General features: G+C 62.1%; 57 protein-coding genes, 1 tRNA gene and 2 pseudogenes (2 of these 60 cut by a window edge). 15 read left to right on the forward strand and 45 right to left on the reverse strand.

What is annotated here, in order from left to right; translation table 11 throughout:
* Positions 1–339 carry the end of a citrate synthase gene (gene gltA, locus BPNPMPFG_RS04995; RefSeq protein ID WP_258593575.1) on the forward strand. Its footprint begins 990 nt before the window's first position, so the window shows 339 of its 1,329 coding nt (coding positions 991–1,329); its start codon lies beyond the left edge, outside the window; the stop codon is at positions 337–339.
* A gap of 73 nt (positions 340–412) precedes the next feature.
* Here gltA and lpxB read toward each other — a convergent pair whose 3' ends face one another.
* The 14 genes and pseudogenes from lpxB to BPNPMPFG_RS43105 form a co-directional block, all read right to left on the reverse strand.
* Positions 413–1,591: a lipid-A-disaccharide synthase gene (gene lpxB / locus BPNPMPFG_RS05000; protein WP_258593577.1), complete on the reverse strand. Its 1,179-nt coding sequence runs from the start codon at positions 1,589–1,591 to the stop codon at positions 413–415.
* Positions 1,584–2,501 (reverse strand): LpxI family protein, encoded by a 918-nt coding sequence (locus BPNPMPFG_RS05005; RefSeq protein ID WP_258593580.1) that lies wholly within the window; start codon positions 2,499–2,501, stop codon positions 1,584–1,586. Before BPNPMPFG_RS05005 ends, lpxB begins: the two co-directional genes overlap by 8 nt.
* On the reverse strand, positions 2,473–3,306 hold the full coding sequence (lpxA, locus tag BPNPMPFG_RS05010; RefSeq protein WP_258593581.1) for an acyl-ACP--UDP-N-acetylglucosamine O-acyltransferase: 834 nt from the start codon (positions 3,304–3,306) through the stop codon (positions 2,473–2,475). Before lpxA ends, BPNPMPFG_RS05005 begins: the two co-directional genes overlap by 29 nt.
* Before the next feature lie 13 nt (positions 3,307–3,319).
* Complete coding sequence (gene fabZ / locus BPNPMPFG_RS05015; RefSeq protein ID WP_258593583.1) at positions 3,320–3,787, reverse strand: 3-hydroxyacyl-ACP dehydratase FabZ; 468 nt, start codon at positions 3,785–3,787, stop codon at positions 3,320–3,322.
* The gene (gene lpxD, locus BPNPMPFG_RS05020; RefSeq protein ID WP_258593585.1) at positions 3,780–4,835 is read right to left on the reverse strand and encodes a UDP-3-O-(3-hydroxymyristoyl)glucosamine N-acyltransferase; all 1,056 of its coding nucleotides are present in this window, start codon (positions 4,833–4,835) and stop codon (positions 3,780–3,782) included. Before lpxD ends, fabZ begins: the two co-directional genes overlap by 8 nt.
* Positions 4,836–4,909: 74 nt before the next feature.
* Positions 4,910–7,279, reverse strand: coding sequence for an outer membrane protein assembly factor BamA (gene bamA, locus BPNPMPFG_RS05025; protein WP_258593587.1), 2,370 nt, complete (start codon positions 7,277–7,279; stop codon positions 4,910–4,912).
* A 217-nt stretch (positions 7,280–7,496) separates the two neighbouring features.
* On the reverse strand, positions 7,497–8,639 hold the full coding sequence (gene rseP / locus BPNPMPFG_RS05030) for an RIP metalloprotease RseP (RefSeq protein ID WP_258593589.1): 1,143 nt from the start codon (positions 8,637–8,639) through the stop codon (positions 7,497–7,499).
* 104 nt (positions 8,640–8,743) lie between these two features.
* Positions 8,744–9,559, reverse strand: coding sequence for a phosphatidate cytidylyltransferase (locus tag BPNPMPFG_RS05035; RefSeq protein ID WP_258593591.1), 816 nt, complete (start codon positions 9,557–9,559; stop codon positions 8,744–8,746).
* A complete protein-coding gene (locus tag BPNPMPFG_RS05040; protein ID WP_258593593.1) occupies positions 9,556–10,290 on the reverse strand; it encodes an isoprenyl transferase in 735 nt (244 codons plus the stop codon). Before BPNPMPFG_RS05040 ends, BPNPMPFG_RS05035 begins: the two co-directional genes overlap by 4 nt.
* Positions 10,291–10,324: 34 nt before the next feature.
* Positions 10,325–10,879 (reverse strand): ribosome recycling factor, encoded by a 555-nt coding sequence (gene frr, locus BPNPMPFG_RS05045; RefSeq protein ID WP_013531759.1) that lies wholly within the window; start codon positions 10,877–10,879, stop codon positions 10,325–10,327.
* Between the two features lie 95 nt (positions 10,880–10,974).
* Complete coding sequence (gene pyrH, locus BPNPMPFG_RS05050; RefSeq protein WP_111546675.1) at positions 10,975–11,697, reverse strand: UMP kinase; 723 nt, start codon at positions 11,695–11,697, stop codon at positions 10,975–10,977.
* 146 nt (positions 11,698–11,843) lie between these two features.
* The gene (locus BPNPMPFG_RS05055) at positions 11,844–12,953 is read right to left on the reverse strand and encodes an aldo/keto reductase (RefSeq protein WP_258593602.1); all 1,110 of its coding nucleotides are present in this window, start codon (positions 12,951–12,953) and stop codon (positions 11,844–11,846) included.
* Between the two features lie 34 nt (positions 12,954–12,987).
* Positions 12,988–13,515 (reverse strand): nuclear transport factor 2 family protein, encoded by a 528-nt coding sequence (locus BPNPMPFG_RS05060; protein ID WP_258593603.1) that lies wholly within the window; start codon positions 13,513–13,515, stop codon positions 12,988–12,990.
* Between the two features lie 113 nt (positions 13,516–13,628).
* Positions 13,629–13,829: pseudogene (locus tag BPNPMPFG_RS43105) on the reverse strand (helix-turn-helix domain-containing protein); the annotation flags it as partial.
* Between the two features lie 76 nt (positions 13,830–13,905).
* On the opposite strand from BPNPMPFG_RS43105, the pseudogene BPNPMPFG_RS05070 reads away from it, so the two are divergent.
* Positions 13,906–14,571, forward strand: a pseudogene (locus BPNPMPFG_RS05070) (LysR substrate-binding domain-containing protein); the annotation flags it as partial.
* Between the two features lie 17 nt (positions 14,572–14,588).
* Here BPNPMPFG_RS05070 and tsf read toward each other — a convergent pair.
* The 6 genes from tsf to BPNPMPFG_RS05100 form a co-directional block, all read right to left on the reverse strand.
* Positions 14,589–15,512, reverse strand: a complete 924-nt coding sequence (gene tsf, locus BPNPMPFG_RS05075) for a translation elongation factor Ts (RefSeq protein ID WP_258593605.1) — start codon at positions 15,510–15,512, stop codon at positions 14,589–14,591.
* Between the two features lie 109 nt (positions 15,513–15,621).
* Positions 15,622–16,404: a 30S ribosomal protein S2 gene (gene rpsB / locus BPNPMPFG_RS05080; protein WP_023777441.1), complete on the reverse strand. Its 783-nt coding sequence runs from the start codon at positions 16,402–16,404 to the stop codon at positions 15,622–15,624.
* A 176-nt stretch (positions 16,405–16,580) separates the two neighbouring features.
* A complete protein-coding gene (locus BPNPMPFG_RS05085) occupies positions 16,581–17,192 on the reverse strand; it encodes a LysE family translocator (protein ID WP_258593613.1) in 612 nt (203 codons plus the stop codon).
* Positions 17,189–17,467 (reverse strand): DUF4031 domain-containing protein, encoded by a 279-nt coding sequence (locus tag BPNPMPFG_RS05090; protein ID WP_258593614.1) that lies wholly within the window; start codon positions 17,465–17,467, stop codon positions 17,189–17,191. Before BPNPMPFG_RS05090 ends, BPNPMPFG_RS05085 begins: the two co-directional genes overlap by 4 nt.
* A gap of 83 nt (positions 17,468–17,550) precedes the next feature.
* Positions 17,551–18,849 carry a lysophospholipid acyltransferase family protein gene (locus BPNPMPFG_RS05095; protein WP_258593616.1) on the reverse strand — a complete coding sequence of 433 codons (1,299 nt, stop codon included), beginning with the start codon at positions 18,847–18,849 and terminating at the stop codon, positions 17,551–17,553.
* Positions 18,850–18,963: 114 nt separating this feature from the next.
* Positions 18,964–19,794 carry a cell envelope integrity EipB family protein gene (locus BPNPMPFG_RS05100; protein ID WP_258593618.1) on the reverse strand — a complete coding sequence of 277 codons (831 nt, stop codon included), beginning with the start codon at positions 19,792–19,794 and terminating at the stop codon, positions 18,964–18,966.
* 138 nt (positions 19,795–19,932) lie between these two features.
* Here BPNPMPFG_RS05100 and BPNPMPFG_RS05105 point away from each other — a divergent pair, with 138 nt between their 5' ends.
* The 4 genes from BPNPMPFG_RS05105 to BPNPMPFG_RS05120 all read left to right on the forward strand — a co-directional run bounded on the left by BPNPMPFG_RS05105 (position 19,933) and on the right by BPNPMPFG_RS05120 (position 22,935).
* Positions 19,933–20,397, forward strand: coding sequence for a RidA family protein (locus BPNPMPFG_RS05105; RefSeq protein WP_258593620.1), 465 nt, complete (start codon positions 19,933–19,935; stop codon positions 20,395–20,397).
* 14 nt (positions 20,398–20,411) lie between these two features.
* Positions 20,412–21,140, forward strand: coding sequence for a glycerophosphodiester phosphodiesterase (locus tag BPNPMPFG_RS05110; protein ID WP_258593624.1), 729 nt, complete (start codon positions 20,412–20,414; stop codon positions 21,138–21,140).
* Positions 21,141–21,196: 56 nt separating this feature from the next.
* A complete protein-coding gene (locus BPNPMPFG_RS05115; protein ID WP_258593625.1) occupies positions 21,197–22,411 on the forward strand; it encodes a GNAT family N-acetyltransferase in 1,215 nt (404 codons plus the stop codon).
* Positions 22,412–22,503: 92 nt separating this feature from the next.
* Positions 22,504–22,935 carry an HIT family protein gene (locus tag BPNPMPFG_RS05120; protein WP_258593626.1) on the forward strand — a complete coding sequence of 144 codons (432 nt, stop codon included), beginning with the start codon at positions 22,504–22,506 and terminating at the stop codon, positions 22,933–22,935.
* Between the two features lie 85 nt (positions 22,936–23,020).
* On the opposite strand, the gene clpA is transcribed toward BPNPMPFG_RS05120, so the two are convergent.
* The 3 genes from clpA to BPNPMPFG_RS05135 all read right to left on the reverse strand — a co-directional run bounded on the left by clpA (position 23,021) and on the right by BPNPMPFG_RS05135 (position 26,433).
* Positions 23,021–25,489 (reverse strand): ATP-dependent Clp protease ATP-binding subunit ClpA, encoded by a 2,469-nt coding sequence (gene clpA / locus BPNPMPFG_RS05125; protein ID WP_258593627.1) that lies wholly within the window; start codon positions 25,487–25,489, stop codon positions 23,021–23,023.
* A gap of 6 nt (positions 25,490–25,495) precedes the next feature.
* Entirely contained in the window at positions 25,496–25,825 is a 330-nt protein-coding gene (gene clpS / locus BPNPMPFG_RS05130; protein WP_167508540.1) for an ATP-dependent Clp protease adapter ClpS, read from the reverse strand.
* 278 nt (positions 25,826–26,103) lie between these two features.
* Positions 26,104–26,433, reverse strand: a complete 330-nt coding sequence (locus tag BPNPMPFG_RS05135) for a phasin family protein (RefSeq protein WP_258593629.1) — start codon at positions 26,431–26,433, stop codon at positions 26,104–26,106.
* A 283-nt stretch (positions 26,434–26,716) separates the two neighbouring features.
* Here BPNPMPFG_RS05135 and BPNPMPFG_RS05140 point away from each other — a divergent pair, with 283 nt between their 5' ends.
* Positions 26,717–28,147: an SPOR domain-containing protein gene (locus BPNPMPFG_RS05140; RefSeq protein WP_258593630.1), complete on the forward strand. Its 1,431-nt coding sequence runs from the start codon at positions 26,717–26,719 to the stop codon at positions 28,145–28,147.
* A 46-nt stretch (positions 28,148–28,193) separates the two neighbouring features.
* On the opposite strand, the gene BPNPMPFG_RS05145 is transcribed toward BPNPMPFG_RS05140, so the two are convergent.
* From BPNPMPFG_RS05145 to BPNPMPFG_RS05155, 3 genes are all read right to left on the reverse strand, one after another.
* Positions 28,194–28,895 carry a DnaJ domain-containing protein gene (locus BPNPMPFG_RS05145; RefSeq protein WP_258593632.1) on the reverse strand — a complete coding sequence of 234 codons (702 nt, stop codon included), beginning with the start codon at positions 28,893–28,895 and terminating at the stop codon, positions 28,194–28,196.
* Positions 28,896–29,222: 327 nt separating this feature from the next.
* Positions 29,223–29,660 carry a DUF1489 family protein gene (locus BPNPMPFG_RS05150; RefSeq protein WP_258593634.1) on the reverse strand — a complete coding sequence of 146 codons (438 nt, stop codon included), beginning with the start codon at positions 29,658–29,660 and terminating at the stop codon, positions 29,223–29,225.
* Positions 29,661–29,748: 88 nt separating this feature from the next.
* Positions 29,749–31,152, reverse strand: coding sequence for an L-serine ammonia-lyase (locus BPNPMPFG_RS05155; protein ID WP_258593635.1), 1,404 nt, complete (start codon positions 31,150–31,152; stop codon positions 29,749–29,751).
* 181 nt (positions 31,153–31,333) lie between these two features.
* Between BPNPMPFG_RS05155 and BPNPMPFG_RS05160 the strand changes: the two genes are divergently transcribed.
* On the forward strand, positions 31,334–32,077 hold the full coding sequence (locus BPNPMPFG_RS05160; protein WP_258593637.1) for a DUF599 domain-containing protein: 744 nt from the start codon (positions 31,334–31,336) through the stop codon (positions 32,075–32,077).
* On the opposite strand, the gene BPNPMPFG_RS05165 is transcribed toward BPNPMPFG_RS05160, so the two are convergent.
* The 6 genes from BPNPMPFG_RS05165 to BPNPMPFG_RS05190 form a co-directional block, all read right to left on the reverse strand.
* On the reverse strand, positions 32,026–32,823 hold the full coding sequence (locus BPNPMPFG_RS05165; protein ID WP_258593638.1) for a YdcF family protein: 798 nt from the start codon (positions 32,821–32,823) through the stop codon (positions 32,026–32,028). The two genes, BPNPMPFG_RS05160 and BPNPMPFG_RS05165, sit on opposite strands and share 52 nt — an antisense overlap.
* 120 nt (positions 32,824–32,943) lie before the next feature.
* Positions 32,944–34,509: an amidase gene (locus BPNPMPFG_RS05170; RefSeq protein WP_258593640.1), complete on the reverse strand. Its 1,566-nt coding sequence runs from the start codon at positions 34,507–34,509 to the stop codon at positions 32,944–32,946.
* Positions 34,509–34,964, reverse strand: coding sequence for a GNAT family N-acetyltransferase (locus BPNPMPFG_RS05175; RefSeq protein ID WP_258593645.1), 456 nt, complete (start codon positions 34,962–34,964; stop codon positions 34,509–34,511). Before BPNPMPFG_RS05175 ends, BPNPMPFG_RS05170 begins: the two co-directional genes overlap by 1 nt.
* A 7-nt stretch (positions 34,965–34,971) precedes the next feature.
* Positions 34,972–35,259: an Asp-tRNA(Asn)/Glu-tRNA(Gln) amidotransferase subunit GatC gene (gatC, locus tag BPNPMPFG_RS05180; RefSeq protein ID WP_258593649.1), complete on the reverse strand. Its 288-nt coding sequence runs from the start codon at positions 35,257–35,259 to the stop codon at positions 34,972–34,974.
* 123 nt (positions 35,260–35,382) lie between these two features.
* A complete protein-coding gene (locus BPNPMPFG_RS05185; RefSeq protein ID WP_258593651.1) occupies positions 35,383–35,799 on the reverse strand; it encodes a hypothetical protein in 417 nt (138 codons plus the stop codon).
* A 24-nt stretch (positions 35,800–35,823) separates the two neighbouring features.
* Positions 35,824–36,531, reverse strand: coding sequence for a metal-dependent hydrolase (locus BPNPMPFG_RS05190; RefSeq protein ID WP_258593653.1), 708 nt, complete (start codon positions 36,529–36,531; stop codon positions 35,824–35,826).
* 123 nt (positions 36,532–36,654) lie between these two features.
* Between BPNPMPFG_RS05190 and ruvX the strand changes: the two genes are divergently transcribed.
* Complete coding sequence (gene ruvX / locus BPNPMPFG_RS05195; protein ID WP_258593655.1) at positions 36,655–37,161, forward strand: Holliday junction resolvase RuvX; 507 nt, start codon at positions 36,655–36,657, stop codon at positions 37,159–37,161.
* On the opposite strand, the gene BPNPMPFG_RS05200 is transcribed toward ruvX, so the two are convergent.
* The 3 genes from BPNPMPFG_RS05200 to BPNPMPFG_RS05210 form a co-directional block, all read right to left on the reverse strand.
* Positions 37,079–37,420: a DUF6105 family protein gene (locus BPNPMPFG_RS05200; RefSeq protein ID WP_258593656.1), complete on the reverse strand. Its 342-nt coding sequence runs from the start codon at positions 37,418–37,420 to the stop codon at positions 37,079–37,081. The genes ruvX and BPNPMPFG_RS05200 overlap by 83 nt on opposite strands.
* The gene (locus tag BPNPMPFG_RS05205) at positions 37,420–37,974 is read right to left on the reverse strand and encodes a hypothetical protein (protein ID WP_258593657.1); all 555 of its coding nucleotides are present in this window, start codon (positions 37,972–37,974) and stop codon (positions 37,420–37,422) included. The genes BPNPMPFG_RS05200 and BPNPMPFG_RS05205 overlap by 1 nt, the downstream gene beginning before the upstream one ends.
* A 196-nt stretch (positions 37,975–38,170) precedes the next feature.
* A complete protein-coding gene (locus BPNPMPFG_RS05210; RefSeq protein ID WP_258593658.1) occupies positions 38,171–39,799 on the reverse strand; it encodes a DNA alkylation response protein in 1,629 nt (542 codons plus the stop codon).
* A gap of 178 nt (positions 39,800–39,977) precedes the next feature.
* Between BPNPMPFG_RS05210 and BPNPMPFG_RS05215 the strand changes: the two genes are divergently transcribed.
* The 4 genes from BPNPMPFG_RS05215 to dprA all read left to right on the forward strand — a co-directional run bounded on the left by BPNPMPFG_RS05215 (position 39,978) and on the right by dprA (position 44,174).
* Entirely contained in the window at positions 39,978–40,943 is a 966-nt protein-coding gene (locus tag BPNPMPFG_RS05215) for an aspartate carbamoyltransferase catalytic subunit (protein ID WP_258593659.1), read from the forward strand.
* Positions 40,940–42,226 (forward strand): dihydroorotase, encoded by a 1,287-nt coding sequence (locus tag BPNPMPFG_RS05220; RefSeq protein WP_258593660.1) that lies wholly within the window; start codon positions 40,940–40,942, stop codon positions 42,224–42,226. Before BPNPMPFG_RS05215 ends, BPNPMPFG_RS05220 begins: the two co-directional genes overlap by 4 nt.
* Positions 42,227–42,414: 188 nt before the next feature.
* Positions 42,415–43,002, forward strand: a complete 588-nt coding sequence (plsY, locus tag BPNPMPFG_RS05225; protein ID WP_258593662.1) for a glycerol-3-phosphate 1-O-acyltransferase PlsY — start codon at positions 42,415–42,417, stop codon at positions 43,000–43,002.
* A gap of 38 nt (positions 43,003–43,040) precedes the next feature.
* Positions 43,041–44,174, forward strand: a complete 1,134-nt coding sequence (gene dprA, locus BPNPMPFG_RS05230) for a DNA-processing protein DprA (RefSeq protein WP_258597065.1) — start codon at positions 43,041–43,043, stop codon at positions 44,172–44,174.
* A gap of 120 nt (positions 44,175–44,294) precedes the next feature.
* Here the strand turns inward: dprA and BPNPMPFG_RS05235 are convergent, their stop codons facing one another.
* Positions 44,295–45,833 carry a glycosyltransferase gene (locus BPNPMPFG_RS05235; protein WP_258593663.1) on the reverse strand — a complete coding sequence of 513 codons (1,539 nt, stop codon included), beginning with the start codon at positions 45,831–45,833 and terminating at the stop codon, positions 44,295–44,297.
* A 194-nt stretch (positions 45,834–46,027) separates the two neighbouring features.
* Between BPNPMPFG_RS05235 and BPNPMPFG_RS05240 the strand changes: the two genes are divergently transcribed.
* Complete coding sequence (locus BPNPMPFG_RS05240) at positions 46,028–46,801, forward strand: hypothetical protein (protein ID WP_258593664.1); 774 nt, start codon at positions 46,028–46,030, stop codon at positions 46,799–46,801.
* A 220-nt stretch (positions 46,802–47,021) separates the two neighbouring features.
* Here BPNPMPFG_RS05240 and BPNPMPFG_RS05245 read toward each other — a convergent pair whose 3' ends face one another.
* Positions 47,022–47,243, reverse strand: coding sequence for a hypothetical protein (locus tag BPNPMPFG_RS05245; protein ID WP_258593665.1), 222 nt, complete (start codon positions 47,241–47,243; stop codon positions 47,022–47,024).
* A 474-nt stretch (positions 47,244–47,717) separates the two neighbouring features.
* Positions 47,718–47,793, reverse strand: a tRNA-Lys gene (locus tag BPNPMPFG_RS05250).
* Positions 47,794–48,096: 303 nt separating this feature from the next.
* Between BPNPMPFG_RS05250 and BPNPMPFG_RS05255 the strand changes: the two genes are divergently transcribed.
* Positions 48,097–48,609 (forward strand): BA14K family protein, encoded by a 513-nt coding sequence (locus BPNPMPFG_RS05255; protein ID WP_258593668.1) that lies wholly within the window; start codon positions 48,097–48,099, stop codon positions 48,607–48,609.
* Between the two features lie 93 nt (positions 48,610–48,702).
* On the opposite strand, the gene BPNPMPFG_RS43110 is transcribed toward BPNPMPFG_RS05255, so the two are convergent.
* From BPNPMPFG_RS43110 to BPNPMPFG_RS05285, 7 genes are all read right to left on the reverse strand, one after another.
* Positions 48,703–48,963, reverse strand: coding sequence for a DUF6882 domain-containing protein (locus tag BPNPMPFG_RS43110; protein ID WP_413776834.1), 261 nt, complete (start codon positions 48,961–48,963; stop codon positions 48,703–48,705).
* Complete coding sequence (locus BPNPMPFG_RS05260) at positions 48,875–49,180, reverse strand: DUF6882 domain-containing protein (protein WP_258593670.1); 306 nt, start codon at positions 49,178–49,180, stop codon at positions 48,875–48,877. The genes BPNPMPFG_RS43110 and BPNPMPFG_RS05260 overlap by 89 nt, the downstream gene beginning before the upstream one ends.
* A gap of 38 nt (positions 49,181–49,218) precedes the next feature.
* Positions 49,219–50,712: a glycerol kinase GlpK gene (gene glpK / locus BPNPMPFG_RS05265; RefSeq protein WP_258593672.1), complete on the reverse strand. Its 1,494-nt coding sequence runs from the start codon at positions 50,710–50,712 to the stop codon at positions 49,219–49,221.
* 174 nt (positions 50,713–50,886) lie between these two features.
* Positions 50,887–52,413 (reverse strand): glycerol-3-phosphate dehydrogenase, encoded by a 1,527-nt coding sequence (gene glpD, locus BPNPMPFG_RS05270; RefSeq protein WP_258593674.1) that lies wholly within the window; start codon positions 52,411–52,413, stop codon positions 50,887–50,889.
* A gap of 135 nt (positions 52,414–52,548) precedes the next feature.
* On the reverse strand, positions 52,549–53,316 hold the full coding sequence (locus BPNPMPFG_RS05275) for a DeoR/GlpR family DNA-binding transcription regulator (protein WP_258593676.1): 768 nt from the start codon (positions 53,314–53,316) through the stop codon (positions 52,549–52,551).
* Between the two features lie 128 nt (positions 53,317–53,444).
* Positions 53,445–54,857 (reverse strand): pyridoxal phosphate-dependent decarboxylase family protein, encoded by a 1,413-nt coding sequence (locus BPNPMPFG_RS05280; RefSeq protein ID WP_258593678.1) that lies wholly within the window; start codon positions 54,855–54,857, stop codon positions 53,445–53,447.
* 115 nt (positions 54,858–54,972) lie between these two features.
* On the reverse strand, positions 54,973–55,580 hold the 3' portion of the coding sequence (locus BPNPMPFG_RS05285; protein ID WP_258593685.1) for a proteasome-type protease. The gene runs 124 nt beyond the window's last position; 608 of the gene's 732 nt are visible here — the last part of the coding sequence; the start codon falls outside the window, past its right edge; its stop codon occupies positions 54,973–54,975.

Genomic DNA, 55,580 nt, shown 5'->3' on the forward strand with positions numbered 1-55,580 from the left:
ATCATGCAGAAGACCGCGCATGAGGTTCTGGGCGAACTCGGCATCAAGGACGATCCGCTGCTCGACATCGCCATGGAGCTGGAAAAGATCGCGCTGACCGATCCCTATTTCATCGAGAAGAAGCTCTACCCGAACGTCGACTTCTATTCCGGCATCACGCTGAAGGCGCTGGGCTTCCCCACCACCATGTTCACCGTGCTGTTCGCGGTCGCCCGCACCGTCGGCTGGATCGCGCAGTGGAAGGAGATGATCGAGGACCCGCGCCAGAAGATCGGCCGCCCGCGCCAGCTCTATACCGGTGCGCCGGAGCGCGACTACGTGCCGATCGCCAAGCGGTGAACGAGAAGTGAGTAGGGAATAGCGAATAGGGAGTAGCGAATAGAAGGAAGGCGGCGTCGATCGCCTCTACTCCCTACTCGCTATTCGCTTTCTTGATGCACCTCATCACCATCTGCGCGGCGATCTCACCAGACGGCTTGTCGGTCGCCATGCGCCGGGTGATCTCGGCAAAACCTTGCTTTTGCCAGGCGCGCATCCCGCTGTCGGCGAACAGCGCCTCCAATTGCCGGGCCAGATTGTTCGGCTTGACGTACTCATTGTAGAATTCAGGAACCAGCGCGCGATCCGCGATCAGGTTGGGCAGTAGCGCCGACCAGACGGACAGCAGGTAAGGCGCCACCACGCGTGCGACCGGATCGAGCCTGTAGCAGGAGACCATCGGCACACCGGCCAGCGCCAGCTCCAGCGATACCGTCCCGGATGCGATAAGCGCCGCGTCGGCCTTGCCAAAAGCCTGCCATTTGCGCTGGGGATCGACAATGATCTCGGGCTTTTCATCCCACCTTGTGACCGAGGATTTGACGAGGCCGGCGACATGCGGGACCGTCGGCAACAGCAGGCGCAGGCGATGCCCGCGCGCGCGCAGCATCGACACCGTCTCGCCGAACGGGTCGAGCAGCCGCCGCACCTCGCCGCGCCGCGAGCCGGGCAGGACGAGCAATGTCTTCACGCGGTCCGGCGCAAGATCGCGCGGCAGGTCCTGTGCCTTCGCCGCCGCGAGCACGCCCGCATCATGGGTGAGGCGATGCCCGACATAGGTGCCGGGCGGGCCGCCGAGCCGCTCGAGCTCCTTCACCTCGAACGGCAGGATGCAGAGGATATGGTCGACATAGGGCTTCATCGCCACCGCCCTGCCCGGCCGCCACGCCCATACGCTGGGGCAGACATAGTGGATGATCGGGATCGACGGATTGGCCGCGCGCACCTTTTTGGCGACACGCAAGGAAAAGTCCGGGCTGTCGATGGTGACAAGGCAATCAGGCTTCTCGTCCGCAACGGTTTTGGCCAGTTGACCGATCCGCCGCATCAGGCGCGGCAGGTCACGCAGGATGGCGCTGAAACCCATGAGGGCGATCTCGCCGGCATCGAATGGCGAGACCAGTCCCAGCGTCTGCAGATGGCGGCCGCCGAGGCCGACGAGTTGCACCTCGCGGCCCGTCGCCTGCTTGAGCGAACGCACGATATCGGCGCCAAGCAGATCGCCGGATTCCTCGCCGGCAACGATTGCGATCTTCAGCACCTTGTCAGCCATGATGCGACTCCGCGGCGGCAGGCAGACCGATGACGAACAGGCCGAGTGCGTTGGCGCGCGCGATGGTTTCGGGGCCTTCGAGAACCAGCGAACGTCCCGCCTCGACGGCGATGCCGGCAAGCCCGGCCGCATGCACCGCTTCGATTGTCTGCGGACCGATAGAAGGAAGATCCGCGCGCAGTTCCTGGCCAGGCTTGGCGCATTTGACCAGGACGCCGCGCGTCTTGCCGGCTATACGGCCGTGGCCGCGCAACAGCTGCGCACGGTCGAGCAATCCGGCCGTCCCCTCGATGCCTTCGAGCGCGATGGTCCGGCCGCCGACGGCGATCGCCGCCTGGCCGATATCCAGCGCCCCTATGGCTTTTGCCGCCGCAAGGCCGGCCTCGATGTCACGCCAGTCCGATTTCCATGGCGCTGCCTTGGTCAGCACGCCTTCAGCCGCGACAAGGTTCGGCACGATCTCATGGGCGCCGACGACCTTTATGCCCCGCGCCTCGAGGCCTCGTGCCACGACCTTCAGCAGGCCATCGTCGCCACGCGCCAGCGCCATGACCACCAAAGGGATGACCGCGAGCAGGCTGAGGCTGGGGCGCAGCGCGAGCAATCGCGGCCGGCGCTTGATCTCGCCTGCAAGCACCAGATGGGTAATCCGGTGCCGCCTCAGCAAAGGTATCAGTGAGCCGATGCCTTCGAGAGCGAGGCTCTCATGCTCATAGCGGGAGAGCTCCGCCATGCGGTCGACCTCGCCCTCCATCAGGATGACAAAGGGTGGGTAGCCCTGTTCGGCCGAACCGGCCGCGACTTCGACCGGCAGGCTGCCGCCGCCGGCGATGATGCCGACCCTGGCGCCCGGCGAAAGATCAAGACCTGCCGCCGCCGGCTCAGTCTTCGTCATCGACATCGTCGCCATCGCCGCCCTTGAGCGACGGCACCGCATAGTGCCGCTTACCGCGACTGGTGATGAAATCGATGATCTTCATGGCGGTCGGCGATGAAGCGAATTCGGCCTTGGCGAACTCGATGTTCTCGCCAACGGTGCGAGAGCGATCGAAGATCGTCTTGTAGGCCTTGCGCAGCAGATGGATTTCGGACCTTGGCAGCCCGGAACGCTTCAGTCCGATGATGTTGAGGCCGCGCAAGCTGGCGCGGTTGCCGACCGCGATGGCATAGGGAATGACATCGCCGACGATCGCGGAGCAGCCACCCAGAAAGGCGTTGTCGCCGACGCGGACGAACTGATGAACCGCCGTCAGGCCGCCGATATAGACATTGTTGCCGACCTCGCAATGGCCGCCCAGAGTCGCTCCATTGGCGAACGTCGCATTGTCGCCGACGACGCAATCATGGGCGATGTGGGCGTAGGCAAGGAAATTGCCGTTGTCGCCGATCGTCGTCTCGCCGCGGCTGGAATCGGTGCCGACATGCATGGTCACGCCTTCGCGGATCGTGCAGTTCTTGCCGATCACCAGGGTGGTGCGGCCGCCCTTGTGCTTGGTGTTCTGTGGCGGCCCGCCCAGTATCGCCATCGGATAGACCTTGGTCGCTGCACCGATGGTGGTCGCGCCCATCACCGAGACATGACTGACCAGTTCGACGCCGTCGCCGATCACCGCATCGGCGCTAATATGGCAAAACGGTCCAATGCGCACGCCTTGGCCGATTTGAGCGCCTTCCTCCACGACAGCGGAGGCATGGATGGATGTCTTGATTTTCATGAGCATTCGATCGTCAGTCGCTGGTGACCATCATGGCTGAAATCTCGGCCTCGGCCGCCTTGGCACCGTCGACCATGGCTTCACAAGCGAATTTGAGCAGGTTGCCGCGTTTCTTGATTTTCTTGACATAAATCTTCAACTGATCGCCCGGAACGACCGGTCTGCGGAATTTGGCATTGTCGATGGTCAGGAAATAGACCAATGACGGCTTTTCGGTGCCCAGGCTGCGGATGCAGATGGCGCCGGCCGTCTGCGCCATCGCCTCGACGATGAGCACACCCGGCATGACCGGCTGCTCGGGAAAATGGCCCTGAAAATGCGGCTCGTTTATGGTCACGTTCTTGATACCTACGGCGGACTCGTCGCCATCGATATCGACGATACGATCAATCATCAGGAACGGATAGCGGTGCGGCAGGAGCTTCATCAGCCCCATGATGTCGACCGCTTCCAGCGTCGTCGCCGCCACCATATCAGCCATTTCCCTTGCCCTGCTTGCGTGCCCTGGCCATCGTGCGCAACATGGCTATCTCTCGCATGGCTTCCGCCATTGGCTGTGCCGGATAACCGCCCCAAATCTCGCCTGCAGGGACATTGCTCATAAACCCACTTCTGGCGGCAAGCTTGGCTCCTGACCCAATGGTCAGATGATCCGCAAGCCCGACGCCACCGCCCATGGTGACATTGTCACCCACGACCACGGAACCCGAAATACCCGAAAGCCCGGCTATTATGCAATTGCGGCCGATGCGAACGTTATGGGCGATCTGCACGAGATTGTCGATCTTGGTGCCTTGGCCGATGATCGTATCGGACATGGCACCACGATCGACGGTGGAGTTGGAGCCGATCTCGACATCGTCCTGGATGACGACCCGGCCGATCTGCGGGACGCGTTCGGGTCCCTTGGCACCGCCGACGAAGCCGAAACCGTCCTGGCCGATCCTGGCACCGCCATGGATGATGACGCGGTTGCCGATCAAGGCATACTGGATGCTGGCGCCTGGACCGACATAGCCGTCGCGGCCGATCTGGCAGGATTGTCCGATGACCGCATTGGGTGCGATGACGGTACCGCCGCCGATCGAAACACCCGGCCCGATGACAGCACCCGGCTCGATGACCGCGCCTGCCTCGACATGAGCGGTCGCATCGACATGAGCGTGCGGCGAGACGCCGGTTTCACCGGTCATTGGCCCCGGTGTCGCGGCCGTCGGAAACAGCAGACGCCCAACCAGCGCGAATGCCTGTTGCGGGCGCGGATGAACCAGAACGGCAATGCCGGACGGCGCCTTGTTGGCGAATTCCGCCGGGCACAGGACCGCGGCCGCCCGCAGCAACTGCATCAGCGCGGAATTGCGTCTGCCATCGACGAAAACGAGCGCATTCTCGCCGCCTTCGTTGGCCGGCGCGAGCGCCTCGATCGAAACATCGGAGTGGCCGGAATCGACAAGCACCGAGCCGGTCAGATTCGCGACTTCGCCCGCCGTATACCGGCGTGATGGCGCGAAGAACACCGGATCGGTCATTCCAGAAGCTATATCCAGCTAGGTCGGAACATTTCTCCCGGACCTAAAGACCCGGGAGCATCGTTGGCCGCCGATCAGAAGCGGGTCGATATGCCGAAGTTGAATTCCTGCACGTCGTCCTTCGCTTCCTTCTTGACCGGAATCGCATAGTCGATACGGATCGGCCCAAACGGCGAGGCCCACATCAGGCCGAGACCGACCGAGGCGCGCAACTTCATGCCGACCGAGTCCTGAGTGACCCCAGGGGTATCGACCTTGCTGCCATAGAGTGTTGCAGCATCAGCGAACACAGCGCCGCGCAAGCCAAAGCTTTCTGGAACGACCGGCAACGGGAACTGGGCTTCCGCCGACGCATTGAAATAGGTCGTGCCGCCGAGATGGTCACCCGTAACGTGATCTACAGGGCCGATGCCGCCATAGGCAAAGCCGCGGATCATGCGGTCGGTGCTCTGGAACTGATCGAAGATGCGCAAACCGCCACTGCCGTATCCCTGGACATGGCCCGCGCCTCCTGAAATGAGCCCGACCAAATCGAATTGCTCTGACAGCGTCTGGTAAACACTGCCCCGCCCGGTAACCTTTACAAACTTCGCATCGCCACCGAGACCAGCTACCTCCACCGTCGAAGTAGCGTAGATACCCTCATGCGGATTCTTCATGTCGTCGATGGTGTTGTAGACTAGCCCGAGGCTAACCGACGACTTGACCCATGGGCTTTCCGCAATACCCTGCTGAATCGCCGCGGAGATGGTGCACAGGCTCGGATCATAGTTACCGCTAGCGTTCAGACAGCCATCGGCATACGTATATTTCTCTTGCGCGATATTATACGCCAATTGGGTCGAGATGCTGTTGGTGATCGGCAGGCCGAAGCGCACCGTCGCACCGGTGGTATCGCTGTTGTAGTTGGTGTATTGCCGCGTCGACTTGTAGATGTCGAAGCCGGCGGCAATGCGCCGTCCGAGGAAATAGGGCTCGGTGAAGGACAGGCTGTAGTCGCGCGAATTCTTGCCGCCGCCCGCCGACAGCTTGATGAACTGGCCACGGCCGAGGAAGTTGCGCTCGGTGATCGATCCTTCGACGGAGGGACCGGCCGTGTCGCCGCCGGTCGAGTAACCGGCGCCGACCGAGAATTCGCCGGTCGACTTCTCGACCACATCGACCACCAGGACGACCTGGTCGGGCTGCGAGCCTGGCACCGTCGAGATATCGACTTTGTCAAAGTAATTGAGGTCTTCCAGGCGCTTCTTAGCGCGCTGGATGAGCACCTGATTGAAGGCATCACCTTCGCTGACGTCGAACTCGCGGCGAATGACATAGTCACGCGTGCGGTCGTTGCCGCGGATTTCGATGCGCTCGATATAGGCCTTGGTGCCCTGGTCGATCGTGTAGACCACCGAAATGGTGTGGTTCTCGAAATTGCGATCGCCGCGCGGCGTCACCTGCGCGAAGGCATAGCCCGAACCGGCCACCTTCTCGGTCAGCGCGATGATGGTGTTCTCGACGCTCTTGGCATTGTAGACGTCACCCTTGCGGGTTTCGACCACCGATTCCAGCGACTTGCTGTCGACTTCCGGGATCGTGCTTTCGACGCTGACATCGCCGAACGTGTAGCGGTCGCCTTCCTGGACGGTGATGGTGACCGTGTACTTATTCGTCGCGCTGTCGAGTTCGCCGACAGCGGACACGACCTGGAAATCGGCATAGCCGTGATTGTAGTAGAAGCGGCGCAGCAGCTCCTGGTCGGCGCGCAGCTTGTCGTCGTCATAAACGTCGTCGCGCAGGACGAAGGAAACCCAGGACGAACGCTTGGTGGTGATCACGTCCGACAGGCGCCGGCTGGAATAGGCGCTGTTGCCGACGAAATTGATCGCCGCGATCTGCGTGCGGTCACCTTCGTTGATGTTGAAGACCACGTTCACGCGGTTGTCGCCAAGCTGCATGACCTGCGTGGTCACCGTCGCATCGTCGCGACCAATGCGTCTGTAGGCAGCCTTGACCGACTCGACGTCGGCATCAAGCGTCGCCTGCGAAAACGTTCCGCGCGGCTTCAACTGCACCGCCGCTTGAAGTGCATTGTCCTTGAGCTTCTTGTTGTTTTGGAACAGCACCTGGTTGACGACTTGGTATTCTGCAACCTTGACCACCAGCGTCGAGCCGACCTGGTTGATCTGCACATCCGAGAACAGGCCCGTGCCGAACAGCGCCTTGATCGCGCTGTCGATATCGGAACTGGAGAAGGCCTTGCCCGGCTTGATGGTGATGTAATTGCGGATGGTATCGGCGTCGATACGCTGGTTGCCGCTCACTTCGACTCTGCTGACGACAGCGGCTTCGGCCGCCGATGTGGCAACGAACTGCACTGCGAGCGCGCCTGGCACGACAAGAGCCGCCGACAGGGTCACCGCGGAAGCGGCGCTCAGAAACTTGGATGCTGCCTTCATCGGGCTTAATAACCTTTTCTCGTAGTCCCCACGGCGAGAAAACCGGACGTGCGGTAATTTCTCCTACCGTATTAACCGGATTTTCCCTACACGCAAGGCTTCTGGTTAATTTGTATTTACTTAACCCTGCGGCGTGGCTTTCGCGTCACTCATATCCCCGTGCATGGTAAACGGCGTCTCAACATCGTCCATGCCAAAGCCAAATTTCTTCATGATTTCAGCACCCAAACAGATCGTTCCAGAAAACGAAGCCCATGAAGCACAGCACCAGAAGCAACCCGGCCCGATAGGCCATTTCCATCATCCGTTCCGACACCGGACGGCGAATGACGGCCTCCACCCCGTAGAACAAGAGATGGCCGCCGTCGAGGGGGGGAATCGGCAAAAGGTTCAGAATCCCGATGCCGACAGACAGCAGCGCGACGAGTTGCACGAGCCATTCGAACCCCAGTTTCGCCGCCTTGCCGGCCATGTCGGCGATCTTCACCGGGCCGCCCAGCTGACATTTGTCCTCGCGCCCGACAACAAAGCGTTGCAGGAACTGGCCGGTGCGCTGAATGACGTGCCCGGTTTCCTCGACCGCCGCTGCGACCGCCCCGACCGGCGTGTAGGTGATGAGGCGCGGCTGGCCGAGCTCCTTGTTGTTGACGACGCCGATCACGGCGACCTTGACCTTGTTGCCGAGCGCGTCGTCCTGCTCCATCAGCCGCGGCGTCGCGGTCACCGTGACCTCCTTGCCGTCGCGCAGCATGACGAAGGTGATGGTGTCGCCGGCGCGGCCCGAAACCAGGCGCTGGACGTCACCAAAGGTCTCGACCTTGCTGCCGTCGACGCTGACGAATCGGTCGCCGGGCAGGATGCCGGCCTTCGCCGCCGGGCTGTCGACGGTCACCTCGGCCACCATGGGCTCGGCGACATAGCGGCCATAGGCGGCAAACAACACGGCAAAGACGACGATTGCCAGTAGGAAATTGAACAGCGGCCCGGCCACCACCGTCGCCGCGCGCTTCCAGATCGGTTGCGTGTGAAAGGCGACCTTGCGCTCCTCGTCGGTCAGCGTTTCGATCTCTTCCGAAGTGGGCTGGCTCGAGGTGGCGTTCATGTCGCCGACGAATTTGACATAGCCGCCAAGCGGTATCGCGCACAATTTCCAGCGCGTGCCGTGACGGTCGTTGAAGCCGAGGAGTTCGGGGCCGAAGCCGATCGAGAAGGCCCTGACGCCTATGCCGCACCAGCGCCCGACAAGGTAATGGCCCATCTCATGGACGAACACGACCACGGTCAGCACAAAGAGGAACGGCACGAGCGTGCCGAGGACAAAGCCTTCTGTGCTGAAAAGCGCGTGAAGAATCTCGTTCAAGACAAACCCTCAAATTCTTCCGCGGCGCAGACAGCACCGTGACTGTGACATCAATCCGGGCGAATCCAAGGCGCGGCGCGCATCGGACCCTGAAATGACATCACTCAAACGGGAAACAGCCCCTGCGCCGGATGATCGGCGGTCGCCGAAATCCAGCCGATGACGTATAGGGCGAAAGCCGCCGCGACAAGCCCGTCGACGCGGTCCATGACGCCGCCATGGCCCGGGATGAGCGCACCCGAATCCTTGCGGCCGTGGCGGCGTTTGACCCAGGATTCAAACAGGTCGCCGGCCTGTGCGACAATCGACAGCACCAGCGCCACCAGGCCGAGCAACGCCAGATTGCCGGCACCGGCAGCGACCGCCAGAATCAGCCCCGCGACGACGCCGCCGACTGCGCCGCCGAGCGCGCCGCTGCGCGTCTTGCCGGGTGAGATCGACGGCGCCAGTTTCGGCCCGCCGACGGAACGGCCAACGAAATAGGCAAAGATATCGGTGGCCCAGACGACCGCGAACAGGAACAGGATGGCGACGAGGCCTGACCGGTCGCCATCGCGCAGCAGAGCGAGCGACAGTCCTGAAACGGCGGCATAGGCAAGACCAGCCGCATCCCATTGCCCGGCTTTGCGAAAAGAGGCGGCAATCGCCGTTGCGGCAACCAGGGCCACGACCAGCGGCAGCAGCCAGGAGGCGGCAAGACCGGCAATCAAGGCGCCAATGAAGACAACCAGCAGCGCTTCCGGCAGGAAACCCAAGCCAGCGGTCCCGGCCGGGCGCGACATGCGTGTCCATTCATGGAAGATCACCGCCGCCATCACGGCGCACAGCAGGCGGAACGGCAGACCACCGAGCCAGGTCAAGCCAAGGGTGATGATGGCAAGCACGATTGCCGAAACGACGCGAAGCTGGAGATTGCTCATCCCGCGGCCGGTCGCGGGGCAACGTCCTGGACCCCAAGTCCGCCGAAGCGGCGTTCGCGGCCGGCAAATTCGCGCAAGGCCTCGGCGAGGTGCTCGCGGCTGAAGTCGGGCCAGTAGCAAGGCAGGAAGACGAGCTCGCTATAGGCGGCCTGCCACAGGAGGAAGTTCGACAGCCGGAGTTCGCCGCTGGTGCGGATGACCAATTCCGGGTCGGGAATGCCCTGCGTGTCGAGGGAGTTGGCAAAGCTTTCGGCGGTGATCGCGTCGCTGTCCAGTTCGCCGCGCGCCACGGCTGCGGCAAGCTTGCGCGCCGTGCGAACGATCTCGTCGCGTCCGCCATAGTTGAAGGCAATCACCAGCGTCAGCGCTTCATTTGCGGCAGTCAGCGATTCGGCCTCGTCGAGCAGTCCCCTGATGTCGGACTGCAGCCCTGCCCTGTCGCCGATGATTCTGACCCGCACACCGCTCTGGTGCAACTCGGCGAGATCGCGGCGGATGAACAGTTTCAGCAGGCCCATCAGGTCGCTGACTTCGGATTTCGGCCGTGACCAGTTCTCCGACGAGAAGGCGTAGACGGTCAGGAAAGAGATGCCGAGCCCCGGTGCGGCACGCACGATCTTGCGCAGCGCCTCGACACCGGCACGATGACCAGCAAGGCGAGGCATGCCGCGCGCCTTGGCCCAGCGTCCGTTTCCGTCCATGATGATCGCGACATGCGCGGGCGTTGCCATGTTCTCGCTTTCGGGTCAGCCGATGGCCAAGACCCTAAACCTGCATGATTTCAGCTTCCTTATCGGAAAGCAGGTGGTCGATGGTGCTGATCGTCTCGTCTGTGAGTTTCTGGACCTGGTCGGAGCGCTTGCGCTGATCGTCCTCGCTGATATCGCCGTCCTTCTCCGCCTTCTTCAGGAAGTCCATGCCGTCGCGGCGCACATGGCGCGCGGCGACGCGGGCGTTCTCGGCGTAGGTGTGCGAGATCTTGACCAGTTCCTTGCGACGCTGTTCGTTGAGCTCCGGCAGCGGAATCCTGAGATTGGTGCCGTCGACGATCGGGTTGAAGCCCAGATTGGATTCGCGGATGGCGCGGTCGACCGCACCGACCATCGACTTGTCCCACACCGACACCGAGATCATGCGCGGCTCGGGCACCGAGACGTTGGCGACCTGGTTGATCGGCATGGTCGTGCCATAGGCCTGCACCTGGATCGCATCGAGCAGATTGCTGGAGGCGCGACCGGTCCGCAGCGAAGCCAGATCATGCTTGAACGCGGCGATCGCCCCATCCATGCGCCGCTTGAGATCGTCGTACTCGCCACTCATCCTAGTCTCCTCGACCCGTCTAACGCGGGTTCACTGCTTCGTTCGAACCTGATTTTCGAAAACCGGCTTCCCTTTTTTCGGGATCAGGCCCCGGATCAATCGTCCGCGACGACCGTGCAGCGACCGCCGCCCCTCAGAATATCGCCGAAACCACCCTTTTCGTGGATCGAATAGACGATTATCGGAATGTTGTTTTCGCGCGCAAGTGCAATCGCTGCTGTATCCATGATCGAAAGGCCGCGTTTTATGACTTCGCCATGGCTGATGCGCTCGAAACGCGTCGCATTTGGGTCCTTCTTCGGGTCGGCCGAGTAGACACCGTCGACCTGGGTTCCCTTGAACAGCGCGTCGGCGCCGATTTCGGCCGCGCGAAGGGCAGCTGCCGAATCAGTGGTGAAGAACGGATTGCCGGTGCCGCCGGCAAAGATCACCACCTTGCCCTGGTTCATGTAGGCGGTTGCCTGGCGCTGTGAAAAGCTCTCGCAAAGTTCCGGCATGGCGATAGCAGAGAGCACCACGGCGTCGACGCCGATCTTGTTTAGCGATGTGCGCAGCGCCAGCGAGTTGATGACCGTGGCAAGCATGCCCATATGGTCGCCGGTGACGCGGTCGCCACCCTTGGAGGCAACGGCCACACCGCGAAAGATGTTGCCGCCGCCGATGACGACGCCGACCTCGATGCCCAGTGCACGCGCCTCGGCGATATCCGCGGCGATGCGATCCACCACCGAAACGTCGATGCCGAAATGCTGTTCACCCATCAACGCTTCGCCCGACGCTTTCAGCAAGACACGTCGGTAGAGGGGCTTCACCGTCATCTGGTTCCTCGCAATCTCGGCGGCAAATCTGGAGGCGAAAACTGCTCCGCTTCGCCTAGCGGTGCTGTCATGACGGGTTGACCCGATACACGAAGGGCGCAGCGATGTCACGCCGCGCCCTTGTGCAAAATTCCAGGCTTCTTTGGTCAATTGCTGCTGATGCTGACGGCCTCGCCTTCGACCACAACTGGGGGTGCATAGCCAGACGGCTTGTCGCCGGTCACGACACCGCCGGTCACCCTGACCTGTATCTCAGACCCGAAATAAGAATGCGGGAAAGGCGCCGGCGCGCTACTCACCGAATTCAGCCGACGTCGAAGATCAGTGGGAATAGAGAAATCGAGCGAGGCGAGATTGCTCTGTAACTGGGAGAGCTTCGTCGCGCCAAGGATGACGGTGGCGACTCCGGGCTGCGTCGCCACCCAATTGAGCGCGACTTGAGCCATGCTGTGGCCGAGTTCAGCGGCCACTTTTTCAAGCTCAGCCACGATCGCCCAGTTGCGTTCGCTGAACTTCTGGAAGCCCGGATGAGTCGTGTTGCGGAAACCATCGAGCCGGCCGGCATTTCCAACCTGTGTCGGCCGGTATTTGCCACTGAGCAGGCCGCTGGCCAGCGGACTCCAGACCATGATGCCGGCGCCGTGGCGAGTGCCGAGGGGCACGAATTCGTGCTCGATGGCCCGCTCAGCGAGCGAATATTCGAGCTGCAGCGCGGAGATCGGCTCGTAACCGCGCAATTCGGCGATTGCCTGCGCCCGTCCGGCATACCAGGCCGGCACGTCGGACAGGCCGATATGGCGCACCTTTCCCACGCCAACCAGGTCGTCCAGCGTGCGCAGGACCTCCTCGGCCGGCGTCAGCCTGTCCCACACATGCAGCAGATAGAGATCGATGTAGTCCGTCCCCAGCCGCTTCAGCGACGCGTCCACGGCGCGCATTATGTTCTTGCGGCCATTGCCGCCGGCGTTTGGGTTTCCGGGGTGCGAGTTCATGGTGAATTTGGTGGCGATCACCGCCTTGTCGCGCAACCCGCGCTCGGCAACGAATTCGCCGAGCCATGTCTCACTGGTGCCGTCGGTATACAGGTCGGCGGTATCAAAGAAGTTGCCACCAGCCTCGACATACGCATCGAACATTGCGCGGGCGGTGTCCCTGTCGGCGCCCCAGCCCCATTCAGTGCCGAAGGTCATCGTGCCGAGCGCCAATCGGCTGACGCGCAGACCGCTGTTGCCGAGCGTGTAGTAAGTCATCGTCATGGTGTTTTCCTGTCTTGGTCCGATTGATGCAGCATCACTGGCCGGGGGTGGTCTTGACCCAGAGGTTGCCGCGCTCATGCGTCATGCGGAACGTGAAGCCATCGACCTTCCAGCCGGCGGCAGAACGGGTCAGATGATGCTCATAGGTGCCCCAGACCTCCCAAAGCGGATCGCCATTGCCTTCCATCTGGTTCCAGGCATAGCCGTTGGAAAGGACGGTCGCAGTCTCGGCCTCGATGACGACCTGATGATTGGTGCGCAGATGCAAGCTTGTCTTGCTACCCCTAAGGTTGCCAGCCCAGGCGCCGATCAGATCGTCGGAGGCGATGTTGGCCGCAGGCTGCCCGGATAGGCTGCTGAAATCGGCGGTAACCCGATCCGCGAAATAGCTGCGGGCGACACTCCAATCCTGCGCATCGACAGCGCGGTCGATGGCATCGGCGATGCGGATGACTGCCCGCTCGTCGGCGAGCGCCTGCCAGTCGTATGGTTCTGCCCCGCCGGCATCAACCGGCGCCAGCGCCATGCCTGCCGCGAAAGTGACGTGCTTCAACGCGTTCATGTCTTTCCTCCTTCGTGCATCAGCCTGCCGCCGATGTGTTGGCGAGAATGTGGACCTGCGTCTTGGCATCGATAAGATTGCATTGTTCGCAAAGACCATGCGATATTGCTCATGAATGGATCGAGACCTGCTCACGTGCGCGCGAACAACGGCTGACCGATGCGCTCTTCCACCAGCCGCACCGCGTGACTGACCGCGGAAGGACTCATGCCGAGTTCGGCCGCCGCAAGCGCGAAGCCGCCGCGCCGCGCAACGGCAACGATTACCGGCAGATGCGCGGAAGGCCGTCCCTTGATACTGCGGATCCGATCCATCCGCTCCGCGATATCCCGAAGGGCAGGGGCAGCCGTCTCCACCAAGGCCTTGCCCGCTTCAGTCAGCGAAACGCTGCGCGTCGGCCTGCTCAAGATCAATGTTTCCAACATCGCCATCCCTCTGGCGCTGACGCTTGTGGTCGCGGCGATGGCCGAGCGCTATCCTGACGTCACGGTAGAGTTGTTCACCGACCAAAGCCTCGTCGATATCGTCGAGGAAGGCTTCGACGCTGGCATCCGACTGGGCGAGATGATCGCGCAGGACATGATCACGGTCCGGCTAACGCCGCCATTTCATGCCGTGATCGTTGCTTCCCCCGCCTATATTGGGCTGCATGGCCGTCCGCGCGACGTGGCCGATCTCGCGAACCACAACTGCATTGGCTACCGGCTCATTCGCTCCGGTGCACTCTATCGTTGGGACTTGAGCGAAGGCGGCAAGGATGTCGTGGTGGAGACGCGTGGGACTGCTATCGTCACGGATTCGCTCGCGGCGATCGACCTTGCACTTGCAGGGGTCGGACTCGCCTATGTGTTCGAGCCGCTGGTGCGTGCGGATCTCGCCGCCGGCCGTCTCGTTCAGATCCTGCCGCAGACGGCGATCGAGGAGCCGGGATTGTTTCTCTATTTCCCGCGCCGGGCAGCGATGGCCCCCAAACTCAGGGCCTTCATCGACACCGCAAACGAAATCGGCCGGGCATCCCTGCGGACACCCGGCCAAAAAACCTCATCAAAAGGATAGATCGCCCGCAGGCAATCTTACTTCTTGACCGCCGCTGCGACTTCCGCCGCGAAATCGGTCTCTTCCTTCTCGATGCCCTCACCCAGTGCGAATCGCAGATAGGCGGTGATCGTGGCCGGCGCCCCGATGTCCTTCTCGGCATCCTTCAGCGCCTTCTCGACAGTGATGTCGGGATTGAGCACGAAAGCCTGCTTGAGAAGCACGACCTCTTCATAGAACTTGCGCAGACGGCCCTCGACCATCTTCTCGATGATCGCTTCCGGCTTGCCGGACTGGCGCGCCTGGTCGGCGAAGATCGCCTTCTCGCGCTCGACGGCCGCCGGATCGATCTGCTCCGCGGTCAGCGCCATCGGATTGGTGGCGGCGACATGCATGGCGACCTGACGGGCGAAGGCGTTGGCTGCCTGCGCATTGCCGGTGGTTTCGATCGCGACCAGCACGCCGAGCTTGCCAAGGCCATCGGCAACCGCGTTGTGGACGTAGGTAGCAACAGCGCCGTGCTCGACGGTGAGCTTGGCGGAGCGGCGGAAGCTGATGTTCTCGCCGATCGTGCCGACGGCGTCCTTGATCACTTCGGTGACGGACTTGTCGCTGCCTGGATATTTGGCGGCCGCGACCACCTCGGTCTTGCCGCCATAGGCGAGCGCGACCTTGGCGACGTTGCGCACGAGTTCTTGGAACTGCTCGTTGCGGGCAACGAAGTCGGTCTCGGAGTTGACTTCGACGACGGCAGCTTCACGGACGCCGGAATCGACGCCGATCAGGCCCTCGGCCGCGGTACGGCCGGCCTTCTTGTCGGCCTTCGAAATGCCCTTCTTGCGCAGCCAGTCGATGGCCTCTTCCATGTTGCCGTTGGTCTCGTTCAACGCCGCCTTGCAATCCATCATGCCCGCGCCGGTCAAGTCGCGGAGTTCTTTGACCTGTGCAGCCGAAATGCTCATTGTCGCCTCTTTGTCTAGAATGCACCGACGCACCATCGAACCTCGATGATGCGTCTGTTTAGCGTGCCAAAATATGAGAAAGATGAAGGCCGCAACCGGCCTCCGATTGTCAAGCTTCGGGAGCTTCCGATGCCGGGGCCGGATCGAGCGCGGGCTCGACAGGAGCTTCGACCGAAGCGCCGATGTCGACGCCGAGCGCGCCCTGCTGACGGGCGATGCCGTCGATCGCAGCCTTGGCGATCAGATCGCAATAGAGCTGGATGGCGCGCGCCGCGTCGTCATTGCCGGGGATCGGGAAGTCGATCTTGTCCGGATCGCAGTTCGAATCGATGATGGCGACGACCGGGATGCCGAGACGCTTGGCCTCGAGGATGGCGATCGCTTCCTTGTTGGTGTCGATCACGAACATCAGGTCGGGGGTCGAGCCCATGTCCTTGATGCCGCCCAGCGCCTTGTCGAGCTTCTCGCGCTCGCGGTCGAGGTTGAGGCGCTCCTTCTTGGTCAGGCCCTGGGCCTCGCCGGCCAGCATCTCGTCGAGCTTGCGCAGGCGCTGGATCGAGTTCGAGATCGTCTTCCAGTTGGTCAGCATGCCGCCGAGCCAACGCGAATTGACATAGTACTGCGCCGAGCGCTGTGCCGCGTCGGCGACGATGTCGGACGCCTGGCGCTTGGTGCCGACGAACAGCACGCGGCCGCCCTTGGCAACGGTGTCGGAAACCTGCTTCAGCGCCTGGTGCAGCAAAGGCACCGTCTGCGAGAGGTCGATGATGTGGATGTTGTTGCGGGCGCCATAGATGTAGGGCGCCATCTTCGGGTTCCAGCGGTGGGTCTGGTGGCCGAAGTGAATGCCAGCTTCCAAAAGCTGGCGCATGCTGAAATCAGGCAGAGCCATTCTTATTTCCTTTCCGGTTAGCCTCCACGGACACAGGCATTTTTGGACTTTGTCCTCGAACGCCACCGGAGGTTTCAGCCGGATTTCTCCCGGGCAGACACCAAAGTCCGTGTGTGGAATGAGCGCGCATATAGAGGGGATGCGCGACAAACGCAAGCCGTGTGCCGTTTCACCGCTCAGCGTGCGGCAATCAGCGCTCCGGTGCCGATCATGGCGCTGCCGGCAAACCTGTTCATCAGCCGCATGCGTCTCGGCGTCCTGAACCAGCCCGAAGCCCGCCCGGCAAGTGCAGCATAGAGACCCATGGTGATGATGTTGACGCTGATCACGACCGCGACCACCAGCAGGCCGTCGGCAAGGGTCATGGTGTTGAGGTTCAAGATCAGCGGCATGATCGAGGCATGGAACAGGATCGCCTTCGGATTGCCCAGCGCAATGGATGCGCCGAGGAAGAACGATCGTGACAATCTCGCCTGCGACGCCTGCGGTTCATCCGATTGCGTGGCGGCAGCGCGCCACATCCTGATGCCGAGAAAGACCAGATAGGCAGCGCCCGCATATTTCAGCAGCAGAAAAACCCATTCGAAAGTCTGGGCCAACGCCACCAGTCCGAGCAGCGCCAGGGTGACCAGCACGGCATCGCCGGCGGCGACGCCAACTCCGGCCATGAACGCACGCAGGAACCCGCGCGATACGCCATTGGTGATGACCGCGAACATCGCCGGTCCTGGCGTTGCGGCTGCAAGCGTGATCGCGGCGCAATAAGCCAGAAATGCCGTTGGTGTCATCGCCGAACCTTTCCGTTGGGCACCCGCACCCGCCGGAAGATCGCGACGATCTCCTCGCGGCTGCATTCGATGGCGCCAAGCCGCACCGCGCGGTCGCGCTCGAAGCCGGTTATGTCATAATGCGGCGCCGATGTCTTGGGCGGCCCCTGGTAGGATGAGCGCTTGATACCGAGTTGTGCGGCAAAGCGATGCAACTCATCGGTATCGTCGGCCATCAGATGGCACCAGCGATGGCCGGCCCAGTTCCAGATCGCTGCGTCGACATAGACTGCCATAAAACTTGCTGTCTGCCTTCCATTCTTCGCAACCGCCATTCTTAGCAACCAATTGGCGGCCGGCCACATGGCCGGTCTGGATGTCAGCGACGATAGAATGGATTCGGATAGAAAATGAAGCCGCCATTGGCAGCAAGCCCGGCCACGGCGCTGGTCACCGTGTCCTGCATGCGACGATGCAGCTCGGCAACCGCATCGCTGATCGAACCGGCATACTCATGCAGGCCAATGGCCTCCGGCACCCGGATGTGGGCGCAACGCGGACCGGCCGGCTGCGGAATGAACCGGTTCATCGTGTCGCGCAGTCCGCCTCGGCAATAGTCTTTGCGGATACGCTTCAGGTGCTCGGCGAGCTCCTCCTGGGTGATACGCGGGTTGGCCGAGGCCCAGGATCCGACGCGTTGCAGCCTCTGAACCGTGTCGGCCAATGTCCGAACCTTTTTTTGCCCTTCGGCATCGCCGGTGTTTTCGCGCTGCCAGCGACGTGCTCGCCGCAGAAGTTCGGTGGTGTCGGTGACGGCGGCATCGACCGCGATGCTCTCACCGAGCCGGCGACCGAGTTCAGCGACCAATATCTGCTGGCGATCGGCATAGGACGCGCCTTCGCCCGATGGGACACCCCAGACGGCCTCGTCGCGGGCCAGCAGCGTCGAATAGACATGGTGGACGCGCTGCGGCAGCGTATCGGTCGCCTGGCGTTCTACTTTCAGGCTTTTCTCGACATAGGCGCATTCCTGCACCAGCGCCGCTTCGACATTCCCGGTGAAGGCCAGTTTCCAGACGACGGGAGCGATCCAGACCTTGAAATCGGGATTCGCCGCGCGGCCACGTTTCAAGGCTTCCAACCCCATCTCGACCGCGCCTGGCAGCAACGGCGCCACGATGTTGGCATGCCAGCCGACGCCGCCTTCGGGATGCAGCAGCACGCCATGGCCCTTCAATGCCCAGGCGATGGAATGTTCCTTGGCTGCCCCGCTGTTGCCGGGGATCTGGGCGATCAGATTGTTGGCCAGCCAGAATTTCTGCATCAGCCGGCCAAGGCCGTTGACGACACCGTTCGTCGCCCACGACGCGGCAAGCGGGCTGACCTGCGACACGATTTCCTTGTCGATCATCCAGTCGGTGAAGAACTCGGGATGATTGGGCGTGATGAAGGTCGCCTTCCCCGCCCCGCAACTGGCCCTCAGCCGCTCGAGATCGGCGCGGGGAAAGTCGATGTGACGGACATTGGCGACGCCACGCAACCCGGCCACGCGGTTGAACGGCAAGAGGTCGCGCAAGCCCGGTATGCCCCGCAGCATGACGATCCGATTGACCGATGTCATGATGTTGATCAGCGCCGCATTGGGCCGCGGCGCCACGAAGACATCGATCCTGCTCAAATTGCTCCCCTTTGCGCCTGGACGCTGGGAGAAAGTTGAAAGGTGATTGCGGCGCGTTCAAGTCATTCGCCGCGACAACACCATGTCGTGGTTAATCGAACGGCAGCGACAGCACTATTTCGACACTGGGCAAGGCTTCGTCTGGTCGAACAGCGAAAGATTGACCAGCTTGCCCGTCATCGAGAAGTCGCCATAGTCCATGACGAGATCGCGGGTGATGCCGTTCTCATGCAGCTTGAAGCTGATCCGGTATTCCGGCACCTCTTCGCCTGTCTTGTTGGTGTCGTCGAAATAGGCGATGTCGACCGGCCAGTATTTGTCGGTGGCAAGCTTCGCCAGTGCCGGAGCCTCCGGATCGGCCTTGTCGGCATTGGTTTTCTTGCCGACGACAACGGTGGTGGTCATCACCTTGTTGGCGTCCTCTGAACCGTCGAAGAGATTGGTTTCGTAAAAATTCTCGCCCTTCTCGGCCTTGCCGATCAGTTCGACCAGATGCTGGGTCGGAAACTGGGTCGCGGCCAGTTCGAGGCTGTTCTTTTCGGGCTTGTCGATATCGACCTTCAGCCCCTTGGTCTCTTTCGTGGCGACGCCCTTGACCTCCTTGTCGAGGTTCTGGTCGACGAAGGATTTCGTCACGAACGAAAAGGTCTTGCCTTCGGCATCTTCGAACGTGGTCGTCTGCTGGTCCGTCAGCCTCGTGTTATCAGTGGTGGCGATCTGGGTGACGAAGCGGAACTTCACCGTATAGCCCTCGCAGGCCGAGCCGTTGAACTCATAGACCATGCGGCCGGATATGCCTGTGATGCCGGACTGATCGGAAGCCTTCTTGAGGGTGAGGTCGTAAACGGCGCGATGGGCTTGCAGCGCCGGCACGGCAAAGGCAGGGCCTATCGAGAAGACCGCCGACAACAGAACGGCAGGGATTGCAAGGCGCGCTGCGCGCATGAGGTACTCCGATCGTCGCGGCTGATGGCAGGCCGCAGGGAAAGATGGTCCAGCTTAAAAAAAGTCGTGGCGGAAGCGAGGCAAAAATAGCAATTTCGGCCCGGCCAGCGCGGCCAGTCCAAGCAATAGGGAAATACCATGAGTGAAACAATCGAAAAGCGGCTAAGCGATCTGGGCGTGACGCTTCCCGTCGCTGCCGCGCCCGCCGCCAACTATGTGCCGTATAGCAGGACCGGCAACCTGCTGTTCACCGCCGGGCAGTTGCCGCTTAGGGATGGCAAGCTGCAGGCGAGCGGCCTGCTTGGCCGCGACGTCGACACCGCGACCGGCAAGGATGCGGCGAAGTACTGCGCGATCAACATCCTGGCGCAGGCCAAGGCCGCACTCGGCGACCTCGAGAAGATTCGCCGTCTTGTGAAGATCACCGTCTTCGTCGCTTCGACACCGGATTTTGTCGAGCAGCATCTGGTTGCCAACGGCGCCTCCGATTTCCTGGTTGCAGCCCTTGGCGAGCGCGGCAAGCATGCCCGCTCCGCCGTCGGCACCGCCTCCCTGCCGCTTAATGCCGCAGTGGAAATCGAAGCGATCTTCGAAGTCGAGTGAGCCAGGGGACAACCATGACCGACCTCTCCTGGCTGACCGCCCGGCCCGTCGCCCATCGCGGCTTCCACGACATGAACAAGACGCGCTGGGAAAACACGCTTTCCGCCTTCACTGCTGCCGCCGAGCGCGGCTACGCCATCGAATGCGACGTGCACCTGTCGTCGGACGGCGTTCCCGTGATCATCCATGACGATGACCTGCGAAGGCTGACCGGTCAGGACGGTTTCGCCTGGCAACGCAGCGCGGCGGAGCTCACGACGCTCAAGATCGGTGGCACATCGGATCATCTGCCGACGCTGCAGGAAGCGCTCGACCTGGTCGATGGCCGTGTGCCGATGGTCGTGGAGTTGAAAGGGATCCCGGGTCGCGATGAAGGCCTCGTGGCGAGCGTCGGCAAGATGCTCAAACGTTACAAGGGCAACGCGGCGATCATGTCTTTCGACCACTGGCTGATCCGCGATTTTGCCAAACACGCGCCCGGCATTCCGGCCGGACTGACCGCCTACGGCAAGGACGTCAAGCTGATCGAGGCACATTTCGCCATGCTGGCGCACGAGCTCGCCTTCACCTCCTATGCCGCCGGCGACCTGCCGAACCGGTTCGTCAGTTTTGTGCGTGAAAAACTGAAAATGCCGGTCATCACCTGGACGGTGCATGACCAGCCCGCAGTGGACCTGACCTATAGATATGCCGACCAGATGACGTTCGAAGGGTTCGAACCCGACCTGGTCAAAGTCGCCTGAGGCCGGGTGTCTGAAACGTGACTTGTACCAGACCGGACGGAGCTTAAATAAGCCTCATGCATCAGGGCGACGACGGCGATGGGCAGACGGCGAATGCGGACTATTTGATCCGCGTCGCCGCTGGCATCGGCGCTTTCACGCCGGAGGAGTGGAACAGTCTCGGTGGGACCACGCGCGGCGACACGGAAAACGGCTACAACCCACTCGTTTCATTCGCTTTTCTGAGCGCGCTCGAAGAGTCCGGCTGCGCCGTGCGGCGCACCGGCTGGCAAGGCCATCATTTGCGGCTGGAGACCGCGCAAGGCAGGCTGCTCGGCGCGGTGCCGTGCTATCTCAAATCGCACAGCCAGGGCGAATATGTGTTCGATCACGGCTGGTCGGATGCCTTCGAGCGCGCCGGCGGGCGCTACTACCCCAAACTGCAATGCGCGGTACCGTTCACGCCCGTCACCGGCCCTCGCCTGCTGGTCACGAAGGGCGAGGATATCGGCACCGTCAAGGCCGGGCTGGCGGCGGGCCTGAAGGCGGTCACGCAAAAACTCGGTGTCTCTTCCGCGCATGTCACCTTCGCGCAAGAGAGTGACGTGGAGGTTCTGGAAGCGGCAGGGTTCCTGCATCGCACCGACCAGCAATTTCATTTCTTCAACGAAGGCTTTTCAAGCTACGACGACTTCCTCGCCACCCTTGCCTCGCGCAAGCGCAAGGCGATGAAGAAGGAAAGGCGCGAGGCGCTGGCCAACGGCATTTCGATCGATCGGCTGACCGGCAAGGACCTCACCGAAAAGGCCTGGGACGACTTCTTCGCCTTCTACATGGACACCGGCAGCCGCAAATGGGGCCGGCCCTATCTCAACCGAAAATTCTTCTCGCTGATCGGCGAACGCATGGCCGACGACATCCTGCTGGTGATGGCCAGGCGCAACGGGCGCTATATTGCCGGCGCCATCAATTTCATCGGCTCCGACGCCCTCTATGGCCGCAACTGGGGCTGCGTCGAGGACCATCCCTTCCTGCATTTCGAGGTCTGCTACCATCAGGCGATCGACTTCGCCATCGAGCGCAAGCTGAAAGTGGTCGAGGCAGGCGCGCAGGGCGAGCACAAGCTGGCGCGCGGCTACCAGCCGGTGACCATGCATTCCGCGCACTACATTGCGCACCCCGGCTTGCGCAACGCCGTTGCCGACTATCTCAAGCGTGAGCGGCACGAGGTGGAGCGGATGAGCGAATACCTGGAAGAGCACACCCCGTTCCGCAAGGATCTGGAGGAGTAGCGACCAGGCTGCCCTGATAGACAGGGCCGATGATCGTCTTGCCGACTTTCGACGGCTTCGCTACACGAAAGGCACAATCCGGAGCGTTCGCCATGGCTGAAACCGCCTATGACACCGACAACATCTTCGCAAAGATCCTGCGCGGCGAAATCCCCTCGCATCGCGTCTACGAGGACGAGGCGGTCGTGGCCTTCATGGATGTGATGCCGCAGGGGCCGGGCCATACGCTGGTGGTGCCGAAGGCGCCGTCGCGCAACCTGCTCGACGCCGATCCATCAACATTCGGCCCGCTTTTCACGGTCGTTCAGAAAGTGGCGCGGGCCGTCAAACAAGGCTTCGGCGCCGACGGCGTCACCATCATGCAGTTCAATGAGCCGGCCTCCGGGCAGACCGTCTATCATCTGCATGTGCATGTCATCCCGCGCTTCGACGGCATCCCGCTGAAGCCGCACACGGGCGGGATGGAGAAGCCGGACGTGCTGGCCGGGAACGCCGAAAAGATACGGGCGGCGCTGCAGAGCTGAGGCCGCACGTCGCTTTACGACCCGCAAAAAACTCTTCCAATGAAAAAAAGCCCCGTTTCCGGGGCTTTTTCGACTTTCATAGGGGTCAGTTCTTTCTGGGCAATTGCGGCACGAGGCTGCGCTTGCCGCCGTCCTTGCCCTTGGCTTCGGGCTTCTGCGCCACCAGCTTCTTGGCGGCGGGCTTTTTCGCCACGACCTTTGTCGGCTTCGGCGTTTCTTCCGGCTCTTCCTTCTTCGGCTTCACCGGCGCCTCGTCGGCGAGCGATTCGAGCTTCAGCCCGGTCTCGCCGGTTTCCTTCTTCTCGACGGTGACGCGCACCGTGCCGCCCTTCTTGAGCTTGCCGAAAAGCACCTCGTCGGCCAACGGCTTCTTGATGTGCTCCTGGATGACCCGGCCGAGCGGCCGCGCGCCCATGCGTTCGTCATAGCCCTTGTCGGCGAGCCAGGAGATGGCTTCCGGCGACAGGTCGAAGGTGACGCCGCGCTCGGAAAGCTGGGCCTCGAGCTGCATGACGAACTTCTGCACCACCTGATGGATAACCGGCACCGGCAACGAACCGAACGGGATGATCGCATCGAGACGGTTGCGGAATTCCGGCGTGAACAGCCGGTTGATCGCCTCGACATCGTCGCCTTCGCGCTTGGTCGAGCCGAAGCCGATTGCCGCGCGCTGCGCATCCGACGCACCCGCATTGGTGGTCATGATCAGGATCACATTGCGGAAGTCGATCTGCTTGCCGTTGTGGTCGGTCAGCTTGCCGTGGTCCATCACCTGCAACAGGATGTTGAACAGATCCGGATGCGCCTTCTCGACTTCGTCCAGCAGCAACACGCAGTGCGGATGCTGGTCGACGCCGTCGGTCAACAGACCGCCCTGGTCGAAGCCGACATAGCCGGGAGGGGCGCCGATCAGCCGCGAGACGGTGTGGCGTTCCATGTATTCCGACATGTCGAAGCGGATCAGCTCGACGCCGAGCGATGCAGCCAATTGCTTGGCCACTTCGGTCTTGCCGACGCCGGTCGGACCCGAGAACAGGTAGGAGCCGATCGGCTTCTCCGGTTCGCGCAGGCCGGCACGTGCCAGCTTGATCGCCGAGGTCAGCGCGCTGATGGCCGTGTCCTGGCCATAGACGACACGCTTCAACTCGATATCGAGGCCCTGCAGCACCTTCTCGTCGTCGGCCGAAACCGTCTTCGGCGGGATGCGGGCCATGGTGGCGATCGTCGCTTCGATCTCCTTGATGCCGATCGTCTTCTTGCGCTTGGCTTCCGGCACCAGCATCTGCGAGGCGCCGGTCTCGTCGATCACGTCGATCGCCTTGTCCGGCAGCTTGCGGTCGTTGATGTAGCGCGCCGACAGCTCCACCGAGGCCTTGATCGCCTCGTTGGTGAACTTCACCTTGTGGAACTCCTCATAGTAGGGCTTGAGGCCCTTCATGATCTCGATGGCGTCCTCGATGGTCGGCTCGTTGACGTCGATCTTCTGGAAGCGCCGCACCAGGGCACGATCCTTCTCGAAGAACTGGCGGAATTCCTTGTAGGTGGTCGAGCCGATGCAGCGGATCGCACCCGACGACAAGGCAGGCTTCAACAGGTTCGACGCGTCCATGGCGCCGCCCGAAGTCGCTCCTGCCCCGATCACCGTATGGATCTCGTCGATGAACAGCACGGCACCCGGATAATCCTCGAGCTCCTTGACGACCTGCTTCAGCCGTTCCTCGAAATCGCCGCGATAGCGCGTGCCGGCGAGCAGCGTGCCCATGTCGAGCGCGAAGATGGTGGCGTTGTGCAGCACTTCGGGAACGTCGCCCTCGACGATGCGCTTGGCGAGGCCCTCGGCGATCGCCGTCTTGCCGACGCCGGGATCACCGACGTAGAGCGGGTTGTTCTTGGAGCGGCGGCACAGCACCTGGATGGTGCGGTTGATCTCCAACTCGCGGCCGATCAGCGGGTCGATCTTGCCGGCCTTGGCCTTGTTGTTGAGGTTGACGCAATAAGCGGTCAGCGCGTCCTGCTGCTGCTTCTTCTTGCCGCCTTCCTCTTGCGGCTCGGCACCGTTCTGGCCGCCCTGCTCATCATCGGCGCCGCGCGGCGAGCGTGTCTCCGACGCGCCCGGACGCTTGGCAATGCCGTGCGAGATGTAGTTGACCGCGTCGTAGCGGGTCATCTGCTGTTCCTGCAGGAAATAGGCGGCATGGCTCTCGCGCTCGGCGAAGATGGCGACGAGCACGTTGGCGCCCGACACCTCCTCGCGGCCCGACGACTGCACATGGATCACCGCGCGCTGGATGACGCGCTGGAAGCCGGCGGTCGGCTTGGAGTCCTCGTCGTAGCCGGTGACCAGATTGTCGAGCTCGGTGTCGATATAGGTGAGAACCGTGTGCTTCAGCTCTTCGAGGTCGACATTGCAGGCGCGCATGACAGCGGCCGCCTCGGTGTCGTCGATGAGCGCGAGCAGCAAATGTTCAAGGGTTGCATATTCATGGTGCCGCTCATTGGCGAGCGTCAGCGCCTGGTGAAGCGCCTTTTCCAGGCCTTGGGAGAAAGCCGGCATGTTACCTCACTTCTTCTCCATCACGCATTGCAGCGGATGCTGATTCTGTCGGGCGAAATCCATGACCTGAGACACTTTGGTCTCGGCCACCTCGAATGTATAGACCCCGCACTCGCCCACTCCATGATTGTGAACATGGAGCATGATGCGTGTGGCGGCTTCGCGGTCCTTCTGGAAAAAACGCTCCAGCACGTGAACCACGAACTCCATGGGCGTGTAGTCGTCGTTGAGGATGAGGACCCGGTAGAGGCTGGGCTTCTTGGTCTTTGTTTTGGTGCGCGTGATGACGGCGGTCCCACGGCCGGCCCCATTGCCGTCGCCGTCGCCGTTTTGCATCCGCGCCACGCGTCCCGTGGCAGTCAAACCGATCGTCACGTATTCCTGCCTCTTTCGAATCCTCATGCACGTTCGACATGTAGGTCTTCGATGGACGATTTTAAGCCCTTCTGTTTAGCTGACAATATGGCTAGGTGACCAAACTTGGCCGATTTTCGCAATCGTGAAGCGGCGCGAGGCCACCAAGCGGAAATTGACATGAAAAAACCCGGCCGCATTTCCGCGACCGGGTTTTATCCCGGGCCCAAAGGGCCAGATCTGGATCAGTTCAGGCGAAATTACTTCGCCTTGGCAACGATCGATTCGAACGGCTTGTAGGCTTCCTTGGCGAGTTCGGCATAGAGATCGCCAATCTTGGTGGCCTCGGCGACGAACGCCTCGTAGGACTGCTTGGTGTAGTCGGACTGGATCTCGATCGCCTTTTCCAGCGACTTGGCCGAAAACATCTTCTCGACGGCGGCGCTGCCGGCCTCAAAGCTCTTCTTGGTGTATTCGCCAGCCTCGGTGGCGATCGCCTGCGCGCCCTTGGAGAGCGAAGCGAAGCTCTTCAATCCGGTGTCGGCAAACTCTTTGCCGTATTTGCTGAAGTCCTCATAGGTCTGGGTCATTTCACGCATTCCCTTGGGTTGAAGCGTCCTTCTTCGGGGCGCTCTTGTGCAATGCACGCTAATATATTGTGCGCCGCACAAAAGTCAATATTTCACCTGCGCGCGGGGCCGCCTGCGCAGGCAATGGCTAAAAATCAAATAAAGTGAGTTTCAAGCCCGAAGAAAATGGTGAACGCGGCGGTTACCATAAACGGATTGGTAACGCTGCCCCGCTAGCTTGGCCGCAAGTGAGGCAGAACCCTTTGCCGCCTCCAACGCAACGAAGAATTCAAGGGAAGTACCAGTGCGTAAGGCGTTGTTGGGCATCGTTTCCAAATCCACCTCCCCCCTCAAAGCGGTCATGATCCTCGCCTTGGCGTTGACATTCGCCTGCGGTGACGTCGCCTCGTCATTTGCGGCGCGGCCGGCGGCCATCGTCATCGACGCCAAGACCGGCAAGGTGCTCTACTCGGCGGATGCCGATGGCAGGCGCTATCCGGCTTCGCTGACCAAGATGATGACGCTTTACCTGACCTTCGAGGCGCTGACGAAGGGCAAGATCAGCAGGAATTCGCAAGTTGTGTTTTCGGCCAACGCCGCGGCCGAGCCGCCGACGAAACTCGGCGTGAAGGCAGGCGGTTCGGTCACGGTCGAAACCGCGATCCTGTCGATGGTCACCAAGTCGGCGAACGACTCGGCGACCGCGCTGGGCGAAATGCTCGGCGGCAATGAAACCAATTTCGCCCGCATGATGACAGCCAAGGCGCGGGCGCTCGGCATGAACGGCACCGTTTTCCGCAACGCCAACGGCCTGCCCAATCCCGGCCAGTTCACCACCGCGCGCGATATGGCGACGCTCGGCATCGCTCTGCGGGAACATTTCCCCCAGTACTACGGCTATTTCTCGCAGCGCTCCTTTCTCTATGGGCGTCAGCGCATCAACGGTCACAACCGGCTGCTGGGACGCATCAAGGGCGTCGACGGCATCAAGACCGGCTACACCCGCGCCTCCGGCTTCAACCTCGTCTCGTCGGTTTCCGACGGCAATCGCCGCATCGTCGGCGTGGTCATGGGCGGCACGTCGGGCGGTAGCCGCGACAACCAGATGGCCACGTTGATCAACACCTATATGCCGCGGGCATCGACTCGCGGCGGTGGCGATCTGGTCGCCAAGGCCGGCGGCGGCAACCCGGTCACCGCCCTTGCCAAGGTGTTGTTGCCCAAGCACGACGCGCCGACGCCGGACGACAAGCCAGTGGTGGCGCAGGACGATGCGACCCAAGACGATGCCACCGTTGCCGAGGACGCCACTGTCGCGGAAGACAGCACCGCGCAGAGCGAAGAGGCTGCCCCCGTCGTCAAGACCAAGAAGGTCAAGACCGTTATCGTATCGGCGCCACAGGTTGCAACAGCCCAGGTCGTGGCGGCCTATACCGAACCGACGCCGACGGTCGACCCTGTCAACACGGCGTCGACCGCGTCGGTGCCATCAGGCTGGGCCATCCAGGTCGCCTCGTCGCCGAAGCAGTCGGAAGCCCAGGCCTTCCTCGACAAGACCACCAAGCAGGCGCCCAAAGTGCTGGCCGACGCGTCCGGCTTCACCGTCGCCTTCGACAAGGACGGCGTCACCTACTACCGCGCCCGTTTCGGTGGCTTTGGTTCGAGGACCGCCGCCTGGAAGGCCTGCACCGCTTTGAAGAAGAAGAACATCGAGTGCTACGCCGTCCAGCAGTAGGACGGCGTGGAACAATCTCCCGGAAAAATTCTGCGTCGAAGGAGAACTAGTTGTGATTGGAGAGCAAGACGTCCTTGGCTTCGTTGATTCGCGCCGCCAGGAAAGACGTACCGCCGACATCGGGGTGCAGGCGCTGCATCAGGCGGCGGTGCGCCTTGCGGACATCCGCCGCGGCGGCCCCCGCTTCAAGACCAAGGACCTTGTAGGCCTCCTCCTTAGTCATGGCGCCCGGACCTGGCGCAACACCCAGCCCTTCGCCACCGTTCGTCTCAGCGTTTTTGCGCCAGACGGGAAATCTGCCGTCAAGATACGTCTCTAGCAACTGCCGGCTCTCCGGATCGCTAGAGAGTTCGCGGTAGAGATGCTGTATTTCAGCCAGCCCCATCGCGCCAAGCATCTTGCCTTCGTGGCGGCCAGCCAGCACAAGTCCTTCGAGGCCGCCCGTATCGTGATCGAGTTCCATTTCGAGCGCTGCCGTCCGCACGGTTGACCGTTTTCCGGGCGCCGGCCTCGTATCCGGCCGGCTGGCGCGCATGGCGCCGTACCATGCAATTGCCGCGAACAGGATGATGCCGCCGATCCCATCACGCCCGACCAGAAGCACGGCGCCGCCCACCAGCGCCAGCAGCATCGGCCCCAGCGTTGTCATTCCGCTTGCCAGCCTGGCCGGATCGGCGCGCAAGAACGCCGTGGCCACGCTCAGCAGCACCAGAACCAATGCGACCAGAACGATAATTGCGCCTAACATTTCCCACCGCCCCGCGGATCCCTTGTCGCTTCGGACAGCCGCGCGAATTCCCTAGACACTTTTTCTGCTTCCCAAGACACTTTTTCTGCGCCGAAATGATGACCTTTCCCGCACCGCATGGCAGCAAGGCCATACGGTCGGGCCCAGCCAGCGACACCGTCAGGCTCGTCCGGCGCAACAATGGCCTTTGTCGATCCCGGCAGGTTCTCGTCGCTCATGAATTTCAAGATGTGGCGTTGTCGCGTCGCTTGCAAGTCCAGTACGGCGCAAGATTGAGGGCCAGCAGGCTGCTGCAACCAGCGCAGACAAGCGCTCCCGCGTGACGACCTAAAGCAAGCCGAGATCGGCAAGCTCGCGCCTGAGCTTCGGCGGCATCTCGATCAGCCCGGCGTTGCCCTTGCCGAGATCGGCCGGCGCGTCCGACGGTTTCAGATAGCGCCAGCCCTGAAAGGCCCGGCGCGGCTGCCAGTCGGTGCGCACGACTTGCGGGTCGAGAATCAGATGGCAACGGCCGATGCCTTCGTCGTCGGTGAATGGCCGGATCTCGGTGATCAGCTGGCGGCATTGCACAATGCCCTTGATCACCCAGTAGAGCGAACCGCCATCGGTGACCTCCGCGCCGCGCGTCGGCATCATGCGCGTGGTGTGATAGTGCTCGATCGGTTCGCCGGCGCGCCGCCGCTCGTCGAGGCGGAAGGCGATCCACTCTTCGAGATCCTCGACGCTGTCGCAGCCGACACAGAGTTTTAGCAGGTTGAGAGACATCGCTTAAGGTTTAGACCCGTGTGCGGATGCGTCAACGGCCTGATCGACTTCTCCACAGTGCCAGCACTCAGATACCAGGCCTGGTCTCTCAGCACTCCACGACATTGACGGCCAGTCCGCCAAGGCTGGTTTCCTTGTATTTTTCGTTCATGTCGAGGCCGGTCTGGCGCATGGTCTCGATCGCCGCATCGAGCGGCACGAAATGGATGCCGTCGCCCTTGATGGCCAGTGAAGCGGCCGTCACCGCCTTGACCGCGCCGAGCGCATTGCGCTCGATGCACGGCACCTGAACCAGCCCGCCGACCGGATCGCAGGTCATGCCGAGATGGTGTTCGAGCGCGATCTCGGCGGCGTTCTCGACCTGTTCGGGGGTGCCGCCCATGACCGCGCACAGGCCGGCCGCGGCCATCGCCGACGCCGACCCGACCTCGCCCTGACAGCCGACCTCGGCGCCCGAGATCGAGGCGTTGGTCTTGATGATGCCGCCGACGGCAGCCGCCGTCAGCAGGAAATCGCGAATGCTCGGCTGATCGGCCTCGGGATGGAAATGCAGCCAGTAGCGCAGCACTGCTGGCAATGTGCCGGCAGCGCCATTGGTCGGCGCGGTGACGACGCGGCCGCCGGCGGCATTTTCCTCGTTGACCGCCATGGCGTAGATCGACAGCCAGTCATTGGCGAGCAAAGGATTGGGCTTGTTCTGCTGCCACTGCTCCTGCAGCTTGTCATGCAGCATGCGCGCGCGCCGGCGCACCTTCAGCCCGCCCGGCATGATGCCGTCCTGCGACAGGCCGCGATCGATGCAGCCCTTCATGGCGCTCCAGATGCCGTCGAGGCCGGCGTCGAGCGCCTCGCGCGACATTTGCGTCTCTTCGTTGACGCGCTTCATGTCGGCGATGGAAAGCCCGCTTTTGCCGGCCATGGCCAGCATCTCGACGGCGTTCTTGAAGGGATAGGGCACCTTCTTGCCCTCGGTCGTCACCGAGCCCTTGGCCTTCATCCGCTGCAGCTCTTCGTCCGAAACCACGAAGCCGCCGCCGATCGAATAGTAGATGCGCTTGAGCAGCAGGCGGCCGCCGGCATCATAGGCGTAGAATGCCATGCCGTTGGCGTGGCCGGTGAGCGGTGTTTTCCTGTCCAGCACCAGATCGGTGGCCGGGTCGAAGCGATAGGATGGATGGCCGGGAGGCGAGAGCCGTTTTTCGCTCGAAATGCGCGCGGCGATGCCGTCGGCCTGATCTGGATCGACTGTCTGTGGCGTCAGGCCGGCAAGGCCGAGGATGACGGCGCGATCCGAGCCATGGCCAATGCCGGTATAGGCGAGCGAGCCGTGCAGGCTGGCGCCAACGCGGTCCACCTGGGCGCCGGCGGGGCGCGGCCAATCACCACTGAGGATTTCCTCCAGGAAGCGGGCAGCCGCGGTCATCGGCCCCATCGTGTGCGAACTCGACGGGCCGATGCCGATCTTGAACAGGTCGAAAACCGAAAGGAACACGCGCTGTCGTCTCCGGGAGAGAGATCAAGGACTACATATAGGAACTGCGCTGATGTTTCCGCTCTTTTGGAAATCGCGGCGCAGCACCTGCCGACCTTGTTTGCTCCCGCAGCGACATTGATTGTCGATCGCTCCATGGCGAACATCGAAGCGCTCGCCCTGAATGTGATAAATTCTGCCCATGGGCGATTCCCTCCATCTTTCGACAGCCGATCTCGCGGCGTTGGCGTTCTTCCTCGTCGCATGGCTGGCGCACACGCTCGCCTCCGACGGCAAGCTGGTCAGCCGCGTATCGCTGACGACGGCGATGAATGCGCAACGCGAGGCCTGGATGCGGACCATGGCCGAACGCGAAATCCGCATCGTCGACACCGCCATCATGAGCGGCCTGCAACAGGGAACCGCCTTTTTCGCCTCCAGTTCGCTGATTGCGATTGGCGGCTGCTTTGCCTTGCTCGGCGCGTCCGACCGGGTTCTTGAAGTGCTCAGCGACCTGCCCCTGGGCGGCGCCCCGTCGCGCGCGGCCTTTCAGATAAAGGTGTTCGGATTGGTGCTGATCCTGGCGTTTTCCTTCTTCAAATTCGGCTGGGCCTACCGGCTGTTCAACTATTGCACGATCCTGATCGGCGCCGTGCCGATCCCGCATGGCGAAGCCTCGCGCAATCCGGTCACCGAAACGGCGGTCTGGCGTGCGGCGCGGATGAACATGCTCGCCGGCAAGCATTTCAATTCCGGCCTGCGCGGCGTGTTCTTCTCGATCGGCTATCTCGGCTGGTTCGTCGACCCGACGGTGTTCGTGCTGTCGACGCTGTTGCTGCTGGCGGTGCTGGTGCGGCGCCAATTCTTCTCGGCGGCTAGGCAGGCGGTGATCGGTCAGCCGCCAGGCCCTGGAAAGGGCCGGTCGATCCGGCCCGGCAGCCAGTAGGCGAAAAGCCCTGTCCATTCTTTGGCCGCCACCGTGGTCGTTTCCAGCGCGTCGAGCGGATTGTCGGCAAACAAGCTGACGCCTTCCTTGCCGGAAGTGCGATAGTCGACCGGCCAGGGAACGGTTGGGAAACCGGCCTTGTCGAAGAGCGCTTTGGCGCGCGGCATATGGAAGGCCGATGTTACCAAGAGCCATGTTTCGCCAGGTTTTGGCGACACTAGCTCCCTGGTGAAGACGGCATTCTCGTAAGTATTGCGGGACTTGTTTTCCAGGATCAGCCGATCGGCTGCCACCCCAAGCGCTGTCAGAAGACGCTGGGCCGTGGCGGCATCGCCCTCGCCTTCGAGAATGAGTTCCCCGGCACCGCCTGAAACCACCACCTTCGCGTCGGGATAGCGTCGAGCCAACACCGCCGTCTCGACAAAACGATCACCGGCGGCGCTCAACTCATAGCCGCCTCGCGCCAAATTGATCCGCCCTTCCATGCCGCCGCCAAGCACGACAATGCCAGCAACATGGTCCGGTGCTAACGGACGTGGAAAGCGCTCTTCCAGAGGACCGATGATCATCGCCCCGAGCGACGTCCAGGCCGAAAGTGCGAGGATGAGGAACGCCAGCACGCTGCCGGTGGCAGCCAGCCGCCGTCGGCCGATCATTGCGGCAAGCAGCCCGGCCAGCAGCAAGAAAATAGCCAGGTTGAGCGGCTGGATGAAGAACCAGAAGATCTTGGAAAGATAGAAGAACATCGCTCACCCCATTACAGCGCCGCGCGTTCTTGGACGCGCAAAGGACGCTGTAACACTTTGATTTTGCGCATGATAAATCGATTCCGATTTTCGGGGTCATGCGCTAGACGAGCGACATCCTTACCACCACTTTTCCGGCTGAAATGTGCCGGCGGCCTGCTCGATAACGGCAGCGGTCTGAAACAGGGTTTCCTCATCGAACGGCCGGCCGATCAGCTGCAGGCCGAGCGGCAGGCCCTTGGCGTCGAGCCCGGCGGGCACAGAGATGCCCGGCAGGCCGGCCATGTTCACGGTGACGGTGAAGATGTCGTTCAGGTACATCTTGACCGGATCGGCGGCCATGTCCTCGTCCGCGATGCCGAAGGCGGCGGACGGCGTCGCCGGGGTCAGGATGACATCGACGCCGGCGGCGAAGACACTCTCAAAGTCGCGCTTGATCAGATTGCGCACCTTCTGCGCCTGCAGATAGTAGGCGTCATAGTAGCCGGCCGACAGCACGTAGGTGCCGATCATGATGCGGCGCTTGACCTCGCGGCCGAAACCGGCGGCGCGGGTCTTCTCATACATATCGACGATGTCCTTGCCCGGCACGCGCAGCCCGTAGCGGACGCCATCGTAGCGGGCAAGGTTGGATGAAGCCTCGGCGGGCGCCACGATGTAGTAGGCCGGCAGCGCGTATTTGGTGTGCGGCAGGGAAATGTCGACGATCTCGGCGCCGGCGTCCTTCAGCCAGGCAATGCCCTTCTGCCACAGCGCCTCGATCTCTTCGGGCATGCCGTCGACGCGGTATTCCTTGGGAATGCCGACCTTCATGCCCTTGATCGGCTTGCCGATCGCCGCCTCATAGTCCGGCACCGGCCGGTCGACCGAGGTCGTGTCCTTCGGATCGACGGAGGCCATCGACTTCAACAGGATCGCGGCATCACGCACGTCGCGGGCGATCGGCCCGGCCTGGTCGAGCGACGAGGCGAAGGCGACGATGCCCCAGCGCGAGCAGCGGCCATAGGTCGGCTTGATGCCGACGGTGCCGGTGAAGGCGGCCGGCTGGCGGATCGAGCCGCCAGTATCCGTCGCGGTCGCGCCGGCGCACAGGAAGGCCGAGACCGCGGTCGCCGATCCGCCGGAAGAACCGCCCGGCACCAGCTGCGCATTGTCCAGGCTGCGCGCGGTCTTGGTGCCGCCGGCCGAGACGAAGCCGCCGTCGCCCTGATGCGTTGTCGGCATCACCACCGTGTCGAGGCGCGAGCGCCGCCACGGGTTGATGACCGGGCCGTAGTAGGACGTCTCGTTGGACGAGCCCATGGCGAACTCGTCCATGTTGAGCTTGCCCAGCATGACCGCGCCATCGGCCCAAAGATTGGCGGTAACGGTCGATTCGTAGCGCGGCTTGAACCCATCGAGCACATGGCTGCAGGCCTGGGTATGGACGCCTTCGGTGCCGAAGAGGTCCTTGATGCCGAGCGGGATGCCTTCCAGCGCACCGCCCTCGCCCTTCGCCAGCTTTGCGTCGGAAGCCTTGGCCATGTCGCGCGCCTTGTCGCCAGTGACCGCGACATAGGCATTGAGCGCCGGATTGGCGCGATCGATGGCCGCGAGATAGGCCTCGGTGATCTCGGCCGCGGTGATGTCCTTGCCGCGCAGCTTGGCGCGGGCCTGCGAGATCGTCAGCTGGGTCAGGTCGCTCATCAAAGGCTCTTTTCGTAAAACACCGACCACTCGGAATCGGGATAATCCAGCACCGGGCCGCAGCGCGAAAACCCGGCGCGTTCGTAGACGGCCCACGCCGCCGGATGACGATCGCCCGTCTCCAGCACCAGGCGCTTCAGCCCCTCGTTGCGCGCCAGCGCCTCGACCCGCTCGACGATCATCGCGCCAATCTTGCGGCCGCGATGCGAGGGCCGCGTGTACATGCGCTTGACCTCGCCGATGGCAACGTCATGGCGCTTCAGCGCGCCGCAGCCGATGGCTAGGCCGTCGTCGCGAGCGATGAAGACGGTCGTGTCATCGCCAGCCATCTGCTCGACCGTCAAATGGTAGCAGTGCTCAGGTGGCGTCAGCTCGAGCAGCGTTTCATTGAGTTCCTCGACCAGTCCGCGCACATCGTCCTGCAGCGGCGTTTCAATGGCGATCTCGATGGCCATCGGCGCGCTACTCCACGACCTTCGGCACGAGGAAGAAATTCTCTTCGGTCGCCGGTGCATTGGCGACGATGTCGGCCGCCTTGTTGCCGTCGGTGACGATGTCCTGGCGCTTTTTCATGCCCATCGGCGTTACCGAGGTCATCGGCTCGACGCCGGAAACGTCGACCTCGTTCAACTGCTCGACGAAGCCCAAAATGGCGTTCAGCTCGCCGGTCATGCGTTCGGCATCTTCCTCGCTCACCGCAATGCGGGCGAGACGCGCGACGCGCTTCACTGTCTTGACATCAACGGACATGTTTTGCCTCGGGGAAAACCAGTTCGGGCTATAGCGGCGCCGCGCGCGCGGCGCAACATGGATCATGCGAGAGAGCGGACCGTGCAGCCCCGCTCTGCCGTCGGTCCACGGACGAGATACTGTCTATGGCAGGGCAACGCCCTCGCACAGATAATAGCTGCCGCTGTTGCCGCTCGCTTCGCTTTCATTGTCGATGGGCCGGACCGAGACGAGATCGAGTTGCGTTGGCCCCGTCCGCGTTATCGAGAGGACATCGGGAAAGACGTAACCGGGCTCCTGGCAGATCGCCGTCACCGCCCAGCTTGGCGAAGCTGTCGCCTTGCTGATCTGAACGAACTCGCAATTGTATTCGACGCCCTGCAGGCCGTGCGCCGAAAGCACTATGTTGCCGGCGTCGATCAGCGTCTGCAGCGTGGCCTTCCTGGCCTGTGTGCAAAGCTCCTCGGACTGCAAATAGACGCCTTCGATGAAATCATCCGCGGCGAGCGCGGGCGATGCCGCGAAAAACATGGACACGCAAAGAGATCGCCTCAAAGCCATGGTTTCATTCCGCTTTAGCCGCTTCTAAATCGTAATCGTCTCGCCGATCTTCGGCAACGCCACCGTCACGCCGGATCCTTCCAGGCCGGCCTCGAATTTTTCGGCGGTCGGATCGATGATCGGAAACGTGCCGAAGTGACAGGGGATGACGGTCTCGAACTTGAAGAAGCGACGGCAGGCGAGCGCGGCCACCGCACCGCCCATCGTGAAGCGGTCGCCGATCGGCACGATGCCGACCTTCGGTTCATGCAACTCGTTGATCAGCGCCATGTCGGAAAAGATGTCGGTGTCTCCCATGTGATAGAGCGTCCTGTCTTCCGGGAAATGCAGGACGAGACCGCCCGGATTGCCGAGATAGGTGTTCTGGCCGCCCTCGCCCGGGAACGAGGATGAATGCAGCGCCTGGACGAAAGTGGTGGTGAAGCCGCCGCAATCGACGGTACCGCCGATGTTGCCGGGATTGATCTTCTTGTCGCTGACGCCCTTGCCGACCAGGTACATGCAGATTTCGAAATTGGCGACCAGCTGGGCGCCGCTTTTGCCGAGCACTTCCACCGCGCCGCTGATGTGGTCTGAGTGACCGTGCGTCAGCAGTACATGCGTGATCCCCTCGGCCGGCCCCTCCCAGCCGCCCGTCCAAGACGGATTGCCGATCAGGTAGGGATCGATGAGAATCTTGGCGTCAGCGGTTTCGATGCGGAAGGCCGAGTGGCCGTACCAGGTCAGTTTCATGAATGCATTCCTCGATTTTTGCCTTGCCTCAGGATAGAACGCCGACAGCCCTGAGATCAAAGGGTTACTGTGTCCGCCGTGCGTTCGCGAGAACACATGGCGGTGAAAGGCGAAGGACGGCCGTTGGGCATTATCACGATCGAGGAATTGCCGGCGCGGCTCGCCGGCGGCAGAACGCTGGCAGGGCTTGACCTCGGCGACAAGACGATCGGCGTCGCGGTCTCGGACCAGAGGTTTTCCTTCGCCCATCCGCGCCCGGTGATCATGCGAAGGAAATTCTCGCTCGATGCCGCGGCGCTGCTGGCCCTGCTGCAAAAGGAGAATGTCGGCGCGGTGGTGCTTGGGCTGCCGATTAACATGGACGGTTCGGAAGGGCCGCGTGCGCAGAAATCACGCGCCTTCGTCCGCAACATGGCGCAGATGAGCGATCTGCCCTTCGTGCTCTGGGATGAAAGGCTATCGACGGTCGCGGCCGAAAGGACACTGATCGAGATGGATTTCTCGCGCCGCAAACGCGCCGGCAAGATCGATTCGGCGGCTGCCGCCTTTATTCTGCAGGGAGTTTTGGACCGGCTTCAGTCGCTCGCTGTATCCGCTCGAACGCAACCTGACCCGCCCAGCGCCGCTTGACCCAGCCGGCGATTTCGCGGCGGCGGCGAAACGCCCAGAGCGCCATCAGCAGAAAGCCGTCGAAGATGCAGGCCTTTGCCACCATGCCGGGGATGGTCGCGGGGTCGATGCCGAGCATCTGGCCATAGAGCTGGAAGACGAAATCGTGCAGCTGCCGGCTCAGCATGACATAGCCGAAGTTCATGTCGTTGAGCGACAGGTAGAACCAGCCCCAGAACAGCGCCATCGGAGCCGCCCACAATGCGAAGATGTAGCGCATCAGTGGCCTCCCCCGGGATTCGCGCCTGTCCGGCCGGATATGAGCGAAAGCAGCGAATTGTGGGCCGCAGCCTTTGCCATGCCGTGCGCGACGGCGCGGACCTCGCCTTCACCCGCCACCGCCGCGACAGCGGACCGCCGCTCGGCGAGCATGGCGACATAGGACGCCAGAAGTGCGGCCAGTTGCACGGCGACAACCATGAACAGCCCATTGATGCCTTGCGCGGCGCCACCGATGACGATCAGCGACAACACGCCGGACGCGGAGATGAACGCGACGCGGGCAACGCTGTCGACGCCGGAGTTGGTCGCATCGTTGATCAGGGTTTCGACAAAGGCCCAGAAGAACAGCACCGCGACGATAAGCAATGCAATGGCGAGCGGCGCCACGACGACGACATTGTCGAGATCGACGAAGCGAGTCCCCTCGATAGTGGCACCCAACACGCCAAGCGCCGCCGCCACACCGCGATTTCCGTCGATGCAGATCAGCGCCAGCAGGGCGAAAACGATCGCCCAGTGCAAGGCCAGAAAGGAGGTCAGTACGTGTCGCATCGGTGTTCCTGCTTCGCAAAGCAGAGAACGGCCAATTTGAACCATTCCTTGCTCTCGTCAGGACAGTGGGCTTTGCCGCCCGCCACGGCAATGGAAACCATTTGTTAAGGTTAACGGCAATTAACGATGTGCATGAGGATGCCTCCTGGCGCCCCAAAATGACGGATGGCGCCGGTTTCTTGCGATTCTGTGACGCTCAATTCACCGGTGGATAGAGCGTGTCGATGATCATGCGCGCATCGTGGCGCGAATCGAGCATGCCGTACGTGTTGCGCCACTGGCCGGCCAATCGCGTCTCGACGAAGGCATCGGCGATCCGCCCTGCCCCCAGCCGGCGCAATTCAGCCGCTGCCGCCGACAAAGCCAGCTGTTCGGTGAGCAGCCGGGCCGAGCCGTCGTCGGTCGCGGCAACCTGCATCGCCGCCCTCAGCACGCCGATCGTGCCGCGTCCGCCGGCGCCGAGATCGCGGTCGATGCCGGCCAGCACATCGTCGAACAGACCCGGCGCGCGGCCAAGCACGCGCAGTACGTCGAGCGCCATGACATTGCCGGACCCTTCCCAGATCGCGTTGACCGGGGCCTCGCGATAATAGCGGGCGAGCGGCGCCTCCTCGACATAACCATTGCCGCCGAGGCATTCCATCGCCTCGTAGAGCAGCGGCGGCGCGATCTTGCAGACCCAGTATTTGACGACCGGCGTCATGGCGCGGGCAAATGCCGCCTCGCCGCGGTCGCCCGCCGCCTCGTCGAAGGACCGCGCCAGCCGGAACGACAGCGCTGTGGCGGCGGCGACATCGAGCGCCATGTCGGCCAGCACGCGCTGCATCAGCGGCTGCTCGATCAAAGTTGAGCCAAACACCTGTCGGTGGCGGGCGTGATGAACGGCCTCGGCAAGGCCAGCGCGCATGATCGCCGACGACGCCACCGCGCAGTCGAGCCGGGTCAAGGTGACCATGTCCATGATCGTCTTCACGCCGGCACCGGGCTCGCCGACCATCTCGCCGATGGCATTGACGAATTCCACTTCGGAGGACGCGTTGGAACGGTTGCCGAGCTTGTCCTTCAGCCGCTGAAAGCGGAAGCCGTTGCCCGAGCCGTCGCCGAGAACACGCGGCACGAGGAAGCAGGACAGTCCCTCCGGCGCCTGTGCGAGCACCAGGAACGCATCCGACATCGGCGCCGACATAAACCATTTGTGTCCGGTCAGGCGATAGAACCCGCTGCCGGCGCGTTCCGCCCTCGTCACATTGGCGCGCACATCGGTGCCGCCCTGCTTCTCGGTCATGCCCATGCCGAGCGTCAGCCCGGTCTTCTCGACCGGCGGCTTCTGGCTCTGGTCATATTTGCGCGTCGTCACACGCGGCGCCCATTCGCGAAACAGTTTCGGGCTGGCCATCAAGGCGGCAAGCGAAGCGTTGGTCATGGTGATCGGGCACAGATGCCCGGTCTCGAGCTCCGCCGTCAGATAGAACCGCGCAGCGCGGACCTGATGGCGGCGGCCGATCTCGGCGTCGCCGTTTTCCCACACCGAGGAGTGCAGTCCATTGGCCACCGAGCGGCGCATCAAGGCATGATAGGCGGGATGGAACTCGACCACATCGATGCGCCGTCCCTGGCGATCATGCGTCCTGAGCTTCGGCGTCTCGACATTGGCCAGACGGGCCAGTTCCTGCGCCTCCTGCGTCAGCACGAAACGGCCGAGCCCATCGAGATCCTTGCGCACCGGATCGGAAAAACGCTCGGCCAGCTGGATCAGCAACGGATCGCCCCGCCAGGCGTTGCCGCCTGTCAGCGGCGGCGGCTGGTTCGTCACGTCGTCGGTCACGCCCAATCCTTCTATCGGTAGAAAGGTCCCTGTCGTCGGAAAGCCACGAATCCGAGGCCATCGGCTAGATATAGCCGAAGCGTTGCTGCGCGCGCGATGAAAATACCGGGGAGAACGGCCCCAATGCAAAGCTGGCGCTTGCAGCCGCAAAATCTCCACCCTATAGCAGCGCCTTGAGATGACCGACGCTTCGTCCCTGCCACTCTATCCTCACCGCCATCTTCTGGGCATCCGCGATCTTTCCCCCGCCGACATCGAGCTTCTGCTCGACCGCGCGGACCGGGCGGTCGCGATCTCGCGGCAGTCCGAGAAAAAAACCTCGACGCTGCGCGGCCGCACCCAGATCAACCTCTTCTATGAGGCCTCGACGCGGACGCAGTCGTCGTTCGAGCTGGCTGGAAAACGGCTCGGCGCCGATGTCATGAACATGTCGGTGGCGAGCTCCTCGGTGAAGAAGGGCGAAACGCTCATCGATACGGCGATGACGCTGAACGCCATGCGGCCCGACATCCTGATCATCCGCCATCAGTCGGCGGGCGCGGCGGCACTGCTTGCCCAGAAGGTCGGCTGCTCGGTGGTCAATGCCGGCGACGGCGCGCATGAACACCCGACACAGGCGCTGCTCGACGCGCTGACCATCCGCCGCGCCAAGGGTCCGCTGTCGAAGCTGATCGTGGCCATCTGCGGCGACATATTGCACTCGCGCGTGGCGCGCTCCAACATCATGCTGCTCAACGCGCTTGGCGCGCAGGTGCGGGTCGTCGCGCCGTCGACGCTGTTGCCTGCTGGCATCGAGAAGATGGGCGTCATCGTCACCCGCTCGATGGCCGAAGGCCTCAAGGGCGCCGATGTGGTGATGATGCTGCGCCTGCAGCGCGAGCGCATGGAAGGCGCCTTCGTGCCGTCGGTGCGCGAATATTTCCGCTATTTCGGCCTCGATGCCGAAAAACTGAAGGCGGCCAAGGGCGACGCGCTGGTCATGCATCCCGGTCCGATGAACCGCGGCGTCGAGATCGCCTCGGAAATCGCCGACGGCCCGCAAAGTGTCATTCAGGAACAGGTGGAGATGGGCGTTGCCGTGCGCATGGCGGTGATGGAAGCGCTGCTCGACCCGCGCCGGAACCACGAGGGCCGCGGCGCATGAGCATAACGGTCTTTGAGCGCGCGCGCATCGTCGACCCCTCGCGCGGTATCGACGAAATCGGCACTGTCGTCGTCGATGGCCGCAAGATCGTCGCCGCCGGCAAGGCAGCGCTGAACCAGGGCGCGCCCGACGGCGCCGCCGTCATCGACTGCGCCGGCAAGGCGATCATTCCAGGCCTGATCGACGGCCGCGTCTTCATTGGCGAACCGGGCGGCGAGCATCGCGAGACCATCGCTTCGGCGAGTGTCGCGGCGGCGGCCGGCGGCGTCACTTCCATCGTCATGATGCCCGATACCGATCCTGTGATCGACAATGTCGCGCTGGTCGAGTTCGTGCTGCGCACAGCCAAGGACACGGCAAGCGTCAACGTCTTTCCCGCGGCGGCGATCACCAAGGGTCTCGACGGCCGCGAGATGACCGAGTTCGGCCTGCTGCGCGAGGCCGGCGCTGTCGCTTTCACCGATGGCCGCCACACCATCGCCAGTGCGCTGGTGATGCGCCGCGCGCTGACCTATGCGCGTGACTTTGGCGCCACCATCGTGCATGAAACGCAGGACGCCGACCTCGGTTCGTCCGGCGTCATGAACGAAGGCCTGTACGCTAGCTGGCTCGGCCTTTCCGGCATTCCGCGTGAAGCCGAATCCATCCCGCTGGAGCGCGACCTCGCGCTGGCGCGGCTGACTCGCGGTTCGTACCATGCGGCGAAGATCTCGACGGCGATGGCGGCAAACGCGGTGATGCGCGCCAAAGCCGACGGCGCGGCCGTGACATCGGGCGTGTCGATCCACAATCTGTCGCTCAATGAAAACGATGTCGGCGAATACCGCACCTTCTTCCGCCTGACGCCGCCATTGCGCGCCGAGGAAGACCGGCTGGCGATGATAGAGGCGCTCAGGGACGGCACCATCGACATCATCGTCTCCTCGCACGATCCACAGGATGTCGACACCAAGCGCCTGCCCTTTGCCGACGCGGCGGCAGGCGCCATCGGGCTCGAAACGCTGTTGGGCGCCGCCCTGCGGCTCTACCACAATGGCGACGTGCCGTTGCTTCGGCTGATCGAAACCCTGTCCACCGCGCCGGCAAGATTGTTCGGCCTGCCCGGCGGCACGCTGAAGCCAGGCGCGATTGCCGATCTTGCGCTGATCGATCTGGACGAACCCTGGATCGTCGCAGAGAGCGGCATTCGTTCGCGCTCGAAAAACACCTGTTTCGAAGGCGCGCGCCTGCAGGGCAAGGTCTTGCAAACGCTGGTGGCGGGCCGCACAGTGTTCTCGGTCTAGGGTGTGCTGATATTCAGGTGATGCCGGCCTGCAAACGGCGGGTTCCTGCGCTTCCGGTGCTCACGTACCAAAAGTACGCTCCGCTCCGGTTCTCGGAACCCACCATTTTCGGCTCGCCTGACCTGAATCTCAACACACCCTGCCAGTGTCAGGCGCGGCACGCCGATCGAGGGAATGCGGGGGAAACAATGACTTACGGTCCAATCCTGGCGCTGGTGTTCGGCTATTTGCTTGGCTCGATTCCTTTCGGGCTTCTGCTCACGCGCGCCGCCGGCCTTGGCGATGTGCGCAAGATCGGCTCGGGCAACATCGGCGCCACCAATGTGCTGCGCACCGGCAACAAGGGGCTTGCCGCCGCGACACTGCTGCTCGACGCGCTGAAGGGCACGGCCGCCGTGCTGATATCAGGCCATTTCGCGCCTGAATTGGCGATCTGGGCCGGCCTTGGCGCCTTTCTCGGCCATCTCTTCCCGGTCTGGCTGGGATTCAAGGGCGGCAAGGGCGTCGCCACCTATCTCGGCGTGCTGATCGGCCTGGCCTGGCAGGTGGCGCTGATCTTCGCCGTCGTCTGGCTGGTGATGGCATACCTGTTCCGCTATTCCTCGCTGGCAGCGCTGACGGCTGCCGTCATCGTGCCGATCGCGCTCTACGTCCTGAGCACGCCGCGGATTGCCGCGCTATTCGTAGTGATGAGCATCATTGTCTTCATCAAGCACCGGGAAAACATTTCGCGCCTGCTTGCCGGTACCGAAGGCAAGATCGGAGCCAAGGGGTGAGCGATCGCGCCACCGGGGTGAGCAATCGTGCCACCGGGGTGAGCGAGCCGGCCGCCGGGCCGCGCCTCAGCGACCGGCAACGGCTGAGCTGGCTGCGGCTGATCCGCACCCAGAATGTCGGCCCCGCTTCCTTTCGCGACCTGATCAACCGCTTCGGTTCGGCCGAGGTGGCGCTGGAAATGCTGCCGGAACTGATGATTTCGGGCGGCGCCAACCGGATCGCCCGCGTCCCGTCGATCGCCGAAGCCGAGGCCGAGTTGGAGACAGCCCGAAAGGCTGGCGCGCGCTTTGTCGGCATCGGCGAAGCCGACTACCCGCCGCTGCTGCGCAGCATGGATCATCCGCCGCCACTGTTGGCGGTCAAGGGCAATGCCGCGGTGTTCCGGCTGCCAGGGGTCGCCATCGTCGGGGCGCGCAACGCATCGCTGGCCGGCATCAAGATGGCGCGCATGCTGGCGGCGGACCTTGGCCGCGACGGCTATGGCATCGTCTCGGGGCTGGCACGCGGCATCGACACGGCGGCGCATCAAGGCAGTCTGTCGACCGGCACGGTCGGTGTGCTGGCTGGAGGGCTCGACCTGCCCTACCCGCCCGAAAATGCCGGCCTGTGCGAAGAAATTGCCGAGCGCGGCGCCGTCATCTCGGAAATGCCGTTCGGCTGGCAGCCGCGCGCCCAGGATTTTCCGCGCCGCAACCGCCTTGTCGCGGGTGCTGGCCTTGGGCTGGTGGTGGTCGAGGCCGCGCAACGCTCTGGCTCACTGATCAGCGCCAGGCTCGCCGGCGAGATGGGCCGGCTGGTCTTTGCCGTGCCCGGTTCCCCACTCGATCCGCGCGCCGCCGGCACCAACGGCCTGCTCAAGGACGGCGCCACCCTGGTCACCGAGGCCTCGGACGTTTCCAGGGCGATCCAGCCGCTGACCGGCATGCGGGCGCCCGATGTGCCGCCGTTTCAAGACCCGCCCGACTTCTCGGTCACACCGCCGCCGGGCGAGAGCGATCGCACCCGCGTCATCGAGGCGCTCGGTCCGACGCCGGTGCCGGTCGACGAGATCATCCGCCACACCGGCCTGCATCCGGCCCAGGTGTTCATGGTGCTGCTGGAACTCGACCTCGCCGGTCGCCTCGAGCGTCATGCCGGCGGACATGTTTCGCTGGTTTTCGAAGCTTCCTGAAGGGCAGCGTCAATCCCTGATCCGTTCCGCGTCGTCATCGCCGCATGCAGGCAGGTAGGTAATTGCTGCCAGACCTTGGCGATGTGCAAATTGAATAACCGCGCAGGCCGTCAAACACCTTCAACCTCGCCCGCGAGCCCGAAGAAACATTTTTCTTATAAACAGTGGAATCATACCGTTGTAGAGCCGTTTGCTCTCGTTGACGAAATTTGAAAGGCTCGAAAGCTTTTCGTCAATTCGATGCAATGCAGCCTGGCTATTTTGGGCCGCGCTGTTGAGCGAAGCAGAACCACCAACGACGGAGTCTGAAAGGCCGGACAGCTGCCCTTCAATTCGATGCAATCTAGCCTGGCTATCGTGGGCCACCCTGTCGAGCGAAGCGGTGCCATTAACGACAGACTCTGAAAGGCCGGATAGCTGTTCTTCAAGTCGATGCAATCTAGCCTGACTGTCATGGATCACCCTGTCGAGCGAAGCGGAGACATCAAGGATCGGAGCAATTTTTGCAATTTCGGGTCCAATGGCTTTGACCTGTTCGCCAAGCTCCATCAATGACGCGACATTGCTCTCCAGCGTTTTTGTGTTTGATCGCAGCAATTCCACGAGCGCAGCCTGGTCTGGCGAAATCTGCCATCCATGCATCTCCTTCACGATGGCAGCCCATCTGCGGGGCGGAACCGAAACGCCGATCTCCTCGATCCAGCACGCCGTGGCAAGCGACCGCTCGTCAGCGGTCGTATTCGTATCGGCCTCAATGGCCTGATTGTAGACCCGGAGATGCTCTTCGACGAAGTGCGGGACATCAGCCACTTCACGAAAATAGGCGGAAACCTTCGCCGCATCGCCGGCATCGAACCGCGAGATTGCCGCCATCAGATCTTCGACGGTGGTCGGCCTCGTCAAAAGGCCCACCCCGAGGTTCATTTGCCGCCACGCCTCCATGTTTGTCGTATCGAGCAAACCGGCGAAGCCACGCGCGTCGCAGACGACAACCGAACACCCCACCGCTGCGGCTTCAATGGCCATGCGGGCAGTTGCAAACACGATGTCGTATTCGAGCAAATCCCTTTCGAGTTGATGGGAAAAGCGTCCTGTAGCCGGACCCAATTCATCCAACAGAATGTTGCTTTTCGAGCAGGCTTCGCGCACCGCCTGCTGGTGTTCGAAATTCTTGGTCAGCAGCAGCCCTCTGGCGGGTCTGGAAGGCAGCGGCAGGCGAGGCTTGAAACGGTGAAGGTCGACCGCGTTGTAGATGAGGTCCAGTCTATCAACTGGCACACCGCGCGACAGGCATTTGGCCTTGCACGCTTCATCGACCGCGATCCAGCGGCGTATCTGCGGATGAAGCATTGGAGCTTCGACCTCGAAGAAAGCGCTGTGGCAGGAATACACGGCTGGCACATCGGGAAATCGCGCCAGCGCGGTCAGACAGGGCGTCAAATGCTGACCATGAATGACATCGGGCTTTTCGACGATCTCCGCAATTCGGTCCACCACATGGTGTCCTCGTCTGCGCATTCTGTCGGCCATATCGCCAAGGGTTGGAGCCAACACCATGGTTTGATGACCGGCGCCGCGAAGCCCGTCGGCCAGCAATTCAACAACGGCTTCGGTACCGCTGTTGTGCGACACGAACAGATTGGTAATGAGGATTCGCAAATCCTGCCTCCATTAGCGCTTTTCAATGTCTGCATTGGCGACGAGGATAGCGGGGGCGTCGACTATACAGGCATGTAAAAACGGGGCCTGCGCCTAAGCCCACGTCGATGTTGGGGAACCCCTTGATACCAGGGGCGTCTTAGCATCAATCGCAAAAAAGCGGATATATCCCGAAACCTGGATTGAAGCTCTCTATGCCCGAAAAAGTGCAACATGTGTTGATCCTGGCCCATCCGGGGCATGAACTCAGGATCCACCATTGGCTCGAGCTTACCAAGCCGAGGGTTTACCTTTTGACCGACGGATCGGGTGGCCGTCAAACGGCACGAACACAATATTCCCGTGACATCGTCGAAGCGGCCGGCGCAACGTCCGGCGCGGTCTTTGGCGACGTTCCAGACACCGCCTGGTACGAGGCCCTGCTGGCAGGCAATCGCAAATTCTTCACTGATGTGCTGACAAGAATCAGCACCGACCTGGAAGACGCCCAGGACATTCAGGTCGTTTCGGACGCCGTAGACGGCTACAATCCGATACATGACCTGGCATACGCATATGGCAGCGTTCTCAACGCGCTTGTGAGAAAACACGGCGACGGACGTAAACATATCTGCTCGGCGGCAGTCCCCAACGTAGCCGGAACTGTCGAAGCGGAACTCCCGCTGGACGCAGCGGCTCGCGCAAGGAAAATCGCCGCGGTCAAATCCTATACGCCTCTGGCGGACGAAGCCCGCCAGATACTCGAGCGGGATCCGCAGTCCTTCGACCGGGAGCTTCTCATATCCCAGAATTTCAACTGGAACGGGCCTTGGACGCCCGAATGGGAACGAATTGGCAAGGAACGGGTGGCGGCTGGGCGCTATAAAAGATGCATAACCTACGCAGACAATGTCCAGCCGATCGCTCAGCACCTAATGTCTGAAGCCTGTCGGGACCACGCATCGCGCAAAGTTGGGTTTTTGGCTTAAAGTTTGGCTTTTGGCTTCGAGGGGCTAACGACGGCGTGGCCGGCGTTTATAACCGGGCGCTCTATCTGCGCGAGCGCCGGCGGCTTTGAACGCGTGGGCGGCTAATGTCGAGAGACTCGACCCAGCGACGCGGCCGGAGTGAAAAAGGGCTGGACCCAGCCTAAAACGCAAAAAGCCCGCTCGGCCGAAAGCCGAGCGGGCCGCTTTTGGCAGAAGCCGATTACTTGCAGTTCTTCAACAGCTTCATTGCCTTTTCGGCATTGCCCTGGGAATCATAGGCCTTGGTTCCCGCATCGGTCACCTTCTTGCCATCCGGCTTCGTGTTGACCACGGAGCATTTCTTGGTCGTAGCGTCCTTTCCTACCCAATACTGGGTGGCGGCAAACGCTGGCATGCTGACGAGCGCAACAATCGAAGCTGTAACCAGAACCTTGCGAATCATAGTGTTCTCCCAAATTAAGCAAGAGCTAATTTTCTTGCGCCGACACAGCTATCGTTGCCTTGGTGACCGATCCGTGACGTTCACAGAGGATCACGACTATTTGATCGCCTGATCGCGTTCCCTGGCGCGCCGCGATGACGGGGTTCGTTTTGGGGACCATCGCTATAGCGCCCGCGGGCGCATTCGAGAACTGGTCGGGTCCCGGATATCATGTCCTCGCAGCTTACTACCTCGTAGTTGGACGTATTCGAGCGAAGCTCGTTGCAATGCCGCGCTCGCGACGCTCCCGCAGGAGGAGCGGGCGGCCGATGCGGAGTGCGACTATGAGGCAACCGTCGATTCCAGCCTGCACAGAGGCGTGATGAGCGGCGCGGTGCGGTTTCTGTTACCTGCGCCGTTACCTATTTTTCGATCCACAGCGAAGCGTTCAAGCGCTCGACCTCATGCAATGTGTTTAATTTACTAAGATATTGTTGGTGAGCGCGATGGGATTCGAACCCATGACCTACTGATTAAAAGTCAGTTGCTCTACCGGCTGAGCTACGCGCTCCCGCGGGCTCGAAAGGCCGCCCTCGAAATTGCGCGGAACATAGGGAGAGTGCCTCGACCGGTCAACCGGAAAAACAGCACCGGCAGGCCAACCTTTCGCAGCAATGCCATATTGGCCGATCGGCTGCCTTAAGCACGGCGTCGACGGCCCTGCAGAGCAGTCGAACGAGTGGTTGCCGGTCCCACTTCCAAGCCAGAGAAACATTACAAATCAGCAACTTGGCGTTTTGCGAGGAACCATCGACCACCTCGTCCGTTCTCCCACCACAAGGGACGTCAATCACCCTTTCGAAGGAGAAGAAAAATGAACAAGATCGTATCGGGTATGCTGGCGGCCACTCTGTCGGTTTCGTTTGTTGCGGCCGCCATTCCGGCCAATGCAGCGCAGATGTTCGTGCCGCAGGCACCGGAGGCCTCGTCGAATATCCTGAACGTCGAAGCCCGCAATGGCAGTCCGACCAACGGCGATGTCCAATGGCGGCGTCACGGGAACAACCGTCAGTTCCATGGCAACCGCAATTTCGGCGGTCGTAACTTTGCCCGAAACAACAATGGCGGCGTCTATTGGAATGGTCATCGCGGCTACCGCGAATACCATCGCGGCTATCGTCGCCACGGCGACAACTGGTTCCCGCTGGCTGCCTTTGCCACTGGCGCGCTAATTACGGGCGCGATCATCAACAACGAGAACAACCGCGTCTATGAAGGCAACTCGCATGTGCAGTGGTGCTACGACCACTATCGCAGCTATCGCTCTTCGGACAACACGTTCCAGCCGAATTATGGCCCGCGTCAGGAGTGCCGTTCGCCCTATTGATTACGGGTGAGTACGAGTAGCTGACAGTGTTGCGTACAAAGGTCCGTGCCCGAAATGGCGCGGGCCTTTTTCGTAAACAACGGCGAGCCAGGATCAGCCTGCCCAGCTGACGCTCTTTAAGATGAGATAAAGCGCAACGCCTTCACTACCCGGCGAGCGGTACGCCCCTAGGGCGTCGCAAATTTGAACCGCTGCAGCGGTCAATTCCCAACCGAGCACTTCCAACTCATCATCCGCATCCGTCACGTAGGACTGGGCCAGCTCGTTAATGCTGTTCTTCTCGCCGAAGGATCGAACCAGCTTTGCGTCGCTGAGAAGATCGTCGGGAAAATTTGAATTTGCCCAGGCCCACAAGCCAATTGTCTGCCTTGGCGCTCGTGGAGCCGGCAATCTGAATCCCGGCGATCACCTTGACGGCTCCGTCCTTGGAAAACAGGAGCCTTCCCGTCGTCATGTCATAGTCATAGCGTGACCAGCTGCCGAGGCGGAATTCTTTTTGCAAGCGACAGTTCTTGGCATTCAGTTGCGCAATGGCCTCGTCACGCCAAGCAGGATACCAGTCTGGCTTCATTTACCTCTCGTCCAGCGCTCAAAATCTGATGGTACTTACTATTGCACGCTCAGCGTCCTGCGCACAGCATCGCGCCAGCCCGCGAGTTTGGCTGAGCGCGTCGAATTGTCCATGTCTGGCTGGAAGCGCCGTTCGAGTGCCCAGCTTTTCGCGAACTTCTTGGCATCTGGCCAGACGCCCGCTTTCGAACCGGCCAGCCACGCCGCACCGAGCGCCGTCGTCTCCAGAATGGTCGGGCGGTCGACCGGTGCATCGAGGATGTCGGCCAGGCGCTGCATGGTCCAGTCCGACGCCACCATGCCGCCATCGACCCGGAGCACGGTCTTGGCCGAAGCGCCCTTCCAGTCCTTGCGCATGGCGTCGAGCAGGTCGCGCGTCTGGTAGGCGACGGCTTCGAGCGCGGCGCGAGCAAACTCCGCCGGCCCGGAATTGCGCGTCAGGCCAAAGATGGCGCCCCGCACCTCGGCATCCCAGTGTGGCGCGCCGAGCCCGACAAAGGCCGGCACCAGATAGACTTCTTGAGTCGGATCGGCTTCGGCCGCCAGTTTGCCGCTCTGCTCAGCCTTGCCGATGACCTTGATGCCATCGCGCAGCCATTGCACGGCGGCACCTGCAATGAAGATCGACCCTTCCAGCGCATAGGTCGTCTTGCCGTTCAGCCGGTAGGCAATGGTGGTCAGCAGCCGATTCTTTGAGCGCACCAGATCGCTGCCGGTGTTGAGCAGCGCAAAACAGCCGGTACCGTAGGTCGATTTCATCATGCCCGGCTCGAAGCAGGCCTGGCCAATGGTCGCGGCATGCTGGTCGCCGGCAACGCCGAGGATTCTTATCCCGGCACCGAAGAGATCTTTCCCCGTGATTCCATAGTCATCGGCACAGTTTTTTATGTCAGGGAGCATTTTTGCCGGGATGTTGAGAATGGACAGCAGCTCGTCGTCCCAGGCATTCTCTGCGATGTTGTAGACCAGAGTGCGTGAGGCGTTGGTGGCGTCGGTGGCGTGGACCTTGCCGCCGGTCAGTCGCCAGATCAAAAAGCTGTCGATGGTGCCGGCCAGCAATTCGCCTTTCTCGGCGCGCCGCCTGGCTCCTTTCACCTTGTCGAGCATCCAGGCGATCTTGGTGCCGGAGAAATAAGGATCGAGCAGCAGGCCAGTCTTGCGGGTGAATTTTTTCTCAAGCCCCTGCTTCTTGAGCTTCTGGCAAAGCGGCGCGGTGCGCCGGTCCTGCCAGACGATGGCATTGTGGATCGGCTTGCCGGTCGCCTTGTCCCAGATGACGACGGTTTCACGCTGATTGGTGATGCCGAGCGCGGCCACCTCGGAAGCATGCCGGCCCGCCTTCTTCAGCGCCGCCTTCACCGTCGTCACGACGCTCGCCCAGATTTCCTCTGGATCGTGCTCGACCCAGCCGGAGGCGGGATAGTGCTGGGTGAATTCCTTCTGCCCGCTGCCAACGACCTTCATCTGGCCGTCGAACAGGATCGCCCGGGTCGATGTCGTCCCCTGGTCGATTGCCAGCACAAAACCGCTCATTCCCATTTCCTCCGCCTCGATACGAACAGGGGAGACAGCTACATGCCGCCTCCCCCAATGTCACACGGGCGCGAACGCCCGCTAGGACAGTCCTATTTCTGCCAGCTCTTGACCAGTTCGTCCTACCAGCATGACGCCTCCTCCCAGGCCTTCCGCATCAGCTCAAAACCCACTTCATTCGGCGGCCACGACATGCTGCCGGCTTATGCCGCGCATGAATTCATCGAGCGATGCCACCTGCTCGCGCCCGAGATGCAGGCCACGCTTGGTCCTGCGCCACAACACGTCCTCGGCGGTGACGGCCCATTCGCTGTCAATGAGGTAGCGCACCTCGGCCTCGTAGAGGTCGGCACCGAAATTGCGGCCGAGATCGGCATTCGATTTGGCCAGGCCCAGCAGAACCTGCGCACGCGTCCCGTAAAGCCGGGTCAGCCTGCGGGCCAGGCGTGCGTCGAGGAACGGATAGGCCGATTTCAGCTTCGCCACTTGCGCGTCGAAGCCGGTGGCCGGAAAATCTCCGCCCGGCAGCGGCGCGCTTGCCGTCCACGGCTTGCCGCGCTTGCCGAGAAAACCCTCGATCTTTTCCAGCATCGATTCCGATAGCCGGCGATAGGTGGTGATCTTGCCGCCGAAAGCATTGACGATCGCAGCAATGCCCTCGCCGCCATCGGCCTTGATCACATAGTCGCGCGTCGCTTCCTGCGCCTTGGAGGCGCCGTCATCATAGAGCGGGCGGACGGCCGAATAGGTCCAGACGATGTCCGAGCGCTTGACCGGTTGCGCGAAATATTCGCTTGCCGCGGCGCACAGGTAGTCGATCTCGGTGTCGCTGATCTTCACGTCATGCGGGTCGCCGGGATAATCCTGGTCGGTGGTGCCGATCAGCGTGAAGTCTTCCTCGTAGGGAATGGCGAAGATGATGCGGCCGTCCCTGTTCTGGAAGAAATAGGCACGCGGATCATCGAACTTCTTGGCGATGACGATGTGGCTGCCCTGCACGAGGCGGACATTGTGCACATCGTTGAGGCCGACGACGCCGGACAGCACGTGATCGACCCACGGCCCGGCGGCATTGACCAGCAGCCTTGCCTTGATCTCCTCGGTTTCGCCGGTCCGCACGTTCTCGATCGTGACTGTCCACAGGCCGCCTCCGCGGCGCGCGCCGACCACCTTGGTACGGGTACGGACCGTTGCGCCACGATCGGCGGCGTCGCGCGCGTTCAGCGCCACCAGCCGCGCATCGTTGACCCAGCCATCCGAATACTCGAAAGCCTTCTTGAACAGCGGCTTCAAAGGCTTGCCGGCCGGATCCCTGGTCATGTCCAGCGTCCTGGTCGCCGGCAGCAATTTGCGTCCGCCAATGTGGTCGTAGAGAAAGAGACCAAGCCTGATCAGCCAGGCCGGGCGCAGGCCCTTGGCATAGGGCAGCACGAATCGCATCGGCCAGATGATGTGCGGCGCGTTCTTCCACAAAACCTCGCGCTCCATCAGCGCCTCGCGCACCAGGCGGAATTCATAGAATTCGAGGTAGCGCAGGCCGCCATGGATCAATTTTGTCGAGCCCGAGGAGGTCCCGCTGGCCAGGTCGTTCATCTCGGCGAGAAAGACGGAAAACCCACGCCCGACAGCATCGCGGGCAATGCCGCAACCATTGATGCCGCCACCTATAACGAAAATATCACGGATCGGAGATGCGTCCACAAATTCCTCCAACGATTTCGCATTGCACCATTTCTGGCTTTTTACGAAACCGTGGCGGAATTATTTCGAAATGAGAACGAATGTCAAACGAAATAACACAAACCCATGAAGCCCCTGATGAGGCGCTGAAAACGCTTAACCGACCGAAGTCTCGATCAGCTGAACCTCGGCTTCCTGGCAGATCTTGCGCACTGACGGGATGTCGCAACGATCGGTGATGAAAGTGTTGACCTGCGACAGGTGTCCGATGCGCACCGGCGCGGTGCGCTCGAACTTGGTCCGGTCGGAAACCAGGATGACATGCCGCGCATTGGCGATGATTGCCTGCGCCACTTTCACCTCGCGAAAATCGAAGTCGAGCAAGGCGCCGTCATGGTCGATGGCCGAAGCGCCGATCACCGCATAATCGACTTTGAACTGCCGGATGAAATCGACCGCCGCCTCACCGACGACGCCACCATCGGAACCGCGCACGACGCCACCGGCGATCACCACCTCGATCGACGGATATATGCGCATCCTGTTGGCAACATTGATGTTATTGGTAATGACCATGAGGCCGCTGTGATCGAGCAGCGCCTTGCTGACCGACTCCGTCGTGGTGCCGATGTTGATGAAGAGCGAGGCGTTGTCGGGGATTAGCCTGGCCGCCGCGCGACCGATCGCCTCCTTCTCGTCGGCGGCGATCTTGCGCCGCGCCTCATACTCCATGTTCTCGATGCCCGATGGGAACAGCGCACCGCCATGGATGCGGGAAAGCAGCCGCTGGTCGCACAGGTCGTTGAGGTCCTTGCGAATGGTCTGCGGCGTCACATTGAAATGGGTGGCCAGATCATCGACCAGCACGCGACCATGATCCTTGGCCATCTGGATGATTTCGGCGTGGCGTGGCGACAGATACATGGGCGAGCTCCCGTTTTCGTTTTTCTTGTCTATAGTCGAAAACGAAACTGATGAAAAGGCATAAGCCGGCTAATGAAACCGACATGATTTGCAAAGACATATGCCAGCGCACTCCGAACTGGGCCTGATCAGGCGAAGCCGCGCGCGATTTCGGTGATGACGGTGAAGGCGGCATCGACGTCGCCGGCGGTCGCCTCGAACTGGCCGACCTGGAAACGAATTGCCACCCTGCCATCGACCCGCGTCTGCGTCAGGTAGATGCGGCCATCATCGTTGATCGCATTGACCAGCCGCAGATTGTGTTCGTCCGCATCAATGCCGGTCGCAGCCTTGTGCCGGAACGAAAACAGCGACAGCATCGGTTCGCTGACGATCTCGAAATCCGGCTCCCTTGCCAGCCGCGCGGCAAGGCCCTCGCTCCAGGCGACATGGTTGCGGATCATCGTTCGCAGGCTCTCCAGCCCATGGGCGCGCAGCAGGAACCATAGTTTCAGGGCACGAAACCGGCGGCCGAGCGGCACCGACCATTCGGAATAGTTGATGATGCCGTCATGGCCGTGGGTCTTGAGGTAATCCGGCTTGATCGCCAGCGTCCGCACATGGCTTTCGGGGTCACGCAGGAACTGGATCGAGCAATCAAATTGCGCGCCCAGCCATTTGTGCGGGTTGAAGACGATGGAATCCGCCGCTTCGACACCCGCCCAGAAATGCCGATACTCGGGGCAAATCATCGCCGATCCGGCCCACGCCGCATCGACGTGAAGATAGAGGCCATGCCGTCGCGCGACATCGGCAACCGCCGCGATGTCGTCGGTGCCGCCAGTGCTGGTACCACCGACGCAAGCGATGATGCCGGCCGGCAGCAGCCCCGCTTCCCGGTCGGCGACAATTGCCGCCTCAAGCGCCGCCGTGTCCATGGCGCGAAAATCCCCGCCGACGGGAATGCGCACCAGATTGTCCTCGCCGATACCGGACACCCAGATCGCCCGGTCGATCGAGGTGTGCACCTGATCCGAGGAATAGATGCGCAACCGTGCCTGCCCGGCCAGTCCCGTTTTGTTGCCCTGCCAGTCGAGCGCCCGCTCGCGCATGGTCAGCACCGCGGCCAGTGTCGCCGAGGACGCAGAATCCTGGATCACCCCGGAAAACCCTTCCGGCAGGCCGAGCGCCTGGCGCATCCAGTCGACGGTCCGCGTTTCCAGCTCGGTCGCCGCCGGCGACGTCTGCCACAGCATGCATTGCGCGGCCATCGCGGACACCAGATATTCCGCCACCACCGAGACCGGTGCCGCATTGGCCGGGAAATAGGCGAAAAAGCGCGGATGCTGCCAATGCGTCATGCCTGGCAGGATCTTCTCTTCGAAATCGGCAAAAATCCTGTCCATCGGTTCGGCGTCTTCGGGCGGCGAAGCTTCTATGTTTCTGAAAATATCGCCCGGTTCGACCAGCGGTCGCACCGGCCGCTCGCGCAAAGTGTTGCGGTAGTCGGCGCCCCAATCGGCGGCACGCCGCGACCATTGCCGAAAATCATCGTTGTTCATTGCGCTCTCCCGAACATCGCCGAGCGAGAACCAGCCGCCGTAGCGGGATCCTCAAATGGATATTGATTAACATGTGAAATATATTCCGGCAATGCCTGTGAAACAGGTCCGCCACCTATCCCGGAAAATCCGGCAGGCTGGCAAAAGCCGTTTTCAGCGCATTCGACCAACCATCCGAGATGGTGCGGTAGTACTGGTCGTCCTGGCCGATCCGCTTCTTCAGGCCGACCTTGAAAGCGTCCTTCTCCAGGAAGAGCAGGTCGAGCGGCAAGCCGACCGACAGGTTCGACTTCAGCGTCGAATCGAACGACACCAGAAGCAGCTTCACCGTCTCGGCGAGGCTCATCGTCTTTTCGTAGGCGCGAATGATGATCGGCTTGCCGTATTTGGTCTCGCCGATCTGGAAGAACGGCGTGTCGTCGGTCGATTCGATGAAATTGCCTTCTGGATAGATCATGAACAGACGCGGCTCGCTGCCCTTGATCTGGCCGCCGAGGATGAAGGAGGCGTTGAAGTAGGAATCGGCCTTTTCGCCAGCTGGTGACGAGCTGGCGATGACCTCCTTGACCGTATCGCCGACCAGCCGCACCGTCTGGTACATCGACGGCGTCTCCAGCAACGTGGCGTGACGATCGGCAATTGCCTTGGTGCGTTCGTCAAGCAGGCTGACCACGGCCTGTGTCGTCGCCAGGTTGCCGGCAGACATCAAAACGATGACGCGCT

The organism is Mesorhizobium sp. AR07, from assembly GCF_024746815.1.
In the GTDB taxonomy this organism is placed as follows: domain Bacteria; phylum Pseudomonadota; class Alphaproteobacteria; order Rhizobiales; family Rhizobiaceae; genus Mesorhizobium.

Coding starts and splice junctions, on each gene's coding strand:
- lpxB (WP_258593577.1), bottom strand. CDS start 1,591: ATGGCTGACAAGGTGCTGAAGATCGCAATCGTTGCCGGCGAGGAATCC.
- BPNPMPFG_RS05005 (WP_258593580.1), bottom strand. CDS start 2,501: ATGGCGACGATGTCGATGACGAAGACTGAGCCGGCGGCGGCAGGTCTT.
- lpxA (WP_258593581.1), bottom strand. CDS start 3,306: ATGAAAATCAAGACATCCATCCATGCCTCCGCTGTCGTGGAGGAAGGC.
- fabZ (WP_258593583.1), bottom strand. CDS start 3,787: ATGGCTGATATGGTGGCGGCGACGACGCTGGAAGCGGTCGACATCATG.
- lpxD (WP_258593585.1), bottom strand. CDS start 4,835: ATGACCGATCCGGTGTTCTTCGCGCCATCACGCCGGTATACGGCGGGC.
- bamA (WP_258593587.1), bottom strand. CDS start 7,279: ATGAAGGCAGCATCCAAGTTTCTGAGCGCCGCTTCCGCGGTGACCCTG.
- BPNPMPFG_RS05035 (WP_258593591.1), bottom strand. CDS start 9,559: ATGAGCAATCTCCAGCTTCGCGTCGTTTCGGCAATCGTGCTTGCCATC.
- BPNPMPFG_RS05040 (WP_258593593.1), bottom strand. CDS start 10,290: ATGGCAACGCCCGCGCATGTCGCGATCATCATGGACGGAAACGGACGC.
- frr (WP_013531759.1), bottom strand. CDS start 10,879: ATGAGTGGCGAGTACGACGATCTCAAGCGGCGCATGGATGGGGCGATC.
- pyrH (WP_111546675.1), bottom strand. CDS start 11,697: ATGACGGTGAAGCCCCTCTACCGACGTGTCTTGCTGAAAGCGTCGGGC.
- BPNPMPFG_RS05055 (WP_258593602.1), bottom strand. CDS start 12,953: ATGACGATGACTTACTACACGCTCGGCAACAGCGGTCTGCGCGTCAGC.
- BPNPMPFG_RS05060 (WP_258593603.1), bottom strand. CDS start 13,515: ATGAACGCGTTGAAGCACGTCACTTTCGCGGCAGGCATGGCGCTGGCG.
- tsf (WP_258593605.1), bottom strand. CDS start 15,512: ATGAGCATTTCGGCTGCACAGGTCAAAGAACTCCGCGACTTGACCGGC.
- rpsB (WP_023777441.1), bottom strand. CDS start 16,404: ATGGCTCTGCCTGATTTCAGCATGCGCCAGCTTTTGGAAGCTGGCATT.
- BPNPMPFG_RS05085 (WP_258593613.1), bottom strand. CDS start 17,192: ATGACACCAACGGCATTTCTGGCTTATTGCGCCGCGATCACGCTTGCA.
- BPNPMPFG_RS05090 (WP_258593614.1), bottom strand. CDS start 17,467: ATGGCAGTCTATGTCGACGCAGCGATCTGGAACTGGGCCGGCCATCGC.
- BPNPMPFG_RS05100 (WP_258593618.1), bottom strand. CDS start 19,794: ATGCGCGCAGCGCGCCTTGCAATCCCTGCCGTTCTGTTGTCGGCGGTC.
- BPNPMPFG_RS05105 (WP_258593620.1), top strand. CDS start 19,933: ATGAGTGAAACAATCGAAAAGCGGCTAAGCGATCTGGGCGTGACGCTT.
- BPNPMPFG_RS05110 (WP_258593624.1), top strand. CDS start 20,412: ATGACCGACCTCTCCTGGCTGACCGCCCGGCCCGTCGCCCATCGCGGC.
- BPNPMPFG_RS05115 (WP_258593625.1), top strand. CDS start 21,197: ATGCATCAGGGCGACGACGGCGATGGGCAGACGGCGAATGCGGACTAT.
- BPNPMPFG_RS05120 (WP_258593626.1), top strand. CDS start 22,504: ATGGCTGAAACCGCCTATGACACCGACAACATCTTCGCAAAGATCCTG.
- clpA (WP_258593627.1), bottom strand. CDS start 25,489: ATGCCGGCTTTCTCCCAAGGCCTGGAAAAGGCGCTTCACCAGGCGCTG.
- clpS (WP_167508540.1), bottom strand. CDS start 25,825: ATGCAAAACGGCGACGGCGACGGCAATGGGGCCGGCCGTGGGACCGCC.
- BPNPMPFG_RS05135 (WP_258593629.1), bottom strand. CDS start 26,433: ATGACCCAGACCTATGAGGACTTCAGCAAATACGGCAAAGAGTTTGCC.
- BPNPMPFG_RS05145 (WP_258593632.1), bottom strand. CDS start 28,895: ATGTTAGGCGCAATTATCGTTCTGGTCGCATTGGTTCTGGTGCTGCTG.
- BPNPMPFG_RS05150 (WP_258593634.1), bottom strand. CDS start 29,660: ATGTCTCTCAACCTGCTAAAACTCTGTGTCGGCTGCGACAGCGTCGAG.
- BPNPMPFG_RS05160 (WP_258593637.1), top strand. CDS start 31,334: ATGGGCGATTCCCTCCATCTTTCGACAGCCGATCTCGCGGCGTTGGCG.
- BPNPMPFG_RS05165 (WP_258593638.1), bottom strand. CDS start 32,823: ATGTTCTTCTATCTTTCCAAGATCTTCTGGTTCTTCATCCAGCCGCTC.
- BPNPMPFG_RS05170 (WP_258593640.1), bottom strand. CDS start 34,509: ATGAGCGACCTGACCCAGCTGACGATCTCGCAGGCCCGCGCCAAGCTG.
- BPNPMPFG_RS05175 (WP_258593645.1), bottom strand. CDS start 34,964: ATGGCCATCGAGATCGCCATTGAAACGCCGCTGCAGGACGATGTGCGC.
- gatC (WP_258593649.1), bottom strand. CDS start 35,259: ATGTCCGTTGATGTCAAGACAGTGAAGCGCGTCGCGCGTCTCGCCCGC.
- BPNPMPFG_RS05185 (WP_258593651.1), bottom strand. CDS start 35,799: ATGGCTTTGAGGCGATCTCTTTGCGTGTCCATGTTTTTCGCGGCATCG.
- BPNPMPFG_RS05190 (WP_258593653.1), bottom strand. CDS start 36,531: ATGAAACTGACCTGGTACGGCCACTCGGCCTTCCGCATCGAAACCGCT.
- BPNPMPFG_RS05200 (WP_258593656.1), bottom strand. CDS start 37,420: ATGCGCTACATCTTCGCATTGTGGGCGGCTCCGATGGCGCTGTTCTGG.
- BPNPMPFG_RS05205 (WP_258593657.1), bottom strand. CDS start 37,974: ATGCGACACGTACTGACCTCCTTTCTGGCCTTGCACTGGGCGATCGTT.
- BPNPMPFG_RS05215 (WP_258593659.1), top strand. CDS start 39,978: ATGACCGACGCTTCGTCCCTGCCACTCTATCCTCACCGCCATCTTCTG.
- BPNPMPFG_RS05220 (WP_258593660.1), top strand. CDS start 40,940: ATGAGCATAACGGTCTTTGAGCGCGCGCGCATCGTCGACCCCTCGCGC.
- plsY (WP_258593662.1), top strand. CDS start 42,415: ATGACTTACGGTCCAATCCTGGCGCTGGTGTTCGGCTATTTGCTTGGC.
- BPNPMPFG_RS05240 (WP_258593664.1), top strand. CDS start 46,028: ATGCCCGAAAAAGTGCAACATGTGTTGATCCTGGCCCATCCGGGGCAT.
- BPNPMPFG_RS05245 (WP_258593665.1), bottom strand. CDS start 47,243: ATGATTCGCAAGGTTCTGGTTACAGCTTCGATTGTTGCGCTCGTCAGC.
- BPNPMPFG_RS05255 (WP_258593668.1), top strand. CDS start 48,097: ATGAACAAGATCGTATCGGGTATGCTGGCGGCCACTCTGTCGGTTTCG.
- BPNPMPFG_RS05260 (WP_258593670.1), bottom strand. CDS start 49,180: ATGAAGCCAGACTGGTATCCTGCTTGGCGTGACGAGGCCATTGCGCAA.
- glpK (WP_258593672.1), bottom strand. CDS start 50,712: ATGAGCGGTTTTGTGCTGGCAATCGACCAGGGGACGACATCGACCCGG.
- BPNPMPFG_RS05275 (WP_258593676.1), bottom strand. CDS start 53,316: ATGTATCTGTCGCCACGCCACGCCGAAATCATCCAGATGGCCAAGGAT.
- BPNPMPFG_RS05280 (WP_258593678.1), bottom strand. CDS start 54,857: ATGAACAACGATGATTTTCGGCAATGGTCGCGGCGTGCCGCCGATTGG.